Annotated in this window: 46 protein-coding genes and 1 tRNA gene (1 of these 47 running past the window's edge); 32 read left to right on the top strand and 15 right to left on the bottom strand. The window is 60.7% G+C overall.

The features are described from left to right. On the bottom strand, positions 1–2,193 hold the 5' portion of the coding sequence (locus BLU78_RS12475) for a glycosyltransferase family 117 protein (protein ID WP_010266085.1). 1,014 nt of this gene lie to the left of the window's left edge; only the first 2,193 of its 3,207 coding nucleotides appear in the window; its start codon is at positions 2,191–2,193; its stop codon lies beyond the left edge, outside the window. 90 nt (positions 2,194–2,283) lie between these two features. Continuing rightward, positions 2,284–3,909, bottom strand: a complete 1,626-nt coding sequence (locus BLU78_RS12470; protein WP_010266083.1) for a DEAD/DEAH box helicase — start codon at positions 3,907–3,909, stop codon at positions 2,284–2,286. A 90-nt stretch (positions 3,910–3,999) separates the two neighbouring features. Here BLU78_RS12470 and BLU78_RS12465 point away from each other — a divergent pair, with 90 nt between their 5' ends. The 7 genes from BLU78_RS12465 to BLU78_RS12435 all read left to right on the top strand — a co-directional run bounded on the left by BLU78_RS12465 (position 4,000) and on the right by BLU78_RS12435 (position 11,270). Continuing rightward, positions 4,000–4,674: a M15 family metallopeptidase gene (locus tag BLU78_RS12465; protein ID WP_044106720.1), complete on the top strand. Its 675-nt coding sequence runs from the start codon at positions 4,000–4,002 to the stop codon at positions 4,672–4,674. A 66-nt stretch (positions 4,675–4,740) separates the two neighbouring features. Next, positions 4,741–6,216 (top strand): cysteine--tRNA ligase, encoded by a 1,476-nt coding sequence (gene cysS / locus BLU78_RS12460; RefSeq protein WP_010266076.1) that lies wholly within the window; start codon positions 4,741–4,743, stop codon positions 6,214–6,216. 373 nt (positions 6,217–6,589) lie between these two features. Further along, entirely contained in the window at positions 6,590–7,990 is a 1,401-nt protein-coding gene (locus tag BLU78_RS12455; RefSeq protein ID WP_010266074.1) for an MATE family efflux transporter, read from the top strand. 4 nt (positions 7,991–7,994) lie between these two features. Further along, positions 7,995–8,627, top strand: a complete 633-nt coding sequence (locus tag BLU78_RS12450; protein WP_010266071.1) for a cytidylate kinase-like family protein — start codon at positions 7,995–7,997, stop codon at positions 8,625–8,627. Between the two features lie 5 nt (positions 8,628–8,632). After that, positions 8,633–9,745: a peptide chain release factor 2 gene (prfB, locus tag BLU78_RS12445; RefSeq protein WP_010266068.1), complete on the top strand. Its 1,113-nt coding sequence runs from the start codon at positions 8,633–8,635 to the stop codon at positions 9,743–9,745. A 13-nt stretch (positions 9,746–9,758) separates the two neighbouring features. Further along, complete coding sequence (locus tag BLU78_RS12440; protein ID WP_010266065.1) at positions 9,759–10,913, top strand: exo-beta-N-acetylmuramidase NamZ family protein; 1,155 nt, start codon at positions 9,759–9,761, stop codon at positions 10,911–10,913. A 72-nt stretch (positions 10,914–10,985) separates the two neighbouring features. Next, positions 10,986–11,270 carry a GIY-YIG nuclease family protein gene (locus BLU78_RS12435; RefSeq protein ID WP_010266062.1) on the top strand — a complete coding sequence of 95 codons (285 nt, stop codon included), beginning with the start codon at positions 10,986–10,988 and terminating at the stop codon, positions 11,268–11,270. A 302-nt stretch (positions 11,271–11,572) separates the two neighbouring features. Here BLU78_RS12435 and BLU78_RS12430 read toward each other — a convergent pair whose 3' ends face one another. The 3 genes from BLU78_RS12430 to serS all read right to left on the bottom strand — a co-directional run bounded on the left by BLU78_RS12430 (position 11,573) and on the right by serS (position 13,716). Then, a complete protein-coding gene (locus BLU78_RS12430) occupies positions 11,573–12,154 on the bottom strand; it encodes a sugar O-acetyltransferase (RefSeq protein ID WP_010266058.1) in 582 nt (193 codons plus the stop codon). Between the two features lie 73 nt (positions 12,155–12,227). Further along, positions 12,228–12,395: a DUF362 domain-containing protein gene (locus tag BLU78_RS12425; RefSeq protein ID WP_010266056.1), complete on the bottom strand. Its 168-nt coding sequence runs from the start codon at positions 12,393–12,395 to the stop codon at positions 12,228–12,230. A 49-nt stretch (positions 12,396–12,444) separates the two neighbouring features. Beyond that, the gene (gene serS / locus BLU78_RS12420) at positions 12,445–13,716 is read right to left on the bottom strand and encodes a serine--tRNA ligase (RefSeq protein WP_020692793.1); all 1,272 of its coding nucleotides are present in this window, start codon (positions 13,714–13,716) and stop codon (positions 12,445–12,447) included. Between the two features lie 94 nt (positions 13,717–13,810). Here serS and BLU78_RS12415 point away from each other — a divergent pair, with 94 nt between their 5' ends. The 5 genes from BLU78_RS12415 to BLU78_RS12395 all read left to right on the top strand — a co-directional run bounded on the left by BLU78_RS12415 (position 13,811) and on the right by BLU78_RS12395 (position 18,209). Continuing rightward, a complete protein-coding gene (locus BLU78_RS12415; protein ID WP_026020852.1) occupies positions 13,811–15,628 on the top strand; it encodes a peptidase U32 family protein in 1,818 nt (605 codons plus the stop codon). Further along, positions 15,628–16,512: a class I SAM-dependent methyltransferase gene (locus BLU78_RS12410; protein ID WP_010266018.1), complete on the top strand. Its 885-nt coding sequence runs from the start codon at positions 15,628–15,630 to the stop codon at positions 16,510–16,512. The genes BLU78_RS12415 and BLU78_RS12410 overlap by 1 nt, the downstream gene beginning before the upstream one ends. A gap of 32 nt (positions 16,513–16,544) precedes the next feature. Beyond that, entirely contained in the window at positions 16,545–16,832 is a 288-nt protein-coding gene (locus BLU78_RS12405; RefSeq protein ID WP_010266016.1) for a hypothetical protein, read from the top strand. After that, positions 16,829–17,683 (top strand): AraC family transcriptional regulator, encoded by an 855-nt coding sequence (locus BLU78_RS12400; RefSeq protein ID WP_010266014.1) that lies wholly within the window; start codon positions 16,829–16,831, stop codon positions 17,681–17,683. Before BLU78_RS12405 ends, BLU78_RS12400 begins: the two co-directional genes overlap by 4 nt. Before the next feature lie 70 nt (positions 17,684–17,753). Next, entirely contained in the window at positions 17,754–18,209 is a 456-nt protein-coding gene (locus BLU78_RS12395) for a DUF4405 domain-containing protein (RefSeq protein ID WP_010266012.1), read from the top strand. Here BLU78_RS12395 and BLU78_RS12390 read toward each other — a convergent pair. The 3 genes from BLU78_RS12390 to BLU78_RS12380 all read right to left on the bottom strand — a co-directional run bounded on the left by BLU78_RS12390 (position 18,190) and on the right by BLU78_RS12380 (position 20,174). Continuing rightward, positions 18,190–18,762 (bottom strand): chromate transporter, encoded by a 573-nt coding sequence (locus BLU78_RS12390; protein ID WP_010266008.1) that lies wholly within the window; start codon positions 18,760–18,762, stop codon positions 18,190–18,192. The two genes, BLU78_RS12395 and BLU78_RS12390, sit on opposite strands and share 20 nt — an antisense overlap. Continuing rightward, a complete protein-coding gene (locus BLU78_RS12385) occupies positions 18,759–19,304 on the bottom strand; it encodes a chromate transporter (RefSeq protein ID WP_010266006.1) in 546 nt (181 codons plus the stop codon). Before BLU78_RS12385 ends, BLU78_RS12390 begins: the two co-directional genes overlap by 4 nt. 138 nt (positions 19,305–19,442) lie before the next feature. Beyond that, positions 19,443–20,174 carry an RsmE family RNA methyltransferase gene (locus tag BLU78_RS12380; protein WP_010266004.1) on the bottom strand — a complete coding sequence of 244 codons (732 nt, stop codon included), beginning with the start codon at positions 20,172–20,174 and terminating at the stop codon, positions 19,443–19,445. A 79-nt stretch (positions 20,175–20,253) separates the two neighbouring features. Here BLU78_RS12380 and BLU78_RS12375 point away from each other — a divergent pair, with 79 nt between their 5' ends. The 3 genes from BLU78_RS12375 (at position 20,254) to BLU78_RS12365 (ending at position 25,706) form a co-directional block, all read left to right on the top strand. After that, entirely contained in the window at positions 20,254–22,437 is a 2,184-nt protein-coding gene (locus BLU78_RS12375) for a M3 family metallopeptidase (RefSeq protein ID WP_010266002.1), read from the top strand. A gap of 81 nt (positions 22,438–22,518) precedes the next feature. After that, positions 22,519–24,600, top strand: a complete 2,082-nt coding sequence (locus BLU78_RS12370) for a M3 family metallopeptidase (protein ID WP_044106702.1) — start codon at positions 22,519–22,521, stop codon at positions 24,598–24,600. A 140-nt stretch (positions 24,601–24,740) separates the two neighbouring features. Next, positions 24,741–25,706, top strand: coding sequence for a hypothetical protein (locus tag BLU78_RS12365; protein WP_044106701.1), 966 nt, complete (start codon positions 24,741–24,743; stop codon positions 25,704–25,706). A gap of 458 nt (positions 25,707–26,164) precedes the next feature. On the opposite strand, the gene BLU78_RS12360 is transcribed toward BLU78_RS12365, so the two are convergent. After that, positions 26,165–26,235: transfer RNA gene (locus BLU78_RS12360), tRNA-Gln, on the bottom strand. A 137-nt stretch (positions 26,236–26,372) separates the two neighbouring features. On the opposite strand from BLU78_RS12360, the gene BLU78_RS12355 reads away from it, so the two are divergent. Together BLU78_RS12355 and BLU78_RS12350 are read left to right on the top strand one after the other, a co-directional pair. Beyond that, complete coding sequence (locus BLU78_RS12355) at positions 26,373–27,614, top strand: nucleoside permease (protein ID WP_010265996.1); 1,242 nt, start codon at positions 26,373–26,375, stop codon at positions 27,612–27,614. A 9-nt stretch (positions 27,615–27,623) separates the two neighbouring features. Next, on the top strand, positions 27,624–28,481 hold the full coding sequence (locus BLU78_RS12350; protein WP_010265994.1) for a nitroreductase family protein: 858 nt from the start codon (positions 27,624–27,626) through the stop codon (positions 28,479–28,481). A 48-nt stretch (positions 28,482–28,529) separates the two neighbouring features. Here BLU78_RS12350 and BLU78_RS12345 read toward each other — a convergent pair whose 3' ends face one another. After that, a complete protein-coding gene (locus tag BLU78_RS12345) occupies positions 28,530–31,397 on the bottom strand; it encodes a putative LPS assembly protein LptD (RefSeq protein WP_026020851.1) in 2,868 nt (955 codons plus the stop codon). Positions 31,398–31,537: 140 nt separating this feature from the next. On the opposite strand from BLU78_RS12345, the gene BLU78_RS12340 reads away from it, so the two are divergent. The 11 genes from BLU78_RS12340 (at position 31,538) to BLU78_RS12290 (ending at position 45,825) form a co-directional block, all read left to right on the top strand. Continuing rightward, the gene (locus tag BLU78_RS12340) at positions 31,538–32,752 is read left to right on the top strand and encodes an N-acetylmuramoyl-L-alanine amidase (protein ID WP_026020850.1); all 1,215 of its coding nucleotides are present in this window, start codon (positions 31,538–31,540) and stop codon (positions 32,750–32,752) included. A gap of 10 nt (positions 32,753–32,762) precedes the next feature. Next, entirely contained in the window at positions 32,763–33,761 is a 999-nt protein-coding gene (locus tag BLU78_RS12335; protein WP_010265987.1) for an MlaD family protein, read from the top strand. Positions 33,762–33,809: 48 nt separating this feature from the next. Then, positions 33,810–36,296: an endonuclease MutS2 gene (locus BLU78_RS12330; RefSeq protein ID WP_010265986.1), complete on the top strand. Its 2,487-nt coding sequence runs from the start codon at positions 33,810–33,812 to the stop codon at positions 36,294–36,296. Between the two features lie 129 nt (positions 36,297–36,425). After that, the gene (gene alr / locus BLU78_RS12325) at positions 36,426–38,795 is read left to right on the top strand and encodes an alanine racemase (RefSeq protein ID WP_026020849.1); all 2,370 of its coding nucleotides are present in this window, start codon (positions 36,426–36,428) and stop codon (positions 38,793–38,795) included. Beyond that, positions 38,795–39,508, top strand: coding sequence for an SAM-dependent methyltransferase (locus tag BLU78_RS12320; protein ID WP_010265983.1), 714 nt, complete (start codon positions 38,795–38,797; stop codon positions 39,506–39,508). Before alr ends, BLU78_RS12320 begins: the two co-directional genes overlap by 1 nt. 150 nt (positions 39,509–39,658) lie before the next feature. Continuing rightward, on the top strand, positions 39,659–40,267 hold the full coding sequence (locus BLU78_RS12315) for a nucleotide exchange factor GrpE (RefSeq protein ID WP_010265981.1): 609 nt from the start codon (positions 39,659–39,661) through the stop codon (positions 40,265–40,267). 4 nt (positions 40,268–40,271) lie between these two features. Next, positions 40,272–41,441: a molecular chaperone DnaJ gene (gene dnaJ, locus BLU78_RS12310; RefSeq protein ID WP_010265979.1), complete on the top strand. Its 1,170-nt coding sequence runs from the start codon at positions 40,272–40,274 to the stop codon at positions 41,439–41,441. Between the two features lie 201 nt (positions 41,442–41,642). Continuing rightward, positions 41,643–42,050 (top strand): hypothetical protein, encoded by a 408-nt coding sequence (locus BLU78_RS12305; RefSeq protein WP_010265978.1) that lies wholly within the window; start codon positions 41,643–41,645, stop codon positions 42,048–42,050. Continuing rightward, positions 42,051–44,036: a DNA mismatch repair endonuclease MutL gene (mutL, locus tag BLU78_RS12300; RefSeq protein ID WP_010265975.1), complete on the top strand. Its 1,986-nt coding sequence runs from the start codon at positions 42,051–42,053 to the stop codon at positions 44,034–44,036. 40 nt (positions 44,037–44,076) lie between these two features. After that, complete coding sequence (locus BLU78_RS12295) at positions 44,077–44,679, top strand: rhomboid family intramembrane serine protease (protein WP_010265972.1); 603 nt, start codon at positions 44,077–44,079, stop codon at positions 44,677–44,679. Between the two features lie 3 nt (positions 44,680–44,682). Continuing rightward, positions 44,683–45,825, top strand: coding sequence for an endonuclease/exonuclease/phosphatase family protein (locus BLU78_RS12290; RefSeq protein ID WP_010265969.1), 1,143 nt, complete (start codon positions 44,683–44,685; stop codon positions 45,823–45,825). A gap of 54 nt (positions 45,826–45,879) precedes the next feature. Here the strand turns inward: BLU78_RS12290 and aspA are convergent, their stop codons facing one another. Continuing rightward, positions 45,880–47,313, bottom strand: a complete 1,434-nt coding sequence (aspA, locus tag BLU78_RS12285; RefSeq protein WP_010265966.1) for an aspartate ammonia-lyase — start codon at positions 47,311–47,313, stop codon at positions 45,880–45,882. Positions 47,314–47,487: 174 nt separating this feature from the next. Here aspA and BLU78_RS12280 point away from each other — a divergent pair, with 174 nt between their 5' ends. The 4 genes from BLU78_RS12280 (at position 47,488) to BLU78_RS12265 (ending at position 50,217) form a co-directional block, all read left to right on the top strand. Beyond that, complete coding sequence (locus BLU78_RS12280) at positions 47,488–47,937, top strand: NanQ anomerase/TabA/YiaL family protein (RefSeq protein ID WP_026020848.1); 450 nt, start codon at positions 47,488–47,490, stop codon at positions 47,935–47,937. A 203-nt stretch (positions 47,938–48,140) separates the two neighbouring features. Then, complete coding sequence (locus BLU78_RS12275; protein ID WP_010265960.1) at positions 48,141–48,521, top strand: hypothetical protein; 381 nt, start codon at positions 48,141–48,143, stop codon at positions 48,519–48,521. 141 nt (positions 48,522–48,662) lie between these two features. After that, positions 48,663–49,013: a hypothetical protein gene (locus tag BLU78_RS12270; RefSeq protein WP_010265957.1), complete on the top strand. Its 351-nt coding sequence runs from the start codon at positions 48,663–48,665 to the stop codon at positions 49,011–49,013. Continuing rightward, positions 49,000–50,217 carry a sodium ion-translocating decarboxylase subunit beta gene (locus tag BLU78_RS12265; RefSeq protein WP_010265955.1) on the top strand — a complete coding sequence of 406 codons (1,218 nt, stop codon included), beginning with the start codon at positions 49,000–49,002 and terminating at the stop codon, positions 50,215–50,217. Before BLU78_RS12270 ends, BLU78_RS12265 begins: the two co-directional genes overlap by 14 nt. 50 nt (positions 50,218–50,267) lie before the next feature. On the opposite strand, the gene BLU78_RS12260 is transcribed toward BLU78_RS12265, so the two are convergent. The 4 genes from BLU78_RS12260 to BLU78_RS12245 form a co-directional block, all read right to left on the bottom strand. Continuing rightward, positions 50,268–51,581, bottom strand: coding sequence for a UDP-glucose dehydrogenase family protein (locus BLU78_RS12260; RefSeq protein WP_010265954.1), 1,314 nt, complete (start codon positions 51,579–51,581; stop codon positions 50,268–50,270). 111 nt (positions 51,582–51,692) lie between these two features. After that, positions 51,693–52,886: an FprA family A-type flavoprotein gene (locus BLU78_RS12255; protein ID WP_010265952.1), complete on the bottom strand. Its 1,194-nt coding sequence runs from the start codon at positions 52,884–52,886 to the stop codon at positions 51,693–51,695. A gap of 126 nt (positions 52,887–53,012) precedes the next feature. After that, the gene (locus tag BLU78_RS12250) at positions 53,013–54,485 is read right to left on the bottom strand and encodes a SusD/RagB family nutrient-binding outer membrane lipoprotein (RefSeq protein WP_010265951.1); all 1,473 of its coding nucleotides are present in this window, start codon (positions 54,483–54,485) and stop codon (positions 53,013–53,015) included. A gap of 12 nt (positions 54,486–54,497) precedes the next feature. Continuing rightward, positions 54,498–57,608 carry a SusC/RagA family TonB-linked outer membrane protein gene (locus BLU78_RS12245; protein WP_026020847.1) on the bottom strand — a complete coding sequence of 1,037 codons (3,111 nt, stop codon included), beginning with the start codon at positions 57,606–57,608 and terminating at the stop codon, positions 54,498–54,500. Positions 57,609–57,671 lie beyond the last annotated feature (63 nt).

Genomic DNA, 57,671 nt, shown 5'->3' with positions numbered 1-57,671 from the left:
GTACTTGTGCTTGGGCAGCGAGAACGGAACCCCTGCGGCGTCGTTGGCCTTGGTCTTCATCTCGTCGATGTACCACTCGCCCCCGAGGTAGGAGGTGTTCATGATCCGCACGTCGGGACGCACGCCGTAAACCTCCTGGTTGTTCCACAGCGGGAAGGTGTCGTTGTCGCCGTAGTTGAGGATGATCGAGTTGGGGAGCGTCGACATGAGGTAGTTCCAGCCGATGTCACGCGCCATCGTGCGGTGCGAACGGTCGTGGTCGTCCCAGTTCTGGGCCGCGAGGATCGCCGGAACGCCCATGCAGAGGAGGGTTGCGGCGGCCGCCGCCGTGACGTTGTCGCGCTTGGTGATCCATGCGATCAGGTCGCGGATGGCCAGCACCCCGAATCCGATCCAGATCGAGAAGGCATAGAACGATCCCGCATAGACGTAGTCGCGTTCGCGCGGCTCGCCGGGCGAGGTGTTGAAATAGAAGACCAGCGCGATGCCCATCATTACGAACAGCCACATCACGATCGAGAAGTTTCGCTGGTCGCGGTTCAGCTGATAGATCAGTCCGATCAGCCCCAGCAGGAAGGGCAGGAAATAATAGGTGTTGCGGCCTTTATTTTCGGCGATTTCGCGCGGGAGGTTGTCCTGCGGGCCGAGGTACATCTCGTCGATCCAGCGGATGCCCGAGAGCCAGTTGCCGTCGGTGATCGTCGTGCGCGAAGGCTGTATGTCGCTCTGGCGTCCCACGAAATTCCACAGGAAATAGCGCCAGTACATGTACGAAAGCTGGTAGTTGAAGAAGAAGTTGAGGTTTTCGCCGAAGGTCGGCTCCGTGACCGTGCGGGGTTCGCCGTAGGAGTCGGTGTAGACCTTCTTGCGGCCGAAGTCCAGCACCTCGCCGCGCACGGGGTTTCCCTTTTCGTCGAGGCGTACCTTGCCGTTTTCGTCGCGCAGCACTTCGTCCGAGGTGCGGTAGGCGGCCCACTGCTTGTACTCCTTTTCGCCTTTCGAGTAGTTCCACATGCGCGGGAAGAGGGTCATGAACTCCGGCGAGTGAGTGTAACCCGTCAGCACCGTGGCGGTCTTGTACTTGCCGTCCTCGTCCAGATACCACACCTTCTTCTCCTTCACGCCCTCGGGGGGAGCCGAATACTGGGCTCCGTAGAGCAGCGGACGGTCGCCGTACTGGTCGCGGTTCAGGAGCGACAGCAGGGCGTGGGGATTGTTGGGGTTGTTGGAGTTCATCGGCGGGTTGGCTGCGGCGCGGATGGTCACCGAGGCGTAGGAGGAGTAGCCGATGAGGATCATCGTCGTCGAGAGCAGGATGATGTTCAGCAAGACGCGGCCCCGCTTGTGGGCGGTCCATGCGGCCCATCCCATGCCGACGATCAGCGCCAGCGCGAAGAGCGTGATGCCCGAATTGACCGGCAGGCCGAACGTATTGACGAACAGCGTGTCGATCTGCGCGCCGAACCAGACGGTGTAGGGGATGATGAAGTTGTTGACGAAGACGATCAGCGCCCCGGAGATCACGGTCGACCACGCGATGCCTTTCCAGGTCACCCGTTCGGTCTTGCGGAAATAGTAGATGAAGACCAGTGCGGGGATACACAGCAGGTTGAGGATGTGCACGCCGATCGAGAGGCCCATCAGATAGGCGATCAGCACGATCCAGCGTGAGGAGTGGGGTTCGTCGGCCTGCTCCTCCCATTTGAGCATCAGCCAGACGACCAGTGCGGTGAACATCGACGAGAGGGCGTAGACCTCGCCCTCGATGGCCGAGAACCAGAAAGTGTCGGTGAAGGTGTAGGCCAGGGCCCCGACGGCTCCGGCTCCCAGCACGGCGACGGTGTTGACTACGGAGAGTTCGCCGCCGTCGCGGGTCAGCAGACGCCGCGCCAGGTGGGTGATGGTCCAGAACAGGAACAGGATGCAGAAGGCGCTGGCCAGCGAGTTCATGGCGTTGACGGCGATGCCCACATAGTCGGGGTTGCCGAACGAAAAGAGCGTCGCCAGGCGCGCCAGCATCATGAACAGGGGCGCTCCGGGAGGGTGTCCCACTTCGAGTTTGTAGGAGGTGGCGATGAACTCCGAGCAGTCCCAGAGACTCGACACGGGTTCCATGGTCATCAGGTAGACGATCGCCGCAATGGCGAACACCGTCCAGCCCATAATGTTGTTCCAGCGTTTGAAAAAGTGCATATCCGAGAAAACTTTTTTCGTAACTACTTATCGTACAAAAGTAATGATTTAACGTTTTATTTCAAACCTTATTTTTCGGGAAGCCCGATTTTACCACATTTTCCACCAACTCTTTCGCGGAGCGGCTTCTGCGGCGGGTTTTGCGGCCTGCGCCTGCGCCGGTTTCGCACCGCCTGCGGGGCGGCGTTTGCGGCGGCGGGACGACGATGACTTCGAAGCGCCCTCCGGCGTGTTCGCGGCGGCTGATTTGTTTGCGGCGGTTTTCGGGGCGTTGCGGTCGCTCCTCGGGGCGTTGCCGGAGCCGTTGCGCTCCTGCTTGCGGGCCGCGTCGGCCGTGCCTTTGTCCGCAGGCTGGATGGGTGTTCCCGGTGCGGGGCGCGTGCCCCGGCGCCGCCGGGAGCGTGACGAACGGGCTGCCGGTTCCGCCGTTTCCTGTGCGGGGGCTTGCTTCGGTTCCTGCTTGCGGGCGGGTTTGGGCTCGGCATTCCGGGCCGGCTTTGGGGCAGCCTGCTGTTCCGTGCTGCGGGCCGGTTTCGGCGAGGATTTCCGGGCGGACTTCCGGGCCGGTGCGGCGGACTGCCGCGCGGCGAATTCCGGAACGGGTCCCTCGACGGGGATCGTCAGTCCGGTGAGCTTCTGGATGTCTTTCAGGTAGTCGAACTCGTCCTCCGAGCAGAACGACCATGCGGTGCCCTCGTATCCGGCGCGGCCCGTGCGGCCGATGCGGTGGACGTAGGTCTCGGGAACCTCCGGCAGGTCGTAGTTGATGACCAGCGGGAGCTGGTCGATGTCGATGCCCCGCGCTGCGATGTCGGTGGCGATCAGCACCCGGCAGAAACCGCCTTTGAAGTCGTTCATGGCCTTCACGCGGGCGTTCTGCGACTTGTTGCCGTGAATGGCGCTCGACTGGATGCCGGCGCGGTTGAGTATCTTGGCCAGCTTGTCGGCGCCGTGCTTGGTGCGTGTGAAGACGAGCACCTGCTGAGCGTCGGAGCCTTCCAGCAGGTCGATCAGCAGTTGGCTCTTTTCGGCCTTCTCGGCGAAGTGGACCCGCTGCGAGATGGTCTCGACCACCGAAGCGGGCGGGGTGACGGTCACCAGCACGGGATCGTGCAGGATTTTGGCGGCCAGTTGGGCGATGTCCGGGGGCATCGTGGCTGAGAAGAAAAGTGTCTGCCGCTGTGCGGGCAGCAGCGGCAGGATGCGGCGGATGTCGTGGATGAAGCCCATGTCCAGCATGCGGTCGGCCTCGTCGAGCACGAAAAAGCGGATCTTGTCCAACGAAATATAGCCCTGCCCGATGAGGTCCAGCAGCCGGCCCGGGGTGGCGACCAGCAGGTCCACGCCGCGTTGCAGCGCATCGACCTGCGGACGCTGGTTGACGCCTCCGAAGATCACGCAGTGGCGGATGGAGAGGTAGCGCGCATAGTCGCGGCAGCATTCGTCGATCTGGATGGCCAGTTCGCGTGTCGGCGTGATGACCAGGGCGCGTATTTCGCGGCGCCCCCTGGCGGCGGGTTCTGCGGCTAAAAGCTGGAGGATAGGCAGCGTGAAGGCTGCGGTCTTGCCCGTCCCGGTCTGTGCGCAGCCCTGCAGGTCGCGGCCTTCGAGTACGGGAGGGATGGCTTGTTGCTGAATGGGGGTCGGATCGGTGTACCCCTTTTCCCCGATGGCGCGTAACAGCGGCTCGGAGAGTCCTAAGTCTTGAAATTTCATAATAATCGGCGGTAAAGGTACGATAATTTCCCGGTTCCTGCGCCGGAGGGGCGTATATTTCTTACCTTTACGCGACGATAATTCGCAAATATGAAACGAAGACTCCTGTTGGCGGCCTGTGCCGTCCTGATTTTTTGTGCGGGCGTCCGGGCGCAGGGTGCGACCGACCGGAAAATGCGCGACGCGGGATTGGTCGACGTGCTCGAAGTGGATTCCACGCTGCGCGTACGGCTGATGTACTCCACGGACGACAATTTCATGGGCCGCGACGTTTACGGCGACCTCGAACGGGCCTATCTGCTGCCGCACTTCGCCGCGAAGCTGGCGCACGCCCAGCGGTTGCTGCGTGAACGGCGTCCCGGGTGGCGGATGCTGGTCTGCGACGCGGCGCGTCCGATCAGCGTCCAGCGGTATATGTACAGCCTGGTCGAGGGGACTCCGAATCAGGTTTATGTGGCCGACGGCGCGCGCGGCGGGCGTCACAATTACGGCGTGGCGGTCGACGTGACGCTGTTCGACGCCGCGGGGCGCGAGGCCGACATGGGCACGGCGGTCGATTTTTTCGGCGAGGAGGCCCACACCGGAGGCGAGGCCGCGCTGGTCGCCGCGGGGAAGATCTCCGCCACGGCGGCCCGCAACCGCGAACTGCTCCGGTCGGTCATGCGCGGGGCGGGGCTGGTTCCCTACCGCCGCGAATGGTGGCACTACGAGGAGCCGATGCCGATGCCCGAGGTGCGCGAACGCTTCCGCCTGCTCGATTTTTGAGCTCCGAGCGCGGATGTTTGCGGAAAAAGTTGTAATTTTACCCGTTCAAAACGTTAATTCACGAATATGGATTCCAAACTCGTACTTTACAATACGCTCACCCGCCGCAAGGAGGAGTTCGAGCCCCTCGTTCCGGGCCGCGTGGGCATGTATGTCTGCGGTCCCACGGTTTACGGCGACCCGCACCTGGGCCACGCCCGGCCCGCCGTGACCTTCGACCTGCTGTTCCGTTACCTCAAAGCCGTCGGCTACAAGGTGCGCTACGTGCGCAACGTCACGGACGTGGGCCATCTGGAGCACGACGCCGACGAGGGTGAGGACAAGATCGCCAAGAAGGCCCGCCTCGAACAGCTCGAACCGATGGAGGTGGCGCACTACTACACGGAGCGTTACCACCGTGCGATGGAGGCCCTCAATGTCGAGACCCCCTCGATCGAGCCCTACGCCTCGGGCCACATCATCGAGCAGATCGAGTTCGTGAAGAAGATCCTCGCCGACGGCTATGCCTACGAGTCCAACGGGTCGGTCTACTTCGACGTGGAGAAGTACAACGCCAAATACAACTACGGCAAGTTGTCGGGCCGCAACCTCGACGACATCATCGCTAACACGCGCGAGCTGGACGGACAGTCGGACAAGCGCCATTCGTACGATTTCGCACTGTGGAAGAAGGCGGCGCCCGAGCATATCATGCGGTGGCCGTCGCCCTGGGGCGAGGGATTCCCGGGCTGGCACATGGAGTGCTCGGCGATGTCCACGCGCTACCTCGGGGAGCGTTTCGACATCCACGGCGGCGGCATGGACCTGATGTTCCCGCACCACGAGTGCGAGATCGCGCAGTCGACCGCCGCGCTGGGCCACGATTCGGCCCGCTACTGGGTGCACAACAACATGATTACGATTAACGGGCAGAAGATGGGCAAGTCGCTGGGCAACTTCATCACCCTCGAGGAGCTCTTCACCGGCAGCCACAAGCTGCTGGCGCAGGCTTATTCGCCCATGACCATCCGCTTCTTCGTGCTGCAGGCGCAGTACCGCTCGACGCTCGACTTCTCGAACGAGGCCCTGCAGGCCGCCGAGAAGGGGCTGGACCGTCTGATGAAGGGTATTGAGGCTTTGGGGAAAATCAAACCCGCCGACGCTTCGACGGTCAATCCCGCCGAGCTGGAGACCCGCTGTGCCGAGGCGATGGCCGACGACCTCAATTCGCCGATGGTCATTTCGGCGCTCTTCGACTGGGTGCGCATCATCAACCAGTTGGTCGACGGTTCGCAGACGATCACCGCCGCCGATCTCGAAACCCTTACGGCCACCGTCCGCCGCTATGCCTTCGACATTCTGGGCCTGCGTGACGAAAAGGCCGTCGGAGCCGCTTCGGGCCGGGATTACGTGACGCCGCTGGTCGAGATGCTGCTGGAGGAGCGCCTGAAAGCCCGCGCCGCGAAGGACTGGGCCGCTTCGGACCGCATCCGCGACGGGTTGGCCGCCGCCGGCATCCGCGTCAAAGACGGCAAGGAGGGCACGGACTGGGAGTTGGAATAGCCCCCACCTAAGAGGTGGGTTTCAGGGGCGACGGCAGGATTCCCCGTGTCGGGACCTGAATGGCGCTTCGACCCGCCCACCTAAGAGGCGGGATTTAGGGGCTGCGGCAGTACTTTGCATATCAGCACCTTATTTCCGCTCCCGTATGCCGCATTGAAAGATTCCGACTCGATGCCGGAGTCGTTAAGCGACGGACCGGCTAAAAGCGCGAGCGGAGGGGACGGTTTGCTTGCAAACCCGCGAATAGTCGCCCGGAGCCAGCGTTAGACGGTTTGTCGCAGGCAGAGGCATCCGTCGGAGAGTTTTTGGTACTTTTTTCGGAAAAAAGTACATGAAATTCCGTGTCTGAGACGCGGGAAAATGGAATAAATTTATGACAACAGAACTCAAATCGGCGGCTTTGGAGCTCGGGACCGAGCGCATCCGGAAGCTGCTCGTGCAATATGCCGTGCCGGCGATCATCGCCATGACGGCGTCGTCGCTCTACAACATGGTCGACAGTATCTTCATCGGCCACGGAGTAGGGCCGCTGGCCATTTCGGGCCTTGCGCTGACCTTCCCGTTGATGAACCTCGCCGCGGCTTTCGGTTCGCTGGTGGGCGTGGGCGCCGCGACGCTGATCTCGATGCGCCTGGGCCAGCGGGACTATGAAACGGCCCAGCGGGTGCTGGGCAACGTGCTGGTGCTCAATCTTATAATCGGTGTGTCGTTCGGCCTCGTGACATTGGCCTTCCTCGACCCGATTCTCTATTTTTTCGGGGCCAGCGAGGCCACGATCGGCTATGCCCGCGAGTATATGAAGATCATCCTGCTGGGCAATGTCGTTACCCACATGTATCTGGGTCTGAATGCTGTGCTGAGGGCTTCGGGACACCCCCGCAAGTCGATGTACGCCACGATCATCACGGTGGTCATCAATGCGATTCTCGACCCGGTCTTCATCTTCGGATTCGGCTGGGGCATCCGCGGTGCGGCTATCGCCACGGTGCTGGCGCAGGTTATCTCGCTCGTGTGGCAGTTCCGGATACTTTCCGACAAATCGGAATTGCTCCACTTCCGCCACGGCATCTACCGCCTGCGGAAAAAGATCGTACGCGACATGCTCGCTATCGGCATGTCGCCCTTTCTGATGAACCTCGCGGCGTGTTTCATCGTCATCCTCATCAACAAGGGACTGAAGGAGTACGGGGGCGACCTGACGATCGGCGCCTACGGCATCGTCAACCGGCTGGCGTTCTTCTTCGTGATGATCGTGCTGGGCGTCAACCAGGGCATGCAGCCCATTGCGGGTTATAACTTCGGCGCGAAGCAGTACGACCGCGTGATGCGCGTGCTGAAGCTGACGATCATCGGCGCCACGTGCGTCACCACGGCGGGATTCGTCATCGGCGAGTTCATGCCGCGGCTCGCCGTGGGAATGTTCACCTCCGACGAGGAGCTGATACGCCTTTCGGTTGAGGGCATGCGCATCGTCTTCTTCTGCTTCCCGATCATCGGGTTTCAGATGGTGGCCACGAACTTCTTCATGAGCGTCGGCATGGCCGGCAAGGCGATCTTCCTGTCGCTGTCGCGTCAGCTGTTGTTCCTGATGCCGGGGCTGATCTTCCTGCCCCGCATCTTCGATGTCTACACCGAGTGGAACGGCAGTTGGGGCGTGTGGTGCGCGATGCCGCTGTCGGACTTCCTGGCGTCGCTCGTGGCGTTCTTCATGCTGACTTACCAACTGCGGAAATTCCGGGCCATCGGTGCGGAAAACGCCGCCAAAGAGGGATAGGAATATGGAAAAATTCGTCATCAACATCGGCCGCCAGCTGGGCAGCGGCGGCAGGACCGTCGGGGAGATCATCGCCCGCCGGCTGGACATCCGCCTCTACGACAAGGAGCTGATAAACCTGGCTGCCCGGGAGAGCGGCATCTGTCCCGAGATATTCGAGAAGGCCGACGAAAAGGAGTCGCGCGGCATGCTTTCGACAATGATCGGCTACCTTCGCGCCCCGTTTGCGGGCGACGACGCGGGCATGACGAACATCCTGTCGAACGACGCGCTGTTCAAAATCCAGAGTGACGTGATCCGCAAGGTCGCCGCGGAGGAGCCGGCGGTTTTCGTGGGCCGCTGCGCCGACTACATCCTGCGCGAGAACCCGCGTTGCGTCAACGTCTTCATCACGGCCGACGACGAGGATCGCTGCCGCCGCATCTGTGCGCGGCAGGGCTGCACGCCAGCCGAGGCGCAAGACCTGATGGAGCGCGTGGACGCCCGCCGCGCCTCGTACTACAACTATTACAGTTCGCGGACGTGGGGCGTGGCTTCGACTTACCACCTCTGCGTGAATTCCTCGGTGCTGGGCGACAAGGGCACGGCCGGTTTCATCCTGGAATTCGCCGCACGAAAACTGCACGAAAAATTTTAAGCGATATGGTACTTGCCGAACAGATCAAAGAGATCGGACAGCGCCGGGAGGCGTTGGAACGCTGTCTCGACATCGAACAGAAGCGCATCGACCTGCGCAACGAGGAGGAGAAGACCCAGGAGCCGAATTTCTGGGACGAGCCCGACAAGGCGCGCGAGCAGCTGCGCAAGGTGGCGGCGATCAAAGCGTGGGTCGACGATTACGATGCCGTGCGCAAGGATGCCGAGGACCTCGCGCTGATGCCCGACTTCGTGAAGGAGGGGGTGGTGACCGAGGCCGAGATGGACGCCCATTATACCGCGACGCTCGAGAAGATCGAGGACCTCGAGATGCGCAACATGCTGCGCCGCGAGGAGGACAAGCTGGGGGCGATCCTCGACATCAATGCCGGGGCGGGCGGCACTGAAGCCCTCGACTGGGCGTCGATGCTGATGCGCATGTACACCCGCTGGGGCGAGGCCCACGGCTACAAGGTCAAAGTGCTGGACTACCAGGCCGGCGACGAGGTGGGGGTGAAATCCTGCACGATGGAGTTCGAGGGCGAGTACGCCTACGGTTATCTCAAAAGCGAGAACGGCGTGCACCGCATGGTGCGCCTTTCGCCGTTCAACGCCAACAACAAGCGGCAGACGACTTTTGCGTCGGTCTTCGTTTCTCCCGCCGTGGACGATACGATCGAGATCACGGTCAATCCGTCGGATATCGAGTGGGACACCTACCGGGCGTCGGGCGCCGGAGGCCAGAATGTCAACAAGGTCGAGACGGCGGTGCGCCTGCGCTACCACGGCAAGGACGCCGATACGGGTGAACCCGTGGAGTTCCTGATCGAGAACATGGAGACCCGTTCGCAGCTGATGAACCGCGAGAACGCCATGCGCATCCTCAAATCGAAACTCTACCAGCGCGAGCTGGACAAGCGCATGGCGACGCAGCAGGCGTTGGAGGCTTCGAAGAAAAAGATCGAGTGGGGTTCGCAAATCCGCTCCTACGTTTTCGACGACCGCCGTGTGAAGGACCACCGCACGGGCGTTCAGACCTCGGCCGTCGAGGCGGTGATGGACGGCGACCTGGACCAGTTCATCAAAGGATATTTAATGGAGTTCGGTGCGCAGGCTTAGCGTCATATCGTTGTTGGCGGTGCTTTTGCCGTCGGCCCTTTCAGCCCGGGTGCTGGTCGGCATGACCGACACGGCGGCCTATTTCCCGCTGCTCCGGGGACAGCGCGTGGCCGTGCTGGCCAACCAGACCTCCGTGGCGGAGATGCCCGGAGCCGCAGGGGCCGATGCTGCCGGGCGGGTGCATCTGGTCGATCTGCTGCACGGCGAAGGGTTCGATGTGGCCGCCATCTTTTCGCCCGAGCACGGGTTTCGCGGTACGGCGGACGCCGGGGAGCATGTCAAAAGTTCGGTCGACACGCGGACTGGCATTCCCATCCGCTCGCTCTACGATGGCAACACGAAACGGCCCTCCGACGAGGCGATGCGTTCGTTCGACGTGCTGGTCGTGGATATGCAGGACGTGGGATTGCGCTTCTATACCTATTATATCTCGATGCTGCGGATGATGGACGCCTGCGCCGATTTCGGCCGCCGGGTCGTGGTTCTCGACCGTCCCAACCCCAACGGGCACATCATCGACGGTCCCGTGCTGGACATGAAATACCGGTCGGGCGTCGGGGCGATTCCCGTTCCCGTGCTCCACGGTCTGACAATGGGTGAGATCGCCCGCATGGCCGCCGGGGAGGGTTGGGCGAAGAAATGCGCCCTGACCGTCGTGAAGTGCCGCAACTACACCCATGCAACCGAATACCTCCTGCCCGTGGCTCCGTCGCCCAACCTGCCGACCGCGCGTGCCGTGTATCTTTATGCCGCGCTGTGCCCCTTCGAGGGCACCGTCGTCAGCCTCGGCCGCGGAACCGACAAGCCGTTCGAGATGTACGGACATCCGGACATGACCGGGCGCGCCTTTACGTTTACACCCCGTCCGACGGCCGGGGCCAAGCATCCGCCGCTCGAAGGACGGCTGTGCCGGGGCGTCGATCTGAGCGGCATGCCGCTCGCCGAGGCCCGTGACGTTGGGTTTTCGCTGAAGTACGTGATGGACGCCTGTGCGGACCTGGGGATGGGGGACAAGTTCTTTACGCCGATGTTCGAAAAGCTGGTCGGCGTGGAGTGGGTGCGTGAGATGATCCTCGCCGGAGCCCCGGAGGAGGAGATACGCGCCCGTTGGGCCGACGATGTGGAACGCTACCGCGAAAAGCGGATGCAGTACTTGCTTTACGAATAGAACGATGGGGTTTCCCGTCATTGCGGGGAGCCGCAGGCGACGCGGCAATCTGAAGAAACCGTAGAATCGGCCATGGAGAGCAGCTATGTATATATATTGACCAATAAACTGCATACGGTGCTGTATGTCGGCGTTACGACCTCGTTATCCCGGCGGATGAAAGAGCATGCCGCCGGTCAGTCTGCATTCACGCGCCGCTACAACGTCCATAAGTTGATTTACGTCGAGGGGTATCGGGACGTTCGGGATGCAATCGCCCGGGAGAAACAAATCAAAAGTTGGAGCCGGAAACGGAAGATGGAGTTGGTTGACTCTCGAAATTCGTTGTGGAAAGATTTGTCGGACGGAATCGTCTGATTTCCGCTGTGCCGTAACGTTTCAGCCGGGGATGTCATTCCGAGCGAACGGGAGTGAGCGTGGGAATCTGGTGGGTGCGTTGTGAGATTATAACTTCCAATCGGATTGCCGCGTCGCCTGCGGCTCCTCGCAATGACGTAAAAGAGCGTTCCGTGTCATTCCGAGCGAATGGGAGTGAGCGTGGGAATCTGCTGGATACGCGTTGTAAGGTCCTGGTCTTCTATCGGATTGTCGCGTCGGACTAAAGTCCTCCTCGCAATGACGGAAAAGCGCCCCGTTTCCGGGGCGCTTTTCCTTTTTTCTTAATATACCTCCGCGATGCGGTCCGCTTCGGTGATCTCCCGCAAGACCCGGCAGGGCGATCCCACGGCGATCACCCCCGCGGGGATGTCGCGCGTGACGACGCTCCCGGCGCCGATCACCGCGTTGTCGCCGATCGTCACGCCCTGCATCACCACCGTATTGCCCCCGATCCAGACGTTGTTGCCGATGGTAATGGGCCGCGAACGCATGATGCCTGCGTTGCGCTGGTCGGGCAGGAGGGCATGGCTGACGGTGTAGAGCCCCACGTTGGGACCGATGAACACGTGGTCGCCGATCGTCACCGGAGCTTCGTCGAGGATCGTCAGGTTGAAATTGCCGACGAAATGGTCGCCGACCGAGATCTGCTCCCCGAAATCGCAGTGGAACGGGCTGTGGATGGTGAATTCCCGGCCGATGCGCCCGAACAGCCGGCGGATGATCGCCTCGCGCTCCTCGCGGCGGCTGGGCGGCAGCCGGTTGAGTTCGAAGACCAGTTCTTCGGTCCGCCGCAGGGCTTCGCCGATCTGCGGCGTTATGGCGTAAAGCCAGAGCCCCGCCTTCATTTTTTCAAGATCGTCCATAGCTGTCGTTTAAACCGAAAGCACACCCTGCGGCCGAGACTGCGGGGTGTGCTTTTTGCGGATATTCCGTTCGTTACTCCGAAACGATCGCTTCGCTCGGGCAAACGCCTGCGCAGGTGCCGCAGTCGATGCACTTGTCGGCGTCAATGACATAGATGTCGCCGGCCGAAATAGCCTCCGTGGGGCACTCGCCGATGCAGGTGCCGCATGCAACGCAGGAGTCGGTAATTTTGTAAGCCATTGTTTTGAAAAATTTATTTGTTAGTATGTGTGAGTGCAAATATAAAAACTTATTTGATAAAATCAAAACCCGTGTAGGGAACCAGCACTTCGGGGATGCGGATGCCTTCGGGGGTCTGGAAATTCTCCAGCAGCGCCGCCACGATGCGCGGCAGGGCCAGTGAGGAGCCGTTCAAAGTGTGTGCCAGCTGGATTTTCTTCTCCTCGTCGCGGTAGCGGAGTTTGAGGCGGTTGGCCTGGAACGACTCGAAGTTCGACACCGACGACACCTCCAGCCAGCGTTTCTGGGCTTCGGAGTAGACCTCGAAATCGTAGGTTAGCGCCGAAGTGAACGACATGTCGCCGCCGCACAGCCGCAGGATGCGGTAGGGGAGGCCGAGCGATTTGACGATCCCTTCGACATGGGCCACCATGCCGTCGAGCGCCTCGTAGGACTTTTCCGGCAGCGACAGCTGCACGATCTCGACTTTGTCGAACTGGTGCAGGCGGTTCAGGCCGCGCACGTCCTTGCCGTAGGACCCGGCCTCACGGCGGAAGCAGGGGGTGTAGGCGGTCATCTTCACCGGGAAATCGGCCGCTTCGAGAATCACGTCGCGGTAGATGTTCGTCACGGGAACCTCGGCCGTGGGCACCAGGTAGAAGTTGTCCGCCGTGGCGTGGTACATCTGGCCCTCCTTGTCGGGAAGCTGTCCCGTACCGAAGCCCGAAGCCTCGTTGACCATCACGGGCGGCTCGACCTCGAGGTAGCCGGCTCGGGTGTTGCAGTCGAGGAAATAGTTGATCAGCGCGCGCTGGAGCCGTGCGCCCTGTCCTTTGTAGACGGGGAATCCGGCGCCGGTGAGCTTCACGCCCAGGTCGAAGTCGATGATGTCGTATTTGCGGGCCAGCTCCCAGTGGGGCAGCGGGTTTTCGGGAAGCGTCGTGTAGTTCTCCTCGAGTTTCACCACGAGGTTGTCCTCGGCGGTTTTGCCTTCGGGGACGATCTCGGCGGGGAAGTTCGGCAGCGAGACGATGGCGGCCTGCAACTCCTGCCGGACGTCGTTCAGCTCGGCCTCGAGGCGCGAGGATTTCTCTTTGAGGTCGGCCACGAAGCGTTTGCGCTCCTCGGCCTCTTCGCGGCGGCCCTGGCCCATCAGCGCGCCGATCTCCTTGGCGGCCTTGTTCTGGGCGGCCAGCGTGTTGTCCAGATCGAGCTGGACGGCTTTGCGGCGGTCGTCGAAATCAATGATCTTCTCGATGACGGGCGCGGCGTCCACGCCCTTCTTGGCCAGACGGCGGACGGCAGCCTCTTTGTCATCGCGGATTTGCTTTATCGTGAGCATACTATCGGGTGATTTTTGTGTTTTCGCGTTACAGGTGGCAAAATTACAAAACAATTCCTAAAATTGTCTTATTTTTGTGCAAAATTCCGTATTCGTGAAAACCGTCGAATTATTGGCCCCCGCCAAAGATTATGCCTCCGCCGTGGCCGCCGTGGACTACGGCGCCGACGCCGTCTATATCGGCGGAGCGAAGTTCGGGGCCCGGCAGGCCGCGGGCAACCCGGCGGAGGAGATCGCCCGCGTCGCTGAATACGCCCACCGCTACGGCGTAAGGGTCCATGCCACGCTCAATACGCTGGTATGGGACGACGAACTGGAGGAGGCCGAACGGCAGGCCCGCGAGCTGATCGCCGCGGGCGTCGACGCGCTGATCGTGCAGGACATGGCCCTGCGGCGGATGTCGCTGCCCGTCGAACTGCACGCCTCGACGCAGGTCTGCAACTCGACGCCCGAGGGGGCGCGCTTTCTGGGCGAGGCGGGGTTCGCCCGGGTGATCCTGGAACGGAACCTGTCGCTGGACGAAATCCGGGCGATCTGTTCGGCCACGACGGCCGAAGTCGAATGTTTCGTCCACGGGGCGATCTGCGTGGGCTTCAGCGGCCGTTGTTTCCTTTCGCGGTCGATGTCCGGGCGCAGCGGCAACCGGGGCGCATGCAGCCAGCCCTGCCGGCTGGCGTGGGACCTCACCGACGGAAAAGGACGCACGTACATCGCCGGCAAGCACCTGCTGTCGGTGCGCGACATGAACCTGTCGCACCGCATCGGTGATTTGCTGGATGCGGGCGTCACCTCTTTCAAAATCGAAGGGCGTCTGAAAGACACCAATTACATCAAAAACGTCGTGGCTTATTACCGCCGGGCGGTGGACGAGGCGCTGGCCGTGCGGCCGGGATTCGTGCGGTCGTCCGTCGGCGAGAGCGTTCCGGATTTTACGCCCGATCCGTCGAAGAGTTTTACGCGCGGGGAATCCGAATACTTTTTTGCCGGAAAGCGTTCCGGGGTGGCGTCGTTCGACACCCCGAAGGCCGTCGGCGAGTATGTGGGGCGCGTGGCGAAGGTTTTCGGGAGCGGGTTCGTACTCTCCGGAGAGGCTGAACTGGCTCCGGGCGACGGCATCTGCTTCATCTCGCCCCGCGGGGTGGCCGGAACCAATGTCAATGCCGCCGAGGTGCGCCGCATCACTCCCAACCGCATGGAGGGGATCGTCGTCGGGGCGGAGGTTTACCGCAATTCCGACCGGCTGTTCAACCTCCGGCTGGAGCGCAGCCGTACGCGGCGGGTGATTCCCGTCACGGCCGTTGCGGAAGCTTCGGCGGAGGGTTTTGCGATAACCTACACCGACTGCGAGGGCGTCACGGCTTCGGTCGGGCGCACCGTGCCGCTCGATGCGGCGAAGAATCCCGGCGCCAACGCCTCGGCGCTGCGGGTGCAGGCGATGAAATCGGGCGATACGATCTTCACGGTGAGGGACGTTGAGGTGCGGGGCGCGGAGTGGTTCGTGCCGGCGTCGCTGGCCGCCGAGGTGCGCCGCGAGGCGTTTTCCGCATTGGACGGGGCGCGCCGGAACAGGACGTTGGAGCACCGCATCCTGCCCGAAAATCCGGCGGCGCGGTATCCCTCGGAAGAGTTGACAGCCGAGGAGAACGTCACCAACCGGCTGGCCGGGGCGTTCTACCGCGACCACGGGGTAGTGCGCATCGAGCGGGGGCTGGACCTCGCGCCGACGACCGCCGGGCGTCGGGTGATGCGTTCGGCCTACTGCATCCGCCGCGAGATCGGCGAATGTCTCCGTGAGCGTCCGCGGCTGCGCGGCGACCTCTATCTGGAGCACGGCGCGCATCGTTACCGGCTGGAATTCGACTGCGCGGCATGCGAAATGTCATTAATTGATTGCACGAAAAATCTGAAATAATGCAGGAGCAGCTGACACCCGATTTCGGGGATTACGAACTGATCGACACGGGCGATTTCGAGAAACTGGAGCGTTTCGGGCGCTATGTGACGCGCCGTCCCGAGCCGCAGGCCATCTGGCGGCGGACGCTTTCCGAAGAGGAGTGGCGCCGCACGGCCGATGCCGCGTTCCTGCGCGACGCCCGCAGCGACGAGCGCGGCGAATGGCGTCTTGCGCCCAAGACCCCCGACCGCTGGACAGTGGAGTATGCTTACCGGGAGATGCGGCTGCGCATGCGGCTGGGGCTCACGTCGTTCAAACACGTGGGCATCTTCCCCGAGCAGGCCGCCAACTGGAACTTCATTTACGACGAGTGCCGGGCGCTGGCCGGGGATTCGGGCGGCGCGAAGGTGCTGAACCTCTTCGCCTATACGGGCGGCGCGACGCTGGCGGCCCGCGCCGCCGGGGCCGAGGTGACGCATGTCGATTCGGTGAAGCAGGTGGTGACGTGGGCGCGCGGGAATATGGAGCAGAGCGGCCTGGAGGGCGTGCGGTGGATTGTCGAGGATGCGCTGAAATTCGTGCAGCGCGAGGTGCGCCGCGGTAGCCGTTACCGGGGCATTATCCTCGATCCTCCGGCTTACGGGCGCGGGGCCAACGGCGAAAAGTGGGTGTTGGAGGACAACATCTGCGAGATGCTGGCGTGCTGTGCGCAACTGCTGGAGCCGGAAAACGCCTTCCTCGTGCTGAATCTCTATTCGATGGGACTCTCCTCGACGCTGGCCCGCACCGCCGTCAGGCAGGCGTTCGGGGCTCCGCGCACGGAGCAGTGGGGCGAACTCTGTTTCTCCGACCGGGCCGGCAAAGAGCTGCCGCTCGGGACCTATTACCGCTTTACGCGATAGGCGCCTTTTGACATTGGATTAAAACGCAAGATATGAGTATTCTGACCCTGGTATTCGGACTTCTGAGCGGCTGTTTCCTCTCCGTGCTGGTGGGGATCATCGGCAGCCGCCGGCGCATCGGCTTCGGCTGGGCGTTTCTTCTGAGCGTGATCTTCACGCCGCTGGTGGGGCTCGTCGTCGCCCTGCTCACCGATCCGCTGCCGGGCGGCGACCAGCGGTGGGGGTGCATCGGGACCTTCGTCGCCGTGCTGGGCATGCTGTTCCTCGCGGCGTTCCTGCTCCTGCTGTTGACGGGCGGAACCATGCTGCTGGCGCTGTGAATCCGGAATCCGCCTCCATCCCCCTGCACAAGGCGGCCCAGCGTTCCGATTTCGGGATATTCGTCAAGGAGATCGCTTCCCGGCCGGCGGGAGAGCCTGTTGGGTATGCCCACCGCGACGACTACTATGTGTTCGGGCTGGTGACCGGCGGAAGCTGCCGTGTCGGCATCGACTTCAGGGAGTATCGGCTTTCGGAGGGCGACGTCGTGGCTGTCCGGCCGGGACAGGTCCACCGCATTGCGGATGCCGGCGACGCCGAGGCGCTGCTCCTCTTTGCGGACGCTGCGCTCGTCGATCCCCCGAATAAGCAGGTGCTCGCCGAATATGCGCTGTGTCCGGCTCCCTGCCGTACCGCCGGGGCGCAGCGGGACGAACTGAAACGGTTGTTTGCAATGATTCTCCGCAGGATGGACAGCCTGGAGAACGACGATTCGAAACGCATCGTGCGGTATCTGTCGGATGCGCTGATGGGGATGGTGACGGAGATCCTGCGGAGTGCGGTCGGCCGATTGCCCGGAAACCGGCGGCATGTGGAAATCGTGCTGGCATTCAGGGAACTGCTGGCGGAAGACGACCGGATCGTCCGGAATCCGGCCCACTATGCGGCGGCGCTGCATATCTCCCCGGTTTATCTGAACGAGGTGGTGAAAAACGTGACCGGGGAGAGTGTCGGCAGGTACATCCGGAACGAAATCGTGTTGCGCGCGAAGCGTATGCTGGTCTATACGACGCGCAACATCGGGGAGATAGCCTGCAAACTGGGCTTCGACGATTATGCCTATTTCACCCGCCTGTTCACGAAGCAGACAGGACTGAATCCCACCGCCTATCGGAAAAAATACCTCGAATAGTCCAATTCCCGCCTCGTGGCGTCCATTGTCCCTTTGCCCGGCAAGCCGTTATTTTGCAACTAAAAAAACGATGAACGAAAAACGGTTTGTATTCCTTGTGGATTCAGTATTGGTGCTTCTTTTTGCGCTGACGGTATATACGGGTTTGGAACTGCATGTCGCCGGGCACGGCGCGGACCATGAGGCATGGCACGACTGGGCGGTGTTCCACACGCTCGTCGGTCTGCAGTTTACGGTGTTCGGAGCCATACACGTCAGGGATCATTGGGGGTGGTATAAAGGTCTGTGGGCGAAAGGCCCGAAGGGCAGGAGCCGGATCGTATTGGCGCTGTCGGCCGTATGCGTTCCGCTGCTTGTTACGGCGGTGCTGTTATTGTGCTGCGTGGAGGGACCCGGCACGCCGGTCGGGCTGTGCCATTACGTTGCGGGACTTGTCGCGGGAATCCTGGGAACATTGCATATGCTGACGCGGGCCCGACGTTTGTACGGCGGACTGATGGCGCACGTCAGAACACGTAATAGATGAGTATTCCCGCCGCGGCCGAGAGGACGATCAGCAGGATGGGGTTGACCTTGCGCCACGACCCTGCGAAGACTCCGCCGAACAGCACCCAGCTCCAGGCGTCGATGAAATTCTGGTCGCCGGGGGCGTCGCTGTGGGGGAAGATCAGCAGCAGGGCCGCCGCGGCGATCATGCCGATCACCGCCGGGCGCATGCCCCGCATGGCTCCCTCGACCAGCCTGTTGTGTTTGAGGCGCATGAAGAAGCGCGCCACGAGGATCATCAGCGTGAGCGACGGCAGGCAGACGGCGAAGGTGGCGATCACCGAACCGAGGATGCCGCACCAGAGGTGTCCGGTCTGGATTCCGACGCTGTAACCCACGTAGGTCGCCGAGTTGATGGCGATGGGGCCGGGGGTGATCTGCGACACGGCGACGATGTCGGCGAACTGGGCGTTGGTCATCCACTGGTGCTGTACGACCACCTCGTTCTGGATCAGCGACAGCATGGCGTAGCCTCCGCCGAACCCGAAGAAGCCTATCTTAAGGTATGATATGAAGAGTTGCCAGAGTATCATTGCTTTCCTTTCCTTTTAACGATTGCGAGTTCCCATGCGATGCCCAGCAGGGCGGCGATGACGAGCACCCAGATCGGCGACAGTCCCACTCCCCAGACTGCGAGGGCCGCCACGGCGATGACCCCGAACATCGTCCAGTGCATGCCCCGGGCCAGCGAGATGACCGGACCGATGATGAGGGCCACGACAGCCGGGCGCATGCCTTTGAAAGCGGCGTCGACGACCGGGTTCTGGCGGATGTCGGCGAAAAAGAGCGCGATGGCCAGGATGATGACGAACGACGGCAGCACGGCGCCCAGCAGGGCCGCCACGGCGCCGCCGAAGCCGCGGACCTTGTAGCCCACGAACACCGAGGTGTTGACGGCGATCGGTCCCGGGACCGACTGCGCGAGGGTCAGCAGGTCGAGGAACTCCTTCTGCTCGATCCACTTGCGTTTGGCGATGAGCTCCCGCTCGATCAGCGGAAGCATGGCGTAGCCGCCGCCGAAGGTGAAGAGCCCGATTTTGAAGAATGACAGGAAGATGGTATGGAGGCGTTGCAAGTTATTCAGGTTTTATATTTTTTTTAACATTCGCAGTCTTTTTGGTGGCAAAAGTACCAAAACCACCGGCTTAAGAAGCCGGTTTTAGCGGCTGCGGCAGGATTTTGCACGTCAAAGCCCGTTTCCCGCTTCCGCCGCTCATAAGTCCCGCCTTTTAGGCGGGTTTACGACCGAGGCCATGACCGTTGCCACGAGGGCCGCCGTTTCGGTGCGGAGACGCTGGGTGCCGAGTGTGATCTCTTCGAACCCGTTGGCGAGGGCGAAGTCGATCTCCTCGGGCGAGAAATCCCCTTCGGGGCCGATGAAGACCGCGGCCGCTTCGCCTGCGCGGAGCGTGTCGGGCAGGTAGGCCTTGCCTTCGGGCGACCGGGCCGGGGCGCAGTGGGCGATGAAACGCCGTCCCTCGAAGGGCCGCAGCACCGCCTCGCGGAAGGGCGTGAGGGGCAGCAGCGTCGGGCGGTAGGCCTTCAGCGATTGTTTCATCGCCGCGGTGATGACCTTCTCACCCCGCAGGGGTTTGAAGACGTGCCGTTCGCTGTGGGCCGTGTCGAGGGGCAGGAACTCCGTGACGCCGACCTCGGTGGCCTTTTCGAGCAGCCACTCGAAGCGGTCGGGGTTTTTCGTCGGCGCGACGGCGACGGTCAGCGCATAGGGCATTTTTTCGAACCCCTCTTCGGTGCTGACAACCCGCACCGTACAGCGTTTGGGGTTGTCGTCGGTGATCTCGCAGCAAAATAAATTGCCCCGTCCGTCAGTTATATGGATGCGCCCGCCGCTCCGCAGACGCAGGACGCGGACACAGTGTTTCGACTCCTCCTCGCCCAAAGTGTGCAGGGGCGGCATGATGTCCGGTGCGTAAAATAGTTGCATGATCGGAGGCGTTATTTATGGAATTTTATTGTAACTTTGTAAATAATATGCGGCAAAGTTACTAAAATAACACGACAGCATGAAACGTATTACCGCTTTCTTAACACTTTTTCTGGTCATGGCACTCGCCTCCTGCAAGTCTGATAAAAACGTGGGCGAAAATCCCTTTTTCGCCGAATGGAACACGCCCTACGGGGTTCCGCCTTTCGACAGGATGACTCCCGCGCATTTCCTGCCCGCCCTGGAACGCGGCATGTCGCTGCACGATGCCGAGATCGACGCCATCACGTCGGACAACGACGCGCCGACGTTCGAGAACGTCATCCTGGCCTATGACGATTCGGGACAGATGCTCGCGCAGACGGAACTGATCTTCGGGATGCTCTGCGCTGCGGAGAATACCGCCGAGATGCAGGCCTTGCAGGAGCAGGTGATGCCCATGCTGGCGGCGCATGCCGACAAGATACTCCTGAACGAAAAGCTCTTCGAGCGGGTGAAGGCCGTCTATGACCGGCGCGCCGCGCTGGAACTCGACGCAGACCAGAGCCGTCTGCTGGAGAAGACCTACCGCGGGTTCGTGCGTGCCGGAGCGCTGCTCGACGCCGAACAGAAAGCCCGTCTGAAGGCCATCAACGGGGAGTTGTCGCTGGCGTCGGTGAAATTCGGGCAGAATATCCTCGCCGAGAACAACAACTATACGCTGATGCTCGAGTCGTCCGACCTGGACGGCATTTCGGCCAATGTCCGCGACCAGGCCCGCGAGAAGGCCGAGGCGATGGGCAAGAAAGGCAAGTATGCCTTTACGCTGCACAAACCCAGCCTGATCCCGTTTCTGACCTACTCCCAGAAACGCGAACTGCGCGAGGAGATTTACAAGGCGTATCTCAACCGCTGCAACAACGGCGACGAGTATGACAACAAGCAGTTGATAAACGACTTCATCCGCCTGCGCACGGAAAAGGCTCATTTGCTGGGCTATCCGTCGTATGCCGACTACGTGGTGGACGACGAGATGGCCGGGACGACCGACGCCGTCTACAAACTGCTGAACGAGATATGGACGCCTGCGCTGGAGAGCGCCAAGGGCGAGCTGGCCGAGATGGAGGAGCTTTTCAAAAAGGACCACCCCGACGGGGAGTTCGCTTCGTGGGACTGGTGGTACTATGCCGAGAAGGTCCGCAAGCAGAAATACCAGCTCGAAGAGGAGCAGTTGCGTCCCTATTTCTCGCTGGAGAACGTGCAGAGCGGCATCTTCTTCCTGGCGAACCGTCTGTACGGCATCACGTTCCGCCCCATTGTCGTGCCGCTGTACCACCCCGATGCCATTGCCTACGAGGTGCTCGACGCCGACGAGTCGCATCTGGGCGTGCTCTACTTCGACTACTTCCCGCGCGACGGCAAGAGCCAGGGCGCGTGGTGCGGCAACTATGTGGAGCAGACCTACAAGGACGGCAGGCGCGTGGCGCCCGTGGTGTCGATCGTCTGCAACTTCACCCGTCCCACGTCGAGCGCCCCCGCACTGCTGACGCTCGACGAGACCGAAACGCTGTTCCACGAGTTCGGACATGCGCTCCATTTCCTGTTTCACGACGTGAAATACCGCGGATTGACGGAGGTAGAGGGCGATTTCGTGGAGCTGCCCTCGCAGCTGATGGAGAACTGGGCTTTCGATCCCGAGGTGCTGAAACAATACGCCGTGCACTACCGTTCGAACGAGGTGATTCCGGCGTACCTGGTCGAGAAACTGCGCCGCAGCGAGCTGTTCAACCAGGGATTCATGACCACCGAGCTGATCGCAGCGGCGCTCTCGGACATGGACATCCACTCGATCTCCGAATACGAGCCGTTCGACCCGATGGAGTTCGAACGCAAGGCCCTGACCGAAAAACGCGGGCTGATTCCGCAGATCGAGCCCCGTTACCGCTATCCCTATTTCTCGCACATCTTCGACGGCGGCTATTCCGCGGGTTACTATTTCTACACGTGGGCCGAGGTGCTGGACAAGGATGTCTTCGAAGCCTTCCGCGAGAGCGGCGACCTTTTCAACAAGCGGATCGCCGATGATTTCCGCCGCAAGATCCTCGCCCGCGGCGGTTCGGAGGACGGTATGGCCATGTACCGCGACTTCCGCGGCAAGGACCCCGACAAGCGGGCGATGCTCCGCAGCCGGGGGTTGTGGAACGAACCCGAACCGGTCGATTCGCTGGCCGGCTCGCCTGAGCCTGCCGAAGGCTTCCGCGTAAAGGCTGTTCCCGAAAACTGACCGGACGAAACCCATTCAGAAAGAAACCGCAAACCGAAATAAAAAATGAAAAAAGTACTGTTTATTATGGCTGTTTCCGCTATGGCGGCAGGCTGTGCCGACAATTCGATTCCCAAAGCACAGTTGCCCGAACTCGATATGTCGAACCCCCTTCTCGCGGCGTGGGACACGCCCCACGAGACCCCGCCGTTCTCCGAGATAAAGCTCGCGGACTATGAGCCGGCGTTCGACGCCGCAATCGCCTGCTCGCGCGCCGAGGTGGAGGCGATCGTCAAAAACCCCAAGAAACCGACCTTCGGCAATACGATCGTGGCGCTGGAGCGTCAGGGCGAGCTGCTGAACCGCATCTCGGGGCTCTTCTTCAACCTGCTCGAAGCCGATTCGTCGGACGAGATGCAGGAGATCGCACAGCGCGTGCAGCCCAAGTTGACGGAGCTGTCGAACGACATTTCGCTCGACCCCGAGCTGTTCGCCCGTGTGAAATACGTTTACGAACATCCGGGACGCCTCAAAAAAGAGGATAAGAAACTATTGGAGGACACCTACAAAGGATTCGCCCGCAGCGGCGCGGCTTTGTCCGACGCCGACAAGGAGCTCTACCGCCAGTACTCCTCCGAACTGTCGGCGCTGACGCTTCAGTTCGGGCAGAACGCCCTCGCGGCGACCAACGCCTTTACGCTCAACATTACCGATCCGAAAGTGGTGGCCGAGCTGCCGGCGTTCGTGAAGGAGGGTATGGCCGCCGAGGCCAAGGCCCGCGGCGAGAAGGGCTGGACGGTGACGCTTCAGTATCCCAGCTACCTCCCGTTCATGACCTATTCGTCAAACCGCGCCCTGAAAGAGAAACTCTGGCGGGCCAGCGGCTCCAAGGCGCTGGGCGGCGAATTCGACAATACGGAGATCGTGAAGAAGATCGTCAATACGCGTTTGAAGATGGCCAACCTGCTGGGTTACAAGTGCTATGCCGATTACGTGCTCGAAAACCGCATGGCCGAGAACACGAAGACCGTCAACGACTTCCTCGCCGAACTGCTCGCCGAGACCAAGAGCTATGCCGACGCCGACTACCGCATGGTCGCCGACTATGCCGCGTCGCTCGGCTTCAAGGGCGAGCTGATGCCCTGGGACTGGGCCTATTACACCGAGAAATACAAGGATGAGAAATACGCCCTGAACGACGAGTTGGTGAAACCCTACCTGAAGCTCGAAAACGTGAAGAAAGGCGTCTTCATGCTGGCCAACAAACTCTACGGACTGAACTTCACGCCCAACGGGAAGATCGCGGTCTACCATCCCGACGTGACGGCCTACGACGTGACGGATGCCGACGGCCGTTTCATGGCGGTGCTTTACCTCGATTTCTTCCCCCGTGCCTCGAAGCGTTCGGGGGCGTGGATGACCGAGTTCCGCGGCACGAAAATCGAGGACGGCGTGGAGACCCGTCCGCTGGTGTCGCTGGTGATGAATTTCACCAAGCCCACCGAGACGACGCCTTCGCTGCTGACTTTCGACGAGATGGAGACCTTCCTCCACGAGTTCGGACATGCCCTCCACGGCATGCTGGGCGAGGGCAAATACGAGTCGCTGACCGGTACGAGCGTCTACCGCGATTTCGTGGAGCTGCCCTCGCAGATCATGGAGAACTGGGCCACCGAGAAGGAGTTTCTCGACCTGTGGGCCGTGCATTACGAGACCGGCGAGCCGATTCCTGCCGAGATCGTGGACCGCATCGTCGCTGCACAGAATTATCTGGCGGCCTACGCCAACGTGCGTCAGCTCTCGTTCGGCATGACCGACATGGCCTGGCATACGCTCACCGAGCCGTTTGACGGCGACGTGGAGCAGTTCGAGGTGGCTTCGATGGCCCCGACGCAGGTGATGCCCGTCATTGCGGGGACCGCGATGGCGCCCTCGTTCGGACACATCTTCTCGGGTGGATACGCTGCGGGCTATTACGGCTACAAGTGGGCCGAGGTGCTCGAGGCCGACGCCTTCTCGCTGTTCAAAGAGAAGGGTATTTTCAGCCGCGAGGTGGCTTCGTCGTTCCGCGACAACATCCTCTCGAAAGGAGGCACGGAGCATCCGATGAAACTCTACGAGCAGTTCCGCGGCCATAAGCCCGAAACCAAGGCGCTGATCGAGAAAATGGGGCTCGGAAAATAACCCTCCGGCTTCGTTCATAAAGGAAGGAGAACCCGACGGGTTCTCCTTCCTTTTTGTATCGAAGTGTCCGGAATTGTTATTTTTCTGCGTTTTTTTTGTATATTTGTCCCTGGGACAGAGAATTATTTTACGACAAGACTATGACAGAATTATCGAATACAGCGTTGATTCGGGCGATTCATGCCCATACGCCGCCGGATTCGACGCCGGCGTCGGTGCTGATGGATGTACTCAATATCGGTCGCGAGGCCGCATATCGCCGCATGCGCGGCGAAGTGCGGTTCACTTTCGGCGAGGCCAGTGCGCTGAGCGCGCACCTGCGTTTCTCGCTGGACGGCGTCACGGGCTCCTCCGTCGGGGGAAATGCCCTTTTCAGCCTGGCGTTCACCGAATTCGACGCTTCGCTCGACCTCTACAACGGGATTCTCGAGCAGAACATCCGCTTTTTCCGCGAAATAGCGTCAGACCCCACGGCGGTTTTCGCGTCGGCGGTCAACTCCATTCCGGCCGAATATTACCTCAAATATGAGAATCTGACGCGCTTCAAACTCTTCAAATCGCTTTACCAGCACGAGATGGGCGATGTGTCGGTGCCGACGTTCGAGGAGCTGCAACTCTCCGCTTCGCTGCGCCGCAATGCCCTGGAATATGTGCAGAGCGTCCAACTGGTGCCCCAGTCTCACGTCATTTTCGACGGTAGCGCGTTCATGCACTGGGTCAATGCCATCCGGGCGTTCCGGGCGATGCACCTGATTTCGGACCAGAGCGTGGCCCTGCTGAAGGAGGAGTTGTTCGAACTGGTCAAAGATTCTGAAAAGATGGCCGGCGAGGGCGAATACGAAAACGGCAACAGGGTCAATTTCTACCTCTCGGAGGTGGATCTGGAGGCGTCGTATGCCTATATCTCGTCGGAGCGTTACAAGGTGGCGGGAATCGCGCTCTTTTCGCTCAATTCCATGCATACGTTCGATCCGATGATGTACGAGTATGTGAAGAAATGGGTCCGCAACCAGCGGCGCTTCGCCTCGCTGATCTCCGGGACCGGGGAGTTGTCCCGCATCCACCACTTCAAACGCCAGCGGGAGATTCTCGGCCGGTTGGAGTAGCGTGCGGCGGCAAAAAAAAGAACGGGGAGAGTTTCCCAACTCTCCCCGCTGAAGCTTTCCGGATTGATGAACAATGGTTGCGTCAATATTCGGCAATCCTTTCAACTTCTGTGGGCGTCACTCCATGCAAATGAATTCTTCATAGCTCCTTTCGAAACTTGATACAAACATACAGCCTCCGGGAGCTAAAATCAAGGCGATAATTGAAAAAACGGCATTTTTAAATCTTCTGATTTCGTGTATGCTGCGACCGTACGGAGTATTTGTTACGCATTGCGTGTATATAACATTTCATGTTTCGAATATCGAAACCCGGCCGTGATCTCCGGCTCGTTTATCGAAACGGCCGTTTCGAGGGAAAAAGCAGAGAACGATGCGTTTACGTCTTCCCGCCAGAATCGTGCCGAATGTGCCTGAAAACAAAAAAGATGCCTCCGTAAGGAGGCATCTTTTTTGAGTTGAGCTACCAGGATTCGAACCTGGAATAACAGGACCAGAATCTGTTGTGTTACCGTTACACCATAGCTCAGTAGATTTTGGTGATGCAAAAGTAGGGCTTTATTTTTCAATTGCAAAGAAAATTCCAAAAAAAATTTCGTACATTTGCTTTAATCCCGGAAAGGGAAAACCGTTTGAAACTTAAAATTTACACTAAATCAGAAAATTATGGGAATTAAATTCCGGCTTATCGTCATGAACTTTCTTCAGTATGCGATTTGGGGTTCATGGCTCATCTCGCTGGGGGCTTATATCGGGGGCCTCGGGTTTTCCGGATTGCAGATAGGCAGTTTCTTCGCCACGATGGGCGTCGCCTCGCTGTTCATGCCCGCCGTGATGGGAATTATTGCCGACCGCTGGGTCCCGGCGCAAAAGCTGTTGGGAATCTGCCACCTCATCAGCGGCGGGTTCCTGATCGCCGCGGCTTCGCAGACGGCCTATGCGCCGCTGTACAGCTGCATGCTGCTGAGCGTGATGTTCTACATGCCGACCATCGCGCTGTCGAACTCCGTGGCCTACAACGCCCTCGACCTGGCGAAACTCGATTCCGTAAAACACTTCCCGCCCATCCGCGTGTGGGGCACCGTGGGATTCATCGCCGCGATGTGGTTCGTCGATTTGGTGCAGATCGGAGGCGTGCAGATCAAACTTACGGCCTGGCAGCTCTATGTTTCGGCGTTGCTGTCGTTCGTGCTGGCTGTCTATTCGTTCTCGCTGCCCGGGTGTGCCGTCGACCGCAGCGTGCGCAAACAATCGTGGGTCGATACGCTGGGACTGCGCGCCTTTGCGCTCTTCAAGGAGAAGCGCATGGCCATCTTCTTCATCTTCTCGATGCTGCTGGGGGCCGCGCTGCAAATCACCAATGCTTTCGGCGACACCTATATTCAGAATTTCGGGACGATGCCCCAGTATGCCGATTCGGCCATCGTGAAGCACTCGGTGATCCTGCTGTCGCTGTCGCAGATGTCCGAAACGTTCTGCATCCTGCTGATTCCGTTCTTCCTCCGGCGTTTCGGAATCAAAAAGGTGATGCTGATCTCGATGCTGGCCTGGGTGCTGCGCTTCGGGTTCTTCGGTGTGGGCAATCCCGGTTCGGGAGCCGTGTTCCTCATTCTCTCGATGATCGTTTACGGTGTGGCGTTCGACTTCTTCAACATCTCGGGATCGCTGTTCGTCGAGAAGGAGACCAGCCGCGAGATACGTTCTTCGGCGCAGGGCGTCTTTATGATTATGACCAACGGTTTCGGCGCTTTCTTCGGTTCGTATGCCGCGGGTGCCGTGGTGGATGCCTTCCACTGGCCCGATTCGTGGTTCGTTTTCGCAGGATACGCCCTCGTGGTGGCCATTGTCTTCGCCCTTGTCTTCAAATACAAGCACAATCCCGCCGAAACGGAAGCGGTGAAGCATTAGCAGGCAGATATGGAGATTTCGATCCGGGAGAGCTGCATCCGCTGCGGCCATTGCGTGAAGGTGTGTCCTTCGCAGATTTTCGAACAGGAAAAGGCCGGGGCCCCGGTGACCCTGTGCAAGCCTGAGAACTGCATCGGCTGCGGTCATTGCGTGGCCGTCTGTCCCACGGGGTCGGTGGCGCACGGGATGTTCCCGCCCGAACGGGTGCATGCCGCCGATTACGCCGCATTGCCGACGTCCGAACAAGTGGAGCTGCTGTTGGCCGTGAGGCGGTCGAACCGCGCCCTTCGGAAAACTCCCGTGCCGCAGGAGATGCTGGACCGCATCGTCGCGGCGGCCGACCGGGCCCCGACGGCCAGCAACGCCCGCCAGTTGGGCTATACGCTGGTGACCGATCCGGCGATGCTGCGGGGGATTACGGAGTACACCCTCGGGGTGTTCGGCAAACTGGAAAAACGACTCCTCAATCCGCTCGTGCGGCCGTGGCTGAGCCGCATCGTGCCGGGCGTGTACCGCTATGTTCCCGTCTTCAAACGCCTGCGGCGCGAATATGCCGAAGGCCGCGACCGCGTGCTGCGGGGAGCGACGGCGGTGCTGTTCATTCATGCTCCGAAGGCGAACCGTTTCGGGAGCGAGGATGCGAACCTGGCTTATCAGAACGCGTCGCTGATGGCCGAGGCGCTGGGCGTGAGCCAGATCTACATGGGGTTCGTACTGACGGCCCTCCGGCAGGACAAAACGGAGCGGCTGCCCGAAATGCTGGGGCTCGAAGGCCGCCGCATCTGTGCGGTGATGGCCCTCGGGATGCCGCAGTTCCGCTATCCCAACTACATCGACCGCGAACCGGCGGAGGTGACACTTCTGTAATTAATTAAAGCGGTAAAGAAAGCGGCCCCGGTCGGGGCCGCTTTTCGTTTAGTACATGTTGTCGTACATCGACTGCGACTTGTCGTATTTCAAATCGGAGAGCGATGCGGCTTTGACGCCGATGTTGAAGCTCCACGAACGGTGGTAGCCGAACGGTATCCACGAAAAGGACATCTGCCAGCAGTGGAGGTCGCGCGTGATGGAGACCGACGAGGTCGTGAGCTTCTTCTGTTTGATGTCGAAACCGCCCTGGAAGGTGACGGCCGTTTTGGGCGTGACGGTCAGCGAGCCGTTGAACCCGACCGTCTGGGTGACGTTCTTGCGGTAGCCCGTCGTGCCGTTGTTGACATAGGAGATCGAGTAGTTGACCGAGTAGTTGAATCCGAAGTTCCACGGCAGCGAGAAGTCGTAGTAGCTCTGCGCCATATATTGCCTTCGCAGTACGGGGTCCATGTGCCCGTAGGGGTCGAAGAAGGGGTTCATGTATTCCGGGGGGATCGACGTGATGTCGTTCATGGCCGGCTGGGACTTGTCGGCGCGCGATTTGAAGGTATAGCCGAACGACCAGCCCGTGGAGACGATGCGGCCCGGGAAAAATAGCTTGTTGTATCGCTTGCCCTCGGGCGAGACGCGGTAGGGGTCGAGCGTCGCCGAGAGGTTGATGCCGAAGTTCTGGAACAGCGTCGTGCGGAACGAGATCGGGATGGTCGACAGACGCATCGAGTCGGCCAGGAAGTTATAAGAGCCGCTGATGCGCAGTTCGTCGATGAGTTTGATCTTTTTCACGCCCGAGGTGTCGCGCTTCGAGAGCACCTTCATTTCGAGGTTCTGCGACAGCGAGAAGTTCATCGACATCGAGCGTCCCGACGATGGGACGCCGTAAGCGTTGACGGCATAGGGCGAATAGGTCGTAAAACGGCCCGTCGAGTCGGTCTGGCGGGTCTTGTAGTAGCCGTATTTGGGGTCGCTGAAGTCCGGGGCGTAGGAGAAGCCGATCGAGGGGGTCAGCGTGTGGCGGATCGCCTGGATCTTGCGGTTGCGGCTCTTCTTCGTGAAGTCGTACATGCCGTAGACCGTCGTGGAGGCCGAGACGCTGAGGTTGTAGTTGTAGAGGCGGTAGAAACCGTAGTTCGTGGGCAGCGTGTCGGTCTGGTTCGTGACGGGGTTCCACTCGAACTCGACCTTTTTGAAATACCACTTCTCGTTGTAGTTGACCGACGGCGAGACGTTGATGTAGTTGAACAGGTTGAACGACGCCGAAATGGGAATCGAGTGTTCGATGCCGTTCTTCATGTTTTCGAGCGTCTTTTTCGAGAAGATCTCCGACTCGGTGGTGGTCACCGAGTTGGTCATCTTGCCCGTGTACTGCATCGAAATCTTTTCATACCAGCGGTCCTTGCCGGTCTTCTCTTTGCGTTTGAAGGGGTAGAAGCGCGAGACGTTGAACACCACCGTCGGCAGCGTCACCGAGATCGACTTGTTCTGCGAGTTCTGCGAGATGGCCATGTTGGCCGAGAGCGAGAAGGGCGTGCCGGCCCAGTTCTTCGAGTAGGAGACCGTCGAGTTGGTCTGCGTGGCGAGGATGTCGTTGAGGTTGGTGGCCGAGTAGCGGCTGTAACCGCTGGTGGCGAAGTTCACCGAAGCCGAGAAGGTCGATCCCGGGTTGGCTTTGGCGTCCTGCGAGTGGGTCCACTGGATGCGGAAGTTGCTCTGTTTGATGTAGTCGTCCTCGCCCTTTTCACCCGTCTTCACGTTGGAGTACTGCATGTTGAAGCTGCCGCTGTACTTGTAGCGTTTGATGTAGCGCGAGGCCGCCGAGGCTTCCCACGAACCGAGCGTGTAGAAGCCGCCGCGTACCGCGAGGTCGGCGTATTCGCCCAGCGTGAAGTAGTAGCCCAGGTCGCGCAGGAAGAATCCCTTGGAGTACTCCTCGCCGTAGGTGGGCATCAGCAGGCCCGACTTGGGGCCCATGTTGATCGGGAAAAATCCCTCGGGGATGCCGAGGAAATAGATCGGCACGTCCTCCATCACCAGGTAGGCCGGGCCGGTGACGACCTTTTTGCCCGGAATGACCTTCGCCTTGGTCATCGCCAGGTAGAAGTGCGGGTGATCCGTCTCGTCGCAGGTGGTGTATTTGCCGTGCTGAATGTTGATCGTATTGTCGGGCATTTTCTTCACGCTGCCGCCCACCAGCCAGCCGTCGCCCTGCTGCGTGGCCACACCTTTGATCTTGGCCTTCTTCGAGTCGAGGTTGTAGGTGATCGTGTCCATCTGGTAGGAGGCCGAACCGTCGGAAAACTCCGGTTTGGTGATGATGAACTTGCCCTCCACCGAGTCGGGCTTGCCGTAGGCGTAGACCAGTTTCGAATCCATGTCGATGCGCATGAAGTCGGCTTTGAGGTTGCTGTTCTGGTAGGTGACGTCGCCCTGATTATAGATGTAGACCAGTTTGTTGCGCACGTCGTAAACCAGCGAGTCGGTGTTCTTGCCCGTGATCGGGTCGTCGAGGAAAGCGCCCGCGGGCCGCGGTTTTTTGACCGAGTCGCGGTGCAGCGTGTCGACCGCGAGCGAGTCGGGGCGGGACATGCCCAGCGAGTCGGCTTTGCGGGCTATGAGCGAGTCGACCTGCGACGAAAAGAGCGAATCGCGCTCCTCCTGCGAAAGGGCGTTGAAAGCGTCGCGCCGCCGGGCCTCTTCACGGGCCTGCCGCCGTGCTTCGCGCCGCGAGGGGGTGACGCTCGGCGCCCGTCCGTTGTCCGGAAGCGGGCGCACGGTGTCGGCGGGGAGGGGATTCGGGAGGGTGTCGGATGCGGGGCCGTCGAGCGCCGCGCGGGGTGCCGCGCCGCCCAGAACGATCTGGGCAAACAGGAGCAGGACCGTTGCCGACAAGAGATATTTTACCCTAATTTTATCCAAAATCCCAAAAATTTTCCATACCTTTGCCGACAAGTCGGCAAAAACGCCCGGAACGCCTCGCAGGTGCATTCCTGCCGCGTTTTAAGCCCGACAAAGATAGGTAAAAAAATACAGAAAGCTCACACTTGTTACCATTAAATATGCGCACACGACTCTTGTTGCTACTCCTCTTTGCAGCCGCAACCGTTTTTACCAACGTTGCCGCCGCAGGGAATATTGCGCACGGCTTCGAAGTCGTGGTGATCGACGCCGGACACGGGGGTAAATTCCCCGGGGCGCATTACGGGGGAATTTATGAAAAGGACCTGACGCTGAAGGTGGCCCTGAAGCTGGGCAGACTCATCGAGGAGGGGATGCCGGGCGTGAAGGTGGTCTACACCCGCAAGACCGACAAGGCGCTGGGAACGGACCTGGCTTCGGACCTGCAGGCGCGTGCCGACATTGCCAACAAGGCCGGCGGCGACCTCTTCATCTCGATTCACGTCAATGCGGCGCGCGCTACGGCGGCCCGGGGCGTCGAGACGCTCATCATGGGCGAGAGCCCCAAGGAGCAGCGTTACAACGAGAACGCCCTTTACGAGAGCAACCGCGAGGATCTGATCGACATGTCCGACGAGCGGACGGCGGCCATCGTGCGGGCCTATATCCAGAACCTACAGTTCACCTACGGCGAGTACAGTATGGCCATGGCCCGCTGTATCCAGAACAATTACCTGAAGGCCGGGCGCCATTCGCGCGGCATCAAACCGCAGTTGTTGCGTGTGCTTTACGCTACGGACATGCCGGGCGTGCTGACCGAAATCGGGTTCATGTCCAATCCGCAGGAGGCGGCCTACATGAAGTCGGAGAAGGGGCAGAATGAGATCGCCCGTTCGCTCTACCAGGCCGTGCGGGACTATTCGGCCTATGTGGTCGGGACGCGCACGGCCGAGGAGGTGCAGGTGAACGCGCAGGCGAAAACCGCCGCTCCGGAGCCTGAGCCCGCGAAAACTGCCGCTCAAAAGCCGGAGGAGAAGCCTGCCGGGAAGCAGAAAGAGAAACCCGTCACGGAAAAGCCGAAAACGGATACGTCGAAATCCGCTGCTGAAAAACCGGCGCGGAAACCCGCGGCGCAACCCCTGCGTTATACGGTTCAGGTGATGGCTTCGGCGTCGCAGGTGTCCGTCTCCTCGCCGCAGTTCCGCGATTACAGGGGCAAGGTGAAACAGTATACTTCCGAGGGGCGTTTCCCGTACAAATACGGTGTGGGCGAATACGAGACCCGCGACGCGGCCCAGCGCAAGGCGGCCGAGGTCCGCAAGGTATTCCCGGGGGCCTTTGTGGTGAGCTGCCGGGGTACGCAAATTGTAAAATAAAATTTCAGATATGAAAAGAGAAGTTAAAATCGGAATCTTCGCCGTGGTGATGCTCATCGCCGCGTGGGCCGGAATCCGGTTTTTGAAAGGATTCGACATCTTCAGCCGCAATTCGGTGTATTACGCCGCCTATGACCAGATCAACGGCGTGCAGACGGCTTCGCCGATTATGATGAAAGGCGTGAAGATCGGCACGGTGACGGGTATTTCGTTCGATCCCGAGCGCAGCGACAACGTCGTGCTGCAACTGACCGTCAAACGTCAGTACCACATTCCGACCGACTCCGAGGCCAAGATTTTCAGCAACGGACTGATGGGCGCCAAGGCCATCGAGATCACCTACGGATCGGCGCACACGTATCTCGAAAAGGGCGATACGCTGCGTTCGAGCCGTGACCGCGACCTGATGGACGTGGCCGGGTCGGAACTGGATTTCTTCAAACAGAAGATCTCGCAGGTGACGGGCGACCTCTCGCGTACGCTGACGACCCTCAATAACCTGATGGAAACCAATGCGCAGAGCATCACCGGGACGCTGGGACACCTGAACACCATCACGGGCGACATGGCCGGTATCATCGATGCCGAGAAGCACAATCTGAAAACCGCTGTGGATAACCTTACGGCTTTCTCCGTGATGCTCGGCGAGAACGCCCCGCGTGTGGACAGCATCGTGGGCAGCATGAACCGCATCACGGCTGACCTGGCCGGTTCCGGGTTCGTGCAGCAGCTCTCCGATGCGGTCGGCGAGGTCAACGACCTGCTGGGCCGGATCGGCTCGGGCGAAGGAACCGTCGGCAAGCTGCTGAACGACGCGGCGCTTTACGATTCGCTGACCGAGGCGAGCGACAACCTCGCGTCGCTGCTGGCCAACCTCGAACAATACCCGGGCCGTTATGTCCATTTCTCGCTCTTCGGGCGCAGTCCGGAGAAGATGCAGGAGAAGGCCGACCGGAAAGCTGCAAAAGCTGCCGCCAAGGCCGAACGGGACTCGCTCAAACGGCTGTAACGCCGCGGTTTTCCGGGAGGACCGGAATAAGGATTTTTATTTTATGTCATGATTTACCCTGCCACATTCGAGCAGAAAATAGGTTTCGACCGGCTTCGTGAGCAGGTTGCGGCCCGTTGTACCATGCGCGCCGCCCGCGAGCGGCTTGCCGACGAGGGCTTTTCGACCTCGCCGCGCGAGATCGAGCGGCGACTGGCGCTGGCCGACGAGATGCGCCTCGTGCTCGACATGGAGCGCGATTTTCCCGGAGGAGACTATCCCGATATTGATTACGTCGTCGCCAAACTGCGTGTCGAGGGTTCGTTCCTCGACGTGGAGGAGGTCGCGGTTCTGCATAAGGCGCTGTCGGTCGTCGGCGGCATCGTCGCTTTTATCCTCGGCCGCGAAGAGCACTATCCGACGCTGTACGCCCGCACGCGCGGCGTGGCGGCGTTTCCGGAGATCGTGCAGCGCATCGAGGGCATCCTCGACCGCTTCGGCAACGTGAAGGACAACGCCTCGCCCGCCCTTCAGGAGATTCGCCGGGCCATCCGCGAACGCGAGGGACAGGCGGCCAAACGCCTGCAGGCCGTGCTGGCTTCGGCCAAGGGGGCGGGTATCGTCGATGCCGACGCCCAGATCTCGATCCGCGACGGGCGGGCCGTGATTCCGGTCGCCGCGGGTAACAAACGCAAGCTCAACGGATTCATCCACGACGAATCGGCGACGGGAAAGACCTTCTACGTCGAGCCGGTCGAGGTGGTGGAGATCAACAACGAACTGCGTGAGCTGGAATATGCCGAGCGGCGCGAGATCGTGCGCATACTCACCGAGTTCACCGAGTCGATACGTCCCGACGCCGGGCTGATCGCCGATTCGGGCGATTATCTCGCGGAAGTGGACATGCTGCGCGCCAAGGGCCGCTGGGCCTCGGAAAACGGATGTGTGCGGCCGATCCTCTCGACGGACGACCGGCTGGTGCTGAAGAACGCCCGCCATCCGCTGTTGCAGCAGACCCTAAAAGCCGCGGGGCGCGAGATCGTGCCGCTGGACCTGCAACTGGACCGCCGTAAACATATCCTCGTCATTTCGGGCCCCAACGCCGGCGGCAAGTCGGTCTGCCTGAAGACCACGGGCATCGTGCAGTATATGTTCCAGTGCGGATTTCCGGTTCCGGCCTCGGAGGTCTCGGAACTGCCCGTGTTCCGGAGCATCTTCCTCGATATCGGCGACGAGCAGTCGATAGACAACGACCTTTCGACCTATTCGTCTCACCTGCTGAATATGAAAAACATGCTGGCGGGAGCTTCGGACCGGACGCTGGCGCTGATCGACGAGTTCGGGTCGGGTACCGAGCCGATCATCGGCGGGGCCATCGCCGAGGCGATCCTCGAACGCCTGCTGGCGAAGGGGTGTTACGGCGTCATCACGACCCACTACGCCAACATCAAATACTATGCGTCGTCGACCGACGGCATCGCCAACGGCGCGATGATGTTCGACGTGCAGAATATCCGTCCGCTGTTCCGTCTCGAGACGGGCAAGCCGGGCAGTTCGTTCGCCGTGGAGATCGCCCGCAAGATCGGACTTCCGGAGGAGATCATCCGCGCGGCGAGCGAGAAAGCCGGGTCGGACCATATCAACATCGAGAAGCAGTTGCGCGAGATCGCCCGCGACAAGCACTACTGGGAGCAGAAGCGCGACCGCATCCGCCTGACGGACCGCAAGGTCGAGGAACTGGAACAGAACTACGCCGAACAACTGGCGAAAATTCGCGCCGAGCGGCAGGAGATACTGAAGAAGGCCAAGCAGGAGGCGCAGCAGTTGATCGCCGACGCCAACAAACAGATCGAGAACACGATTAAAACCATCCGCGAGGCGCAGGCCGAGAAGGAGCTGACGCGGCTGGCGCGGAGGGAGTTGGACGACTTCCGCGAGGCGGTCGAGCAGGTCGATTCGTCGGATAGGGAGGCCTCGGTGGCCCGCGAGATCGAGCGCATCGAACGCCGCCGGCAGCGGCGTGAAGAGCGCAAGGCCCGGCAGGGTGCGAAAGCCGCGGAGACGGTGGCCCCCGAACCCGAAAAGCCGCGTGAGGTGGTGCCCGGGTCGAAGGTCCGCATGGCCGGGCAGGAGATGGTCGGCGTGGTGCAGTCGGTGAAAGGGAAACGGGTGCAGGTGGCGTTCGGGCAGATATTGACGACGGTGGACAAGAGCCGGCTGACGGTGGTGTCGAACAACGAATACCGCGAGGCGACACGTCCCGTGACGGCCCGGACGGTGGTGTCGGTGGACATTTCGTCGCGCAAACTCAACTTCAAGGACCATATCGACGTGCGCGGCATGCGGGCGTCGGAGGCGCTGGACCTGGTGCAGAACTTCATCGACGACGCGCTGATGGTCGGCGTCGGCACGGTGTCGATCCTCCACGGCAAGGGTACGGGGGCTTTGAAGGAGGAGATCCGCCGTTACCTCCGCACGGTGCCGGAGATCGCTTCGGCGGTTGACGAGCATGCCGACCGCGGCGGGGCGGGAATAACGATCGTTAATTTTTCGTGATAGCGGTGCATTTCCGCACTTCCTTTGCGTCCCGCGAATGGGAAATACGCCTGTATGTCCCATCCGTGTGCCGCGGCACGAAGCCCGAAACTGCATCCGCTCTGACGAAAAATTGAATAGTTGTACAATATGCGTTACAAACTTTCACAAATCGCCGCCGTCGTGGGCGGCAAGTTCTCGGGCACGGACTGCGAGGTGCAGTCGGTGGTGACCGACAGCCGTTCGCTGACGTGCGAACTGGGCTCCGGACCGATGTTCGTCGCCATGTGCGGCGCTAACCACGATTCGCACGACTACATCGCGCAGATGTACGCGCGCGGGGTGAGGGCGTTCCTCACCGAACGCGGCGTCGAACCCCTGCCCGGGTGCGGGTATGTCGTGGTCGGGAACGCCATCGCGGCCCTGCAATGCCTGGCGGCCTACCACCGGGCGCAGTTCAAAGGAACGGTAGTCGGCATCACCGGGTCGAACGGCAAGACCGTCATCAAAGAGTGGATCGCCGAGGAGCTGCCTGCGGGGATGAAGTGCTACCGCTCGCCCAAGAGCTACAATTCGCAACTGGGCGTGCCGCTGTCGGTGCTGATGATCGAGGGCGACGAGCAACTGGCGCTGATCGAGGCGGGCATCTCGAAGCCCGGGGAGATGGAGCGGCTGGAACGCATCATCCGTCCCGACGTGGTGGTCTTCACCTCGATCGGCGACGCGCATCAGGAGAACTTCCTCAATCTGGAACAGAAATGCAACGAAAAGATGCTCCTCGCCCACCGGGCCGGGACCATCGTTTACCATAGTTATTACGAGCCGCTGGGGCGCATGGTCGCTGCGCGGTTCGCCGAGCGGAAACTCTGCGACGCCGCAGCGTGTCCCCAGGTTTCCGAGGCGGTGATCGGCAACGAGGCGTCGCGCCGCAACGCCCAGATCGTCGAGGCGTTCTGCGCGGCGATGGGCTATCCCGCGCCGTCGTTCTCCGAGGCCCCCGAGGTCGCCATGCGTCTGGAAGTCAAAGACGGCATCAACGATTCGGTGCTCATCAACGACGCCTACAACCTCGACCTCAATTCGCTGGCGCTGGCGCTGGACTACCTGCACAACGTGGCGCTGTCGCGGCGCCGGACGCTCGTGCTGTCGGACATCGCGCAGAGCGGGCTGACGGACGACGAACTGTACGGCCGTGTGGCCGGGATGGTCTCGCGGGCGGGCGTCGACACGCTGATCGGCATCGGACCCAAACTGAAACGCTACGCCGCGCTGTTCGACTGCGACCGGGAATTTTTCGCCTCGACCGACGAGTGCATCGCCCGCATCGGCCGCCGGGCCGTGGCGGGACGCGCCGTGCTGCTGAAAGGGGCCCGGGAGTATCGCTTCGAGAAGCTGGCTCACGCCCTGGCGCGCAAGAGCCATACGACGGTGCTGGAGGTCGATCTCGATGCCATGATCCACAACCTCAATTATTTCCGTTCGAAGCTGGACTTTTCGACGAAGCTCGTGGCGATGGTCAAAGCGGGATCGTACGGCGCCGGGGATTTCGAGGTGGCGCAGATGCTCCAGCATCAGGGCGTCGATTACCTCGCCGTGGCATTCGCCGACGAGGGCGTGCTGCTGCGCGAGCGGGGGATCACGATGCCCGTGGTGGTGCTGAATGCCGATGCCGACAGTTTCGACCAGATGATCGCCAACCGTCTCGAACCCGAGATATACAGCTTCCGCTCGCTGGCGGATTTCGCCGATGCGGTGTCGCATGCCGGGGAGATACGCTATCCCATCCACCTGAAGCTCGATACGGGCATGCACCGGCTGGGATTTATGGAGGATGAGATAGAGCGCTTGTGCGAAGAACTGCTGAAACTGCCCGCCGTGAAGGTGGCGTCGGTATTTTCGCACCTGAACTGCGCCGACATGCCCGAAGAGGATGCCTACACGCGGGCGCAGATCGCGCGTTACGACCGCATGAGCGCGGCCATCGCCGCGTCGCTGCCGTATCCCGTGATTCGCCATACGGCCAATTCGGCCGCCATCGAGCGCTTCCCCGAAGCGCAGTTCGACATGTGCCGCCTCGGGCTGGGGCTCTATGGCTTCGGCTGGGAGCACAACGCGGGCCTGCGTCCGGTGTCGACGCTCAAAACCCGTATCGTGCAGGTCAAACACCTCGAAGCGGGCGACGCCGTGGGGTACGGACGCGCCGGGAAGCTCCTGCGGCCGACCGTGACGGCTACGGTGCCGATCGGTTATGCCGACGGGTTGGACCGCCACTTGGGGTGCGGACGCTGGTCGATGCGCGTGAACGGGCAGCCTGCGCCGATCGTCGGACGGGTCTGTATGGACAGTTGCATGATCGACGTCACGGACATTCCGGGCGTCGGGGAGGGCGACGAGGCGGTGGTATTCTCGGCGGAGCCGGGCAACGACCTCGAAACGATGGCCCGCGTGCTGGAGACCATCCCTTATGAGATTATGACTTCGGTGTCGGGACGTGTGAAACGAATTTACCTCAAAGAGTAATGGCTTACGGAACCCTCTACCTGATACCCTGTCCGATCTCCGATGAGACGGCGCCGTGGGACGTGCTGCCCGCGGCCAACCGGGCCGTGATGAATGCACTGGACTATTTCATCGTCGAGAATACGCGTTCGGCGCGGCGTTTTCTCTCGAAAGCCGGTGTCGAACGCCCCATAGGAGAGCTGGAATTCCGCGAGCTGAACGAGCATACCGCCGCCGGACGCGAGGTCGAAGAGCTGGTGAAACCCTTGCTGGAAGGCCGTTCCGCAGGGGTGATCTCCGAGGCGGGCGTGCCGGGTGTGGCCGATCCGGGGGCGTTGGTCGTCGAGGCGTGCCATCGCCGCGGCATCCGCGTGGTGCCGCTCGTGGGACCGTCGTCGATCATCCTTGCGGTGATGGCTTCGGGGCTCAACGGCCAATCGTTCGCCTTCAACGGCTACCTGCCCGTGAAGCCGCCCGAACGGGCGAAAGCCATCCGCTTTTTCGAACGGCGGGCCCTGACCGAAGGGCAGTCGCAGTTGTTCATCGAGGCGCCCTACCGCAACGGGAAGCTGATGGAGCAGTTGGTGCAGACGCTCGGGGCGGAGACCCGCCTGACGGTGGCTGTGGACCTGACGGCTCCCGGCGAGCTGGTCGAAACCCATACGGCGGGGGAGTGGCGGCGGCGCCGGCTGCCCGAGATGAACAAGCGGCCGGCTATTTTTATTATCGGATAAGCGCAGTTTTGCCGTGAAACGGCTTTTGGGCGGTAGGTCGCAGACCGGTTCGATGCCCGACCGCAGGTATTGTCTTTGAAGCCCGGCCCTTAGCCGGGTTGGTATGCAATTTGTTCGAATATGTGGTGGAAAACTAAAAAAACACAAGATATGAAAAAAGAAGAGATTTATAATGAGGCTGTTAGCGGCGACGAGGGCTTCGTTCCGGGCGAGGGTTACCCCTCGTGCGACGGCGAGCCCTGTGCCAATGTGTCAGACGCGGCAGACGATGCGACTGACACAATGACAGACGGCGATCCGGCAGCCGAGGACGATGCCGCCAAGGCGCTCGAGGAGGCCGTGGCCCATTGGCAGGACAAATTCGTGCGTCTGCAGGCCGAGTTCGACAATTATCGCAAGCGGACGCTCAAAGAGAAGATGGAGCTGGTGCAGACCGGGGGCCGCGACGTGCTGCTGGCCATGCTGCCCGTGCGCGACGATGTGCAGCGCGCCGTGGACGCCATGCAGAAGAGCGACGACCTGGAGGCTCTGCGGGCTGGCGTGACGCTCATTTCACAGAAGTTCACCGAGGCGCTGCGGCAGAAAGGCGTGACCGAAATCGAGGTGCTGGACCGGGAATTCGACGCCGATCTTTCGGAGGCTGTGGCCAAGTTCGCCGCCGGCGACGAGAAGAAGGGCAAGGTCATCGACGTGGTTCAGACGGGTTACAAGCTGGGCGACAAGGTGCTGCGCTTCGCAAAAGTTGTTGTAGGAGAGTAAGACCATGGCAGAAAAGAGGGATTACTACGAAGTGCTGGGCGTCCAGAAGAACGCTAACGCTGACGAAATAAAGAAGGCATACCGCAAAGCGGCCATCCAGTACCACCCCGACAAAAACCCCGGGGACAAGGAGGCCGAGGAGAAGTTTAAGGAGGCCGCAGAGGCTTACGACGTGCTGTCGAATCCCGACAAGCGTGCCCGTTACGACCAGTTCGGCCATGCCGGAATGAGTGGCGCGGCAGGCGGCGGAGCCGGGGGCTTCGGCGGATTCAGCGGCGGAGGGTTCTCGATGGAGGACATCTTCTCGCAGTTCGGCGACATTTTCGGCGGTCATTTCGGCGGCGGGTTCCGTTCGTCGGGCGGCGGCGGTGCGCACCACGTGAACCGCGGTTCGGATATCCGTGTGCGGGTCAAACTGACGCTGGCGGAGATCGCCAACGGCGTCACCAAGAAGCTCAAAATCAACAAAACCATCGCCTGTGACAAGTGCGGCGGCACGGGAGCCAAGGATGCTAATTCCTATTCGACCTGCCCGACCTGCAACGGTGCGGGGTATGTTACGCGGGTGGAAAACACCTTCTTCGGCCGCATGCAGACGCAGGGGGTGTGCCCCACGTGCGGCGGCTCGGGCAAGGTGATTACGGCGCAGTGCGACAAATGCAAAGGCGAAGGCACGCTGCGCGGCCAGGAGGTCGTGGAGATTAAGATTCCTGCCGGCGTGGGCGAGGGGATGGTCCTCACGGTCACGGGCAAGGGCAATGCGGCGCGTCAGGGCGGCGTGAACGGCGACCTGCTGGTGATGATCGAGGAGGAGTCGGACGCAGAACTGGTGCGCGACGGCAACGACCTGATCCACAACCTCAATATCACCGTGACGACGGCCCTGCTGGGCGGCACGGTGGAGGTGCCGACCGTGGACGGGCGCGCCAAAATCAAAATCGCTCCGGGAACGCATGCCGGCAAGGTGCTGCGCCTGGGCGGCAAAGGTTTGCCCGACGTGAACGGCTACGGCCGCGGCGACGAGCTGGTGGTGGTGGACATCACCATCCCCGCGAAACTCTCGGCCGAGGAGAAGAAACTCGTCGAGCAGTTGGCGGCGCAGCCCGGTTTCCAGAAGGCCGAGTCGGTCAAGAACCAGAACATTTTCGAACGGATGAAGAGTTTCTTCCGGTAAAGACCCGGCTAAGAGACGGTTTTAGGGGGCGTTGGCCGGGTATGGGGCGCCGGATATGCTTCCGTTTGCCGAAGGCCGTTTCTTAAACGGCCCTCACCTGTTGCACGCAGTTGTCGCATCGCGGCCGAAATGCTGTAAAAAAGAGTGCCATGCAATAAAATGGTGAAGATATTCGTATCTTTACAAAAAAATAGGACGACCATGTTAGGCTTTACCCCGTTTAAGAAGCACGCGAACAAGTTCAACTATATCCCGCGTTATTACGACCCCGAGAAAGAGGCGCGTGAACAGCGCCGTGCTGAACTCCACGGCGAGCGGGCCGAGGATGCCGGACGCGAATACAAGCCCGGGCAGTACATCCGCACCCAGCGCGAAGCCCGTGCGGCGCGGCGTGCCGGCGAGGACAAGACGGGGCAGGGCCGGATTTTGAAGATGGCGGCGGCGGCCGTGCTGGTGCTGCTGTTCATCTATCTTCTGTACCCGAAGCTGGCCGACGTGTTCCTGCGTGCGCGGACCCCGGCCGCACCGGTCCGGACCGAGCAGGCCGCGGAGGAGTTCAACCCCTATGCACCCATTACGGTCGTCCCCAACGATTACCAGGAGGAGTAAATGGCAGACAAGATCAGATTACTACCCGAGGTCGTCGCCAACCAGATCGCCGCGGGCGAGGTCGTCAACCGACCCGCCTCGGTGGTGAAGGAGATGATGGAAAACGCCATCGACGCAGGTGCGACCTCCGTGAAAGTCAATTTCCGCGACGGCGGCAAGGATTTGATCCAGATTGTGGACGACGGCTGCGGCATGTCGCCCATCGACGCACGCATGGCTTTCGACCGCCATGCCACGAGCAAGATCGGGGCTGTGGAGGACATCTACGCCCTGCATACGTTCGGATTCCGCGGCGAGGCCCTGGCTTCGATCGCCGCCGTGGCGCAGGTTGAACTGCGCACGCGGCAGGCGGGCGACGAGGTGGGCACGCAGACCGAGATCAACGGCGGGCAGTTCGCGGCGCAGAATCCCGTAATGTGCCCCGTGGGGTCGCAGTTCTTCGTGCGCAACCTCTTTTACAACGTCCCGGCGCGCCGCCGTTTCCTGGACAAGAGCACTACGTCGGCTTCGCAGATCAAGGCCGAGTTCCAGCGCATCGCGCTCTGCAACCCGCAGATCGCTTTCGAACTCTATGCCAACGACGCCCCGGTTTACACGTTGCAGGCTTCGTCGCTGGCTGGCCGCATCGTGGACGTGGTGGGGCGCCATATCAAACAAAACCTGCTGGAAGTCGAGGCCGACACCTCGATCGCCCGCATCGAGGGCTATATCGGCCGTCCGGCGGCCGCCAAGAAACGCAATACGGAGCAATATCTGTTCGTCAACGGACGCTTTTTCAAAAGCAGCTACCTGACGAGCGCCATCCTGAAGGCCTACGAAAAGCTGATTCCCGAGAACAGCCAGCCGTCGTATTTCCTCTTCCTCGAGATCGATCCCGGACGTATCGACGTGAACGTCCATCCGCAGAAGACCGAGGTGAAGTTCGCCGACGAGGAGGCCGTGTGGCAGATCATCAATGCCGCCGTGCGCGAGACGCTGGCCAAGACGGGCGCCGTGCCGCTGATGGATTTCGACCGCGAGGGCATGGTGGAGATTCCCGTGCTGCAGAAAGGCGCCGTGTACAGCGAGCCGCAGGCGATGTCCAACAGCAACTACAATCCGTTCAGCGAGGAGTATATCGACCCTTCGGCGCCCGATCCCAACGAGGATTTCACGGGCTTCGACGTGCCGTACAGCGACGGCGGGGTCGTGTCGGACAACTCTGCCGCGGGATTCCGCACGGGCGGAGGCCGGAGCGTCGTACCCGCATTCCCGCAGGGAGGGGCGTTCGGCCTGCCTGCGGCGGACGGCGGGGAGTTCGAGGAGTTCGAGTCGGGCGGCGGTTTCGAGATCGCTTCGGGCGGGGGCTTCGACGACAGCGCATTGGATTTCATCCCTTCCGCCGCCGCTCCCGAGCAGCAGCGCTTCGACATGGCGCAGCGTCCGGAGTTCACCGATCCGCTGCCGTTGCCGGGCGGGTATGTCGCCGCCCTGCTGAACGGTCGCTTCGTGGTGGTGGACGTGCGCCGCGCCCGCGAACGGATTCTTTACGAGGATTATCTGCGCATGCTGGGCAACGGTTCGTCGGTGAGCCAGCAGTTGTTGTTTCCCGAGCGGCTGGTGCTCTCGGGCGACGAATACGCCCTGCTGGAGGAGAACGCCGTGGAATTCGCCTCGCTGGGCTTCGACATCGATTTCTGCGGCGAAGGGGCCGTAGAGGTGAAAGGTACGCCCGCCGACATGCCCGCCGACGCGGTGGACAAACTGTTGTTCGAGTTGTTGCAGGCCTTTGCGACCCCCGTGTCGCTGGCCGACGTCCGGCGGGAGAAGATCGCCGGCGTGATGGCCCGCTCGGGCGCCAAGGGCACAGGGCGTCCGCTGACGCGCGAAGAGGCCGCGGCGCTGCTGGGGCAGCTGGCCGATACGGGCAGTTTCAGTTTCTCGCCCTCGGGCAAGGCGATCACCGCGGAGATCACCCCCGAAGATTTGCGCGCCAAGCTGGGATAATCCCGCGGAAAGAGTTACATTTGCAAAAATTAAAAACGTCATGAACCGTTATTTTCAGACCCCTCCGGTCGTTAAGAACCTGATAATAATCAATGTGCTGGTCTATATGGCCACGGCGCTGCTGCCCGTGGGCAATCAGATCATGGAGTACTGCGCCCTGTCGCTCGGGACGCCGTTTTTCCATACCTACCAGTTCATTACCTACATGTTCCTGCACGCCAATTTCGAGCATATCTTCTTCAACATGTTCGCGCTGTGGATGTTCGGGCGGACGCTCGAATACGAACTGGGGTCACAGCGATTCCTGACCTTTTACATGGTCTGCGGCATCGGCGCGGCGCTGATCCAGTACCTCACGGCGCTGGCCTTCGGGGAGCTGCCGCTGCTGCTGGTCGGTGCGTCGGGCGCCGTGATGGGCCTGCTGCTGGCGTTCGGCGTGATGCACCCCAATGCGGTCATCATGCTGCTGATACCGCCTATCCCGATGAAAGCCAAATGGTTCGTCATCATCTACGCCGTCATCGAGCTCTTCCTCGGATGGAGGGGTGTGGGCAATGTGGCCCATTTCGCCCACGTGGGCGGTATGTTGTGGGGCTTCCTGCTGCTGCATTGGTGGAAACGCCGCGGAACGATCCGTTTCTAAACGATGGCTTCGGATTATTACAACGATTACGGAGGACGCCCGGCGAAACGCCGCCGTAGCCTGTTCATGGGACTGCTGGACCTGATTCTGACGATCGCTACCGTTGCGGCGGCCGTCACGACCGTCCTTACCTATTGCGTCCCTTACGTCGATCCCGCCCGGGTCTGGTTCTTCCCCGTGCTGGGGCTCGCCGCGCCCGGCATCTATGTCGCGTCGGTGGTGCTGATGCTCTACTGGGTCATCCGTTGGCGCAAGGTGCGGGCCCTGGTGATGCTGGCGGTCGTCGTGGCGGGGCTTTTCAAAGTCTCGCTTTTCTGGAGGCCCGAAATCCGCCGCAGTTATGACGGGGAGGCTGTTTACGACCGCGGGGCGTTCCGGGTGATGACCTACAACGTCCGCAGTTTCTACGGCGAGAACGGCGGCAGCAGCGTCGACGACATCCTGCAGCTGATCGCCGGCCAGGACCCCGACATCATCTGTTTGCAGGAGTTCAACGCCCGCCTCGCGGAGCGCTCCGAGGAGTTCGCGCTGCTCGACGAGAAATACGAGAGCGCCCATTTCGGACGCACGCAGGCCCCCGATTCGGTCTACGGTGCGACGATGGCCATTCTGAGCAAATACCGCATCCTGCGGACCGGTACGGTGCTGACGCCCTCGTCGTCGGTCTGGGCCGACGTGATGATCGGCGACGATACGGTGCGGGTGTTCAACAATCACCTCCGTTCGACGGCCATCAACGCTTCGGACAACGAGTTCATCACCAGCCACCGCTTCCTCTCGGATACGGCGCGCGAGACCAAGATCCGCAGCATCGTCACGCGCCTGCGCGAGAACAGCGTGCTGCGGGCCCGGCAGGTGGACAGCATCGCCAAGGTCGTAGGGGCGACGCGCACGCGGAAGATCGTCTGCGGCGACTTCAACGACACGCCGATGTCGTATGTCTACCGCACGATGGCCCGGGGACTGCGCGATGCTTTCAGCGAGTGCGGCTCGGGCTATTCGCATACGTTCCGGGGATTTTACAACACGCTGCGCATCGATTATGTGCTGAGTTCCGCGGGGCTCGAGACCCTCTCTTACGAGGTGCTGCCGGTCGAATATTCGGACCACCATCCCGTCGTCGTTCGGCTCCGGAAGAGTTCGTAGGCGGATGGGTTCAGATAAAAGCGGTCCGGGCTGTTGAAGCCCGGACCGCTTGGTTTATTCCTCGATCTTCCGGCGGGGATGGACCATGTTTTCGGGCCGGAGGACCTTATGCAGCTCCTCCTCGCTCATCAGCTTGTGTTCCAACACCAGGTCGTAGATGCCCTTGCCGGTTTCGAGCGCCTCCTTGGCCAGCATGGTCGAGGTCTCGTAACCCAGGTAAGGATTGAGGGCCGTCACCAGTCCGATACTGTTGTAGACCATCCGGCGGCATACCTCCTCGTTGGCCGTGATGCCGACGATGCACTTTTCGCGCAGGGTGTTCATCGCGTTGACCAGCATCTCGATGCTTTCGAAGAGGCAGTGGACGATGATCGGTTCCATGACGTTCAGCTCCAGTTGGCCCGCCTCGGAAGCGATGGTCACCGTGAGGTCGTTGCCGATGACGCGGAATGCGACCTGATTGACGACTTCGGGGATCACGGGGTTGACCTTGCCCGGCATGATCGACGATCCCGGCTGGCGTGGCGGGAGGTTGATCTCGTTCAGTCCGCAGCGGGGGCCCGACGACAGGAGACGCAGGTCGTTGCAGATTTTCGAGAGTTTGACCGCAAGGCGTTTCAGCGCCGAGGAGTTCATGATGAAGGCTCCCGTGTCGTTCGTGGCCTCGATCATGTTCGACGCTTTGACCAGCGGCAGTCCCGTGATCCCGCGCAGGCACCGCGTGCAGACCTCGGCATAGTCGGGATCGGCATTGATGCCCGTTCCGATGGCCGTGGCGCCCATGTTGATCTCGTAGAAGAGCTTCAGGTTGACTTCCAGCCGTTCGGTCTCCTCGGCGAGGTTGGCGGCGTAGGCTTCGAACTCCTGCCCGAGGGTCATCGGCACGGCGTCCTGCAATTGCGTGCGGCCCATTTTGATAACGTGGGCGAACTCCCCGCCCTTGGCGTGGAACGCCGCGATCAGCTCGCGCAGCGCGCCGACCAGCTTTTCGATGCTCCGTACCAGCGCGATCTTCACGGCCGTGGGGTAGGCGTCGTTGGTCGACTGCGAGAGATTGACATGGTTGTTGGGGTGGCAATATTGATACTCGCCTTTCTCATGCCCGAGGAGCTCCAGCGCCCGGTTGGCGATCACTTCGTTGGCGTTCATGTTGGTCGAGGTCCCGGCGCCGCCCTGCACCATGTCGACCACGAACTGCTCCCGGAGTTTCCCGGCGCGCAGCTCCTCGCAGGCCCGGACGATGGCGTCGGCGATCGCGGGGTCGAGCAGTCCCAGCTCGAGGTTGGCCATGGCGGCGCCTTGTTTGACGTCGGCCAGGGCGCGGATCAGCTCCGGGAAGAAGCAGAGCCGCACACGGCTGATGTGGAAGTTCTCCACCGCGCGCATGGTCTGCACGCCGAAATAATACTCCGCCGGGATTTCCATCTCACCCAGCAGATCGTGCTCACGACGGGTCTTGCCCGAGAGTTTGATGTCTGTAAAGTTCATGGTCGGAATGTTTTTTATAAAGGTACGAAAATGCGATCCGGTTACTACACCAAATATAGTGCTTTTTCAGTCACTTTGTTATAATAAAAAATTCTTGCTAACTTTGTGTCCGGCCGCGGGGCGGGACAACCCCGGCGGCCACGGAACGCAGAACCGGAAAAATAAATAAAGATCATGATTTTAGACTCTCTGAAAAACAGCGCGTTGTATGAAAACGTCAACCCGCGCATGAAAAAAGCCTTTGCGCTGATCGCTTCGACGGACTGGACGAAGATGGAGCCGGGCATCCACGAACTCGACGGCAAGGACATCTATGTCAACGTGATGGAGCGCGAGCTCAAACAGAAATCCGACGCCAAGCTCGAAGTGCACAACGAATACATCGACATCCAGGTGCTCGTCACCGGCAAGGAGGAGGCTTTCGGCTGGAGCGAGCGCAAGGACCTTCGGATGCCGCAGGGCGGGTTCGACGCCGAGAAGGACATTCAGTTCTTCGATGACGTGCCGCAGACCTATTATACGCTGCGTCCGGGTCAGTTCACGGTGCTTTTCCCCGAGGACGGCCATGCTCCGATGGTGGGCGAGGGAACGGTGCGCAAGATCATCGTCAAAGTGCGCAAATAAGCGCCGCAGGCGATACCGCTACGGGCCGGAGCATAGTCTCCGGCCTTTTTTTGTCCGGCGGCGAGGAGTGCTTCGGGCCTTGGCGTCCGGGCGGAAACGAAAGCGTCCGGTCTCCGGGCGGGAATGGATAATAAGATTCCTGCCGCGGACTTGTTTGTTTCTCGGATTTGTACTACATTTGAACGACAAATTTTCTCCGTATCATGAAAACGCCGGTATTCATATTGCTGTTCCTGCTGCTTTCTTCGCTCTCGTCGGCGAAGGATGCGGGGGCGGAAGACCGTATGCCGGCCGATGTCGGACGGATATCGGAGTGCTATTCCGTTTCGTCCCTGTATGCCGGTTATTTCGCCACGGAGACCGTTCAGCCGTCCATTCCCTCGCCTATGCGCGCACTGCGCAAGCAGTTGGAGAACCATCGCCGGGTGACCGTCGACGTCCGGGATTCCTATTTCGGACGCCATTTCTCCCGGGTGCAGGACTGCTGCACGCAATATGTTGTTTCCCTGCTGTTGCAGGGTGAGCGGACGGCCCTGCCGTCCCATTGCGCCGATTACCTCCGGTTCGGCGTGCTGGTCATTTAGCCCCTCATCCCTTTATTCGAGTTGCATGGTGTGTCCGCAGGGCGCGCCCTGCCTGCGAGTTCCGTGTGCGAACCGCTCCCGAAGGCCGTGCGGCCCGGGGCGTGATGTCGCGCTCACAACAAATCTTTAAAAAATAAAGCGATGAACCTGATGTATATAATTCAGGAGACTGCGCTGATGATGGGCTTCACGTTTATCGTGGGGATCGCATTCGCGTATGTGCTCAAAGGAATGACTTTTTTCTTCTCCCGCTTCAGTGGTGAGGGGCTTTCGGTATGGATGGGGAGAGGCCGGGTATGGGCCCGCGCCTATCGTATGAACCTGACGCATACCTACCGCAACATCTGGTCGTTGGCCTGCACGGACGACGGCTCTCCGGAGGGTGCGGCGCAGGACGGACTGGCCGAGTATCATTTCGGGAATCTCCGGGACGGGGAGAAACTGGATACGGAGATGAGCCGTTTATACGAACTGCACCATGGAAAAATTTGATCTGGGCAGTATTTTCCAGGGTATTTCGACCCTGTTGCAGTCCGACCCCGCGATCATGTATTCGCGCATCGGGCTGATCCTGCTGGGCATCCTGCTGGTTTACCTGGGGCGCAAAGGGGTTTTGGAACCGTTGGTGATGATCCCGATGGGGCTGGGCATGGCGGCCGTGAACGCCGGAGTGCTGATCTTTCCCGGAGGTGCCCACGGCAACCTGTTTCTCGATCCGATGGTGACCGACACCGACCAGTTGATGAACATTCTCCAGATCGACTTTCTCCAGCCGGTCTACACCTTCACTTTCAGCAACGGCCTGATCGCCTGCCTGATCTTCATGGGCATCGGGACGATGCTCGACATCAATTTCCTGCTGGCCAAACCCCTGCAAAGCATGTTCCTCGCCTTGTGCGCCGAGCTGGGAACCTTCGCCGTGCTGCCGATCGCCTATTCGATGGGCCTGAGCCCCAGCGACAGCGCCTCGATTGCCATGGTGGGCGGCGCAGACGGACCGATGGTGCTCTTCACCTCGCTCAATCTCTCGAAGGAAATCTTCGTGCCGATCACCGTCGTGGCCTATCTCTACCTGGGCCTGACCTACGGCGGATATCCCTATCTGGTGCGGGCGATGGTGCCCAAACGCCTGCGGGCGATCAAAATGAAACCGGCCCGGAAACCGGCTAAGCAGTACAGCCCCGCAACCAAAATTGCGTTCGCCGTGGTGATGTGCGTGATCCTCTGCCTGCTCTTTCCGGTGGCCGCCCCGCTGTTCTTTTCGCTCTTTATCGGTGTGGTTATTAAGGAATCCGGGCTCAAACACGTCAACGATTTCATCAGCGGGCCGATGCTTTACGGCTCGACGTTCTTCCTGGGCATCCTGCTGGGCGTACTGTGCGATGCCCACACGCTGCTCGATCCCACGGTGCTCAAACTGCTCGTGCTGGGAATCCTCGCCCTGCTGATTTCGGGCATCGGCGGCATATTGGGCGGCTATGCCATGTATTTCATCAAACGGGGCAACTTCAATCCCGTGATCGGCATCGCCGCCGTGAGCTGCGTGCCGACGACGGCCAAGGTTGCCCAGAAGATCGTGTCGCACGACAATCCCTCATCGCTAGTGCTGCCCGACGCCCTGGGGGCCAACGTCACGGGTGTCATTACGTCGGCCATCATCGCTGCGATCTACGTGACGGTGATTCCGATGCTGTAAAACCGAATCCGAATGAAAACGGCCCGCTTTTCGCGGGCCGTTTGCGTTTGTTATTTGCCGATTCCGAAGTAGCGGAATCCGGCGGCTATGACTTCCGGTTTGTCGAAGATATTGCGGCCGTCGACGATCGCGTCGCCGCGCATCGCCGTGTACAACTGGGCCCAGTCGGGCATGCGGAACTCTTTCCATTCGGTGATGAGTGCCACGGCGTCGGCTCCCTCCGCGGCCTCGTACATCGTCCGGGCATAGCGGATCGGCCGGCCGGCCATCCGCCGCTGCGATTCGGGCATGGCGACCGGGTCGTAGACACAGACTTCGGCGCCGGCATTCAGCAGGTGGTCGATCACCACCGTTGCCGGGGCTTCGCGCATGTCGTCCGTCTCGGGTTTGAAGGCCAGTCCCCAGATCGTGACGAGTTTGCCCCGCAGGTCGCCCAGGGCGGCCTGCAGTTTCTCGAAGACCACGCTTTTTTGCTGTTCGTTGACCCGCTCGACAGCTTCGATGATCTGCATCGTGTAGCCGTTCTCGCGGCCCGTGTGGGCCAGCGCTTTCACATCCTTCGGGAAACACGAGCCGCCGTAGCCGCAGCCGGGGTAGAGGAACTTGTTGCCGATGCGGGCGTCGGAACCGATGCCCTTGCGGACCATCTCCACGTCGGCGCCCACGCGGTCGCAGAGGTTGGCGATGTCGTTCATGAACGAGATGCGCGTAGCCAGCATGGCGTTGGCGGCGTATTTGGTCATCTCGGCCGAGGGAATGTCCATGAATAGCACCCGGAAGTTGTTGATCAGGAACGGCCGGTAGAGCTTGGTCATCAGCTTGCGGGCCCGCTCGCTCTCGACGCCCACGACCACGCGGTCGGGCGACATGAAGTCTTTGATCGCGGCTCCCTCTTTGAGAAATTCGGGATTCGAGGCCACGTCGAACGGCACCTTGCTGCCCCGTTTTGCAAGTTCTTCTTCGATCACGGCCTTCACCTTCCGGGCCGTGCCTACGGGCACCGTGCTTTTGGTCACCAGCACGGTGTATTTTTTGATGTGGCGGCCGAACGTGCGGGCCACTTCCAACACGTATTTCAGGTCGGCCGAGCCGTCCTCGTCGGGCGGGGTGCCGACGGCCGAGAAGACCACTTCGACATGGTCGAGGCATTCGGTGAGGTCGGTGGTGAAGTGCAGGCGTCCCGCGCGGACGTTGCGTCGCACGAGGGCTTCCAATCCCGGTTCATAAATGGGTATGGCGCCGGCGTTCAGCGCGTCGATCTTCTCCCTGTCTATGTCTACGCAGGTGATGTCGAGCCCCATTTCGGCGAAGCAGGCCCCCGATACCAGGCCGACATAGCCCGTACCCACGATTGCAATTTTCATCATAGTCTGTTGCGGTTTCTTGAATTCGTAACCGTAAAGATAACGGTTTTTTCCGAAATTCCTTGTCCCTGAGAAGAAAAGGGGCGGCCCGCTGGACCGCCCCTTTTCGCGTTATTCGCTTCGCCGGCGTTCGGCGATGCGGCCCGCCAGCGTCCGGCAGAGGCCGCACGCGTCGGACGAAAAACCCTGTTTCATCTCCACGGGATCGCACAAGGGTTCCCACTTCATCTTCTGGGCGAACTCTCCCAGCAGGCGCACCGAGGCTCCGGCCCAGCAGAACGATCCGAACCAGCCGAATTTGCGCTGCGGGATGCAGCGGGCGGCGAGACGGTCGAGCAGCTCGGCCACGGGCGGGAAGAGGTTGCCGTTGTAGGTCGGGCCGCCGACGATCAGCGTGTCGAAACGGAAAACGTCGCGCAGCACCACCGACGGATCGGCGTATGAAAGGTTGTAGACCCGGACGGGGCCGACCCCTTCGGCAGCCAGTTCGCGGGCGACGCGCTCGGCCATCTGCTCCGTATTGCCGTACATCGAAGCGTAGGCCACGACCACGCCCGGCTCACCCTCGTAGCGGCTCAGTTTGTCGTAAATATCCATCACCCGGGGAATCTCCCGCTGCCACACGGGGCCGTGCGTCGGGCAGATCGTCTCGACGGGGAGCGTGCGGACTTTTTGCAGGGCCTTCTGCACCGGACCGCCGTATTTGCCCACGATGCAGGCGTAGTAGCGGCGCATCTCGTCCCAGTAGCGGTCAGCTTCGACCTGCGAGTCGGTGATGCCGCCGTCGAGGGCCCCGAACGTGCCGAAGGCGTCGCCCGAAAAGAGCGTCTTGTCGCCGGCGCACCACGTGACCATCGTTTCGGGCCAGTGCACCATCGGGATCATGTGGAACGAGAGTACCTTGCGGCTGCCCAGGTCGAGCGTGTCGCCCTCTTTGACCTCGACCGTGCCTCCGGCGATGCCGTAGAATCCGTCGATCATCTGGAGCGTCTTGGCGTTGCCGACGATCTCGAGGTCGGGGTAGAGACGGCGCAGCGCCGTGATCGACGACGAGTGGTCGGGTTCCATGTGGTTGACGACCAGGTAGTCGATCTTCCGCTCGCCGATCGCCTCGCGGATGTTGGCTTCGAGGCGGCTGCCGAAGGCCTCTTCGACGGTGTCGATCAGCGCGATCTTTTCGCCCACGACCAGATAGGCGTTGTACGACACGCCGATCGGAAGCGACCAGAGGGCTTCGAAGCGCGTGGTGGTGCGGTCGTTGACCCCGACGTAGTGGATGCCGGGAAGTATTTCGGTAATAGCCATACTTGTTTTTTATTTGTTTGGTCGCAAAATTACGAAAAAATTCGCCATCTGCGAAATATCTTCCCGGTATCCAAAAAAGAGGCCGTTCCTTTCGAGGAACGGCCTTTGCACGGTGGGATGTCGGCGTTATTTCTGGAACCACATCTTGGTCCAGACTCCGTCTACCTGCGGGGCGTTGCCGTTGACGAGCGTTTCGCGCTCGGCATAGGGCCAGCGGTTGATGACTCCCGGGTACATCGACGCAAGGCGGCTCGGAACGCTCAGCACGGGGTAGCCCGTGCGGCGCTGCTCGGACCACGCTTCGAGCGGGCGGATCATCATGTCGATGCGCTGCTGGTTGGCGATGGCTTCGAGCGCTTCGTCGTCGGACATGTCGGCCAGCGATTTGAGGCCCGTGACGAATGTTTCGGCGTCAGCCTCGGCAACACCCGCGTTGATGCACGACGCTTTGATGGCTGCGCGGTAATGGGTGTTGGCCGTAGCCTTGTTCTTCGATACGCCCAGTCCGCGGACATAGACCTCGGCGATGTACTGTTCCAGTTCGGCATAGGAGAAGAGCACGTCGGGGGTGTCGGGCTGGCAGTAGAAATCGAGGTTCAGCAGCGAGATTTTCAGGTTGCCGTCTTCGTCGAGCCAGTTTCCCGAACCGTCGAAATAATCCGCGCCGGCCGGAATGCCCGCATAGAGGTTCTCGTCGGTCTCGGCCGGGTCGAAATAGAAGGGGATACGCGGGTCGTCGACCGCCAGCATCGGGTCGATGACCGTCGGGTTGGCGGCATTCCAGATCGGGGTCAGGTTCGGATATACTTCGTAAAGGGCGTAGTTGGGGTTATAGTTGCCCGCCGTGTCGAAGTAGGGGAATGCAAACGTGTCGGCATTCGAAGCGAGCATCTTGTCCTCGGTGACGAGCGCGGCGATCTGCGCGCCCACGTCCTCGTGGTTGGCCAGGTAGAGCAGCAGACGCAGTTTGAGCGATTTGCCCAGTTTGAGCCACTTCTCCATGTCGCCCTTGTAGTAGATGTCGTAGGAGGTGATGCTCGACTCCTTCGAGGTGTCGATCAGGCCGAGCGCCTCGTCCACGAGGTCCACCAGCGCATAGAGGATGTCCTTCTGGGGGTCGAACTTCGGGGTTTTGATCTCCTCGATGCGCCATGCCTCGCTGTAGGGAATGTCGCCGAAGATCATCGTCGAACCCCATACCGAAATGGCGAAGAGAATCTTGCACTGCGCCTCGGCGTTGGTATCTCCTGCCTCCTTGGCGAAGTCGATGGCTTTCATCAGGTTGTTGCCGACGCTGGCGTAGGTGCTGACCCATGTGTTGCCTGTCGAATAGGTCGAGATGGTGTAGAAGTCGTCGCCGCCGTACCAGTAGTCGCCGTCGGAGATGACCTGTGCCGGCCAGGCGATCGACATGTACTGGTCGCCGCCCATGCGCGTACCGCTGTAATTCACGGCCGCATAGTTGAACAGGTAGCCCGGCTCGACTTTCGTCGAGGCCAGCTCGTTCGTATTGATGTCCAGCCAGTCGCCGCAGGACGGCAGCAGAAGCAGGCCGGATGCCGCGAAGGCGAGGAGTATCTTGGTGCGTATTTTTTTCATAGTCAATCCGTCTTAGAAGGTTAATTTAATGTTGAAACCCAGACTGCGGGTCGAAGGAATGGCTGCATACTCGACGCCCGAACCTACCGACGAAGGACCGAAGATGCTGGCTTCGGGGTCGATGTGCGGAACGTTCGATTTGATGAGCCACAGGTTGCGGGCCTCGATGCCCAGCGACAACTGGCCGATCGAGGTGTTGCGGAACCACTTCTTCGGGAGCGAGTAGTTGAGTACGATCTCACGCAGTTTGATGAACGTTGCGTCGAAAACGTTGGCTTCGGTGATCTTCGACGAATAGTTAGTCGTCCAGTATTGGTAGGGCGTAACCTCCACGTCGTTGCCCCGGTAGGTGCCGTCGCCGTTGGCGATCACACCCTTGTCCACGAATTTGTCGCGTCCCCGGCTGGCGGTCTCCTCGGCCACGCCCGTGACGCGCAGGTCGGACACCGTACCCGAGTACATCACGCCGCCCACGCGGAAGTCGAGCAGGAAGCTCAGCGAAAGACCCTTGTACGAAAGCGTGTTGCCGATACCCATCGTCCAGTCGGGAGCGACCTTGCCGAGGTTCTTCGTGTCGGTGCTCATGACGCGCATGCCCGTTTCGGGGTTGATGATGAATTCGCCGTCGTCGTTACGCAGCCAGTAGGTGCCGTACATGCTGAATGCTTCGCCCTTCTTGGCTTTGATCTGGCAGGAGTTGTAACCCGAAGCCAGGTTGTAGGAGTCGATCGAGGGATGGAGCTCGTCGACGCGCTGGCGGTTGGTGGCGAAGTTCACATCCAGGTCCCAGCGGAAATTCTTCGTGCGGACGGGGGTGACGCCGACCAGCAGCTCGAGGCCCTGGTTCGAGATCACGCCGGCATTCTTGCGCTCGTAGAAATAACCTGTCGAGTTGGCGATGTCGAGGCGCACGATGTTCTTCGTGGTCTTCTGGTAGTAATACGTAGCGTCGATGCGTACGCGGCCGTCGAACATGCGCAGATCCATACCGACCTCGTAGGACGACTGGTTCTGCGGCTCGAGGTTGGGATCGGGGAAGGTCGAGGCGGCCTCATAGGCCAGCAGACCGCCGTGGGGAATCTTGTTGGAGCCCACGAACTGCAGGAAGTAGGAGTCCGACGGGTAGTAGAGGAAGTCGAGCTGATAGGGGGCCGTGTCGCTGCCGACATTGGCGTAGCTCAGGCGCAGCTTACCGAAGTTGAGGATGTTGTTCTTCGGGATCAGCTCCGTGAAGATGAAGCCGAGGCTCACCGAAGGATAGAAGTACGAACGGTGCGACTTGGGCATGGTCGACGACCAGTCGTTACGCCCCGTGACGCTCAGGAAGAGCATGTCGCGCCAGCTCAGGTCGGCTTCTCCGTAGAGACCTATCAGGCGACGCTTGCTCTTGTCGTTGGTCGTCGATACCGATTCGGCGTTCGAGTAGGAGTAGATGCCTTCGATCAGCAGTTTGCTGGCGTTGACGGTCAGGTAGCGGGTCTCGGCCTGGTTGATGTTGTGGCCGCCCATGATTTTGAAATTCCAGTCGTTGTTGCGTCCGAACAGCGTCTCGTAGGTGACGATCAGGTCGTTGTTGATCGAACGGTAGTTAATGTCGTAGGTGTTGAAACCTCCCGTCGAGCCTACCGTACCCTTGGCCGTGATCTGGCGGCGGTCTTCACGGAAGAAGTCCGTACCGAGGTTGTTGGTGATCGTCAGTCCTTTGACCGGGGTGTAGGTCACGATCGCCGAGCCGTAAACGCGGTCTACGGTGTTCGAGAAGAGGTTCTCCTTCATGTTCCAGTAGAAGTTGCCCACCTTGCCCTTGCTGTCCATCGTGCCCTGGGTGCCGTCTTCGTTCTTCCAGTTGTTCTTCAGCCAGTTGATGTCGACCGTACGGGGTATGGTGTTGATCTGGCGCACGAGTACGTTCACGTCGTTCGAGCCCTGGGCCGGACGGCCTTCGGAGCTGGTGCGCGCATAGGTCATCGACACGCGGGCCGAGATCTTGTCGTTGAACTTGCGGCCGCCGTTGAACGATACGTTGTATTTGTCATAATCGTTGCTCTCGATGATACCGTCCTGATTGTGGGCCGTGAAGCCGAGGCGGAAGTCGTTCTTCTCGTCACCGCCCGACACCGAGATGCTGTTGATATAGGTGTGGCCGGTCTTGTAGAAATCTTTGACGTTATTTTTGTAAGCCTTCAACTGGACATCCTGGCCCAGGAAGTTCTTTTCGGTCTGGCCCTCGATCTTGGGACCCCAGCCGTTCATGTTGTCCACGTCGTAGGCGCCCGTGGTGCCCGAGCCTTGTGCGTAGGTGTTCTGGAAGTCGGGCAGGCGCAGCACGTTGTCGAAGCGGATCGACGAGTTGATCGACACCGATGTCTTTTGCAGGCGCGAACCTTTTTTTGTGGTGATGATGATGGCGCCGTCCTTGGCACGGGCACCGTAGAGAGCCGTTGCGGCGGCGCCTTTCAGGACGTTGAGCGACTCGATGTCGTCGCCCGAGATGTCGCCCATGCGGTTGCCCACGTCGACCGAGCCGTTCAGGCCCACGGGGTCGTAGCTCTGGTTGCTGACGGGCATGCCGTCGATGACGAAGAGCGGCGAACCGGCCGAGCCGAGTGACGACTGGCCGCGGATGATGATACGCGAGCCGCCGCCTGCGGTACCCGAAGCTGCGGAGATATTCACACCGGCGACTTTACCGGCCAGTGCGTTGAGCACGTTGCCTTCGCGGGCCTTGTCGATTTCGTCCGATTTGACGGTGGACACCGAGTAGCCGAGCGACTTTTCGGAACGGGTGATACCCATGGCCGTCACCACGACCTCGTCCACGCCGATCGCATCCTCTTTCATCTGGACGTTGACGACGTTTTTACCGTTGACGGGAATAGTCTGGTTCTCCATTCCGATGAACGAGAAAACCAGTTTTGCGTCGTTGCGAGCCGATATGCTGTATGCACCGGCCGCGTTTGTTGTCGTGCCGACGGAGGTACCCTCGACAACCACAGTCACGCCGGCGATCGGTTTACCATCGGAACCTGTAACCGTGCCGGAAATTTGCTTACTTTGGGCCTGAGAAAGTAAAATTCCCCCCCCCAGCAATGCAATTAACGTCAGTAGAATTTTTCTTACCATAAGCGTTAATTAATTAGTTTTTTAAAATAAAAAGTTCAGAACAAAGGTAAGAAATAGCTAACT

The organism is Alistipes timonensis JC136 (assembly GCF_900107675.1).
Lineage (GTDB): Bacteria > Bacteroidota > Bacteroidia > Bacteroidales > Rikenellaceae > Alistipes > Alistipes timonensis.
Note: the sequence above shows the minus strand (reverse complement) of the source record. Positions and strands in the feature narration are given on the sequence as shown.

What these genes read in the sequence shown, in the direction of transcription:
- BLU78_RS12470 (WP_010266083.1), bottom strand. Translation starts at nt 3,909, where the DNA reads ATGAAATTTCAAGACTTAGGACTCTCCGAGCCGCTGTTACGCGCCATC.
- BLU78_RS12465 (WP_044106720.1), top strand. Translation starts at nt 4,000, where the DNA reads ATGAAACGAAGACTCCTGTTGGCGGCCTGTGCCGTCCTGATTTTTTGT.
- cysS (WP_010266076.1), top strand. Translation starts at nt 4,741, where the DNA reads ATGGATTCCAAACTCGTACTTTACAATACGCTCACCCGCCGCAAGGAG.
- BLU78_RS12455 (WP_010266074.1), top strand. Translation starts at nt 6,590, where the DNA reads ATGACAACAGAACTCAAATCGGCGGCTTTGGAGCTCGGGACCGAGCGC.
- BLU78_RS12450 (WP_010266071.1), top strand. Translation starts at nt 7,995, where the DNA reads ATGGAAAAATTCGTCATCAACATCGGCCGCCAGCTGGGCAGCGGCGGC.
- prfB (WP_010266068.1), top strand. Translation starts at nt 8,633, where the DNA reads ATGGTACTTGCCGAACAGATCAAAGAGATCGGACAGCGCCGGGAGGCG.
- BLU78_RS12435 (WP_010266062.1), top strand. Translation starts at nt 10,986, where the DNA reads ATGGAGAGCAGCTATGTATATATATTGACCAATAAACTGCATACGGTG.
- BLU78_RS12430 (WP_010266058.1), bottom strand. Translation starts at nt 12,154, where the DNA reads ATGGACGATCTTGAAAAAATGAAGGCGGGGCTCTGGCTTTACGCCATA.
- BLU78_RS12425 (WP_010266056.1), bottom strand. Translation starts at nt 12,395, where the DNA reads ATGGCTTACAAAATTACCGACTCCTGCGTTGCATGCGGCACCTGCATC.
- serS (WP_020692793.1), bottom strand. Translation starts at nt 13,716, where the DNA reads ATGCTCACGATAAAGCAAATCCGCGATGACAAAGAGGCTGCCGTCCGC.
- BLU78_RS12410 (WP_010266018.1), top strand. Translation starts at nt 15,628, where the DNA reads ATGCAGGAGCAGCTGACACCCGATTTCGGGGATTACGAACTGATCGAC.
- BLU78_RS12405 (WP_010266016.1), top strand. Translation starts at nt 16,545, where the DNA reads ATGAGTATTCTGACCCTGGTATTCGGACTTCTGAGCGGCTGTTTCCTC.
- BLU78_RS12395 (WP_010266012.1), top strand. Translation starts at nt 17,754, where the DNA reads ATGAACGAAAAACGGTTTGTATTCCTTGTGGATTCAGTATTGGTGCTT.
- BLU78_RS12390 (WP_010266008.1), bottom strand. Translation starts at nt 18,762, where the DNA reads ATGATACTCTGGCAACTCTTCATATCATACCTTAAGATAGGCTTCTTC.
- BLU78_RS12380 (WP_010266004.1), bottom strand. Translation starts at nt 20,174, where the DNA reads ATGCAACTATTTTACGCACCGGACATCATGCCGCCCCTGCACACTTTG.
- BLU78_RS12375 (WP_010266002.1), top strand. Translation starts at nt 20,254, where the DNA reads ATGAAACGTATTACCGCTTTCTTAACACTTTTTCTGGTCATGGCACTC.
- BLU78_RS12370 (WP_044106702.1), top strand. Translation starts at nt 22,519, where the DNA reads ATGGCGGCAGGCTGTGCCGACAATTCGATTCCCAAAGCACAGTTGCCC.
- BLU78_RS12365 (WP_044106701.1), top strand. Translation starts at nt 24,741, where the DNA reads ATGACAGAATTATCGAATACAGCGTTGATTCGGGCGATTCATGCCCAT.
- BLU78_RS12355 (WP_010265996.1), top strand. Translation starts at nt 26,373, where the DNA reads ATGGGAATTAAATTCCGGCTTATCGTCATGAACTTTCTTCAGTATGCG.
- BLU78_RS12350 (WP_010265994.1), top strand. Translation starts at nt 27,624, where the DNA reads ATGGAGATTTCGATCCGGGAGAGCTGCATCCGCTGCGGCCATTGCGTG.
- BLU78_RS12340 (WP_026020850.1), top strand. Translation starts at nt 31,538, where the DNA reads ATGCGCACACGACTCTTGTTGCTACTCCTCTTTGCAGCCGCAACCGTT.
- BLU78_RS12335 (WP_010265987.1), top strand. Translation starts at nt 32,763, where the DNA reads ATGAAAAGAGAAGTTAAAATCGGAATCTTCGCCGTGGTGATGCTCATC.
- BLU78_RS12330 (WP_010265986.1), top strand. Translation starts at nt 33,810, where the DNA reads ATGATTTACCCTGCCACATTCGAGCAGAAAATAGGTTTCGACCGGCTT.
- alr (WP_026020849.1), top strand. Translation starts at nt 36,426, where the DNA reads ATGCGTTACAAACTTTCACAAATCGCCGCCGTCGTGGGCGGCAAGTTC.
- BLU78_RS12320 (WP_010265983.1), top strand. Translation starts at nt 38,795, where the DNA reads ATGGCTTACGGAACCCTCTACCTGATACCCTGTCCGATCTCCGATGAG.
- BLU78_RS12315 (WP_010265981.1), top strand. Translation starts at nt 39,659, where the DNA reads ATGAAAAAAGAAGAGATTTATAATGAGGCTGTTAGCGGCGACGAGGGC.
- dnaJ (WP_010265979.1), top strand. Translation starts at nt 40,272, where the DNA reads ATGGCAGAAAAGAGGGATTACTACGAAGTGCTGGGCGTCCAGAAGAAC.
- BLU78_RS12305 (WP_010265978.1), top strand. Translation starts at nt 41,643, where the DNA reads ATGTTAGGCTTTACCCCGTTTAAGAAGCACGCGAACAAGTTCAACTAT.
- mutL (WP_010265975.1), top strand. Translation starts at nt 42,051, where the DNA reads ATGGCAGACAAGATCAGATTACTACCCGAGGTCGTCGCCAACCAGATC.
- BLU78_RS12295 (WP_010265972.1), top strand. Translation starts at nt 44,077, where the DNA reads ATGAACCGTTATTTTCAGACCCCTCCGGTCGTTAAGAACCTGATAATA.
- BLU78_RS12290 (WP_010265969.1), top strand. Translation starts at nt 44,683, where the DNA reads ATGGCTTCGGATTATTACAACGATTACGGAGGACGCCCGGCGAAACGC.
- aspA (WP_010265966.1), bottom strand. Translation starts at nt 47,313, where the DNA reads ATGAACTTTACAGACATCAAACTCTCGGGCAAGACCCGTCGTGAGCAC.
- BLU78_RS12280 (WP_026020848.1), top strand. Translation starts at nt 47,488, where the DNA reads ATGATTTTAGACTCTCTGAAAAACAGCGCGTTGTATGAAAACGTCAAC.
- BLU78_RS12275 (WP_010265960.1), top strand. Translation starts at nt 48,141, where the DNA reads ATGAAAACGCCGGTATTCATATTGCTGTTCCTGCTGCTTTCTTCGCTC.
- BLU78_RS12270 (WP_010265957.1), top strand. Translation starts at nt 48,663, where the DNA reads ATGAACCTGATGTATATAATTCAGGAGACTGCGCTGATGATGGGCTTC.
- BLU78_RS12265 (WP_010265955.1), top strand. Translation starts at nt 49,000, where the DNA reads ATGGAAAAATTTGATCTGGGCAGTATTTTCCAGGGTATTTCGACCCTG.
- BLU78_RS12260 (WP_010265954.1), bottom strand. Translation starts at nt 51,581, where the DNA reads ATGAAAATTGCAATCGTGGGTACGGGCTATGTCGGCCTGGTATCGGGG.
- BLU78_RS12255 (WP_010265952.1), bottom strand. Translation starts at nt 52,886, where the DNA reads ATGGCTATTACCGAAATACTTCCCGGCATCCACTACGTCGGGGTCAAC.
- BLU78_RS12250 (WP_010265951.1), bottom strand. Translation starts at nt 54,485, where the DNA reads ATGAAAAAAATACGCACCAAGATACTCCTCGCCTTCGCGGCATCCGGC.
- BLU78_RS12245 (WP_026020847.1), bottom strand. Translation starts at nt 57,608, where the DNA reads ATGGTAAGAAAAATTCTACTGACGTTAATTGCATTGCTGGGGGGGGGA.